The organism is Paenibacillus sp. J2TS4 (genome assembly GCF_018403245.1).
GTDB lineage: Bacteria > Bacillota > Bacilli > Paenibacillales > NBRC-103111 > Paenibacillus_L.
Genome location: NZ_BOSH01000003.1, coordinates 115,344 through 171,795 on the forward strand (window position 1 = coordinate 115,344; position 56,452 = coordinate 171,795).

General features: G+C 48.4%; 64 protein-coding genes and 1 tRNA gene (2 of these 65 only partly in view). 63 read left to right on the forward strand and 2 right to left on the reverse strand.

The window, feature by feature from the left end; genetic code table 11:
* The 45 genes from KJS69_RS07850 to KJS69_RS08070 form a co-directional block, all read left to right on the forward strand.
* Window positions 1-393: the end of a YIEGIA family protein gene (locus KJS69_RS07850; RefSeq protein ID WP_213583188.1), read on the forward strand. The gene continues 519 nt to the left of window position 1, outside the view; the window shows 393 of its 912 coding nt (coding positions 520-912); the start codon falls outside the window, past its left edge; its stop codon occupies window positions 391-393.
* Between the two features lie 62 nt (window positions 394-455).
* Complete coding sequence (locus tag KJS69_RS07855; RefSeq protein WP_213583189.1) at window positions 456-635, forward strand: capping complex subunit for YIEGIA; 180 nt, start codon at window positions 456-458, stop codon at window positions 633-635.
* Window positions 636-714: 79 nt separating this feature from the next.
* Window positions 715-2,037, forward strand: a complete 1,323-nt coding sequence (gene der / locus KJS69_RS07860; RefSeq protein ID WP_213583190.1) for a ribosome biogenesis GTPase Der — start codon at window positions 715-717, stop codon at window positions 2,035-2,037.
* A gap of 17 nt (window positions 2,038-2,054) precedes the next feature.
* Window positions 2,055-2,648 carry a glycerol-3-phosphate 1-O-acyltransferase PlsY gene (gene plsY, locus KJS69_RS07865; protein ID WP_213583191.1) on the forward strand — a complete coding sequence of 198 codons (594 nt, stop codon included), beginning with the start codon at window positions 2,055-2,057 and terminating at the stop codon, window positions 2,646-2,648.
* A gap of 30 nt (window positions 2,649-2,678) precedes the next feature.
* Complete coding sequence (locus tag KJS69_RS07870) at window positions 2,679-3,722, forward strand: NAD(P)H-dependent glycerol-3-phosphate dehydrogenase (RefSeq protein WP_213583192.1); 1,044 nt, start codon at window positions 2,679-2,681, stop codon at window positions 3,720-3,722.
* A 79-nt stretch (window positions 3,723-3,801) separates the two neighbouring features.
* A complete protein-coding gene (locus tag KJS69_RS07875) occupies window positions 3,802-4,080 on the forward strand; it encodes a stage VI sporulation protein F (RefSeq protein ID WP_213583193.1) in 279 nt (92 codons plus the stop codon).
* A gap of 191 nt (window positions 4,081-4,271) precedes the next feature.
* Entirely contained in the window at window positions 4,272-4,442 is a 171-nt protein-coding gene (locus KJS69_RS07880) for a DUF2768 family protein (protein WP_306434404.1), read from the forward strand.
* A gap of 19 nt (window positions 4,443-4,461) precedes the next feature.
* Entirely contained in the window at window positions 4,462-4,755 is a 294-nt protein-coding gene (locus tag KJS69_RS07885; RefSeq protein WP_213583195.1) for a 2Fe-2S iron-sulfur cluster-binding protein, read from the forward strand.
* A 126-nt stretch (window positions 4,756-4,881) separates the two neighbouring features.
* A complete protein-coding gene (locus KJS69_RS07890) occupies window positions 4,882-5,475 on the forward strand; it encodes a nucleotidyltransferase domain-containing protein (RefSeq protein ID WP_213583196.1) in 594 nt (197 codons plus the stop codon).
* Window positions 5,476-5,834: 359 nt separating this feature from the next.
* Window positions 5,835-6,167 (forward strand): 2Fe-2S iron-sulfur cluster-binding protein, encoded by a 333-nt coding sequence (locus KJS69_RS07895; protein ID WP_213583197.1) that lies wholly within the window; start codon window positions 5,835-5,837, stop codon window positions 6,165-6,167.
* A gap of 27 nt (window positions 6,168-6,194) precedes the next feature.
* Complete coding sequence (locus tag KJS69_RS07900) at window positions 6,195-6,944, forward strand: hypothetical protein (RefSeq protein ID WP_249730423.1); 750 nt, start codon at window positions 6,195-6,197, stop codon at window positions 6,942-6,944.
* A gap of 420 nt (window positions 6,945-7,364) precedes the next feature.
* Entirely contained in the window at window positions 7,365-8,843 is a 1,479-nt protein-coding gene (gene spoIVA, locus KJS69_RS07905) for a stage IV sporulation protein A (RefSeq protein ID WP_213583198.1), read from the forward strand.
* Window positions 8,844-9,048: 205 nt separating this feature from the next.
* Window positions 9,049-9,321, forward strand: a complete 273-nt coding sequence (locus KJS69_RS07910; protein ID WP_213583199.1) for an HU family DNA-binding protein — start codon at window positions 9,049-9,051, stop codon at window positions 9,319-9,321.
* Between the two features lie 228 nt (window positions 9,322-9,549).
* Window positions 9,550-9,623, forward strand: a tRNA-Pro gene (locus KJS69_RS07915).
* A gap of 619 nt (window positions 9,624-10,242) precedes the next feature.
* A complete protein-coding gene (mtrB, locus tag KJS69_RS07920) occupies window positions 10,243-10,461 on the forward strand; it encodes a trp RNA-binding attenuation protein MtrB (protein ID WP_213583200.1) in 219 nt (72 codons plus the stop codon).
* A gap of 119 nt (window positions 10,462-10,580) precedes the next feature.
* Window positions 10,581-11,117, forward strand: coding sequence for a hypothetical protein (locus KJS69_RS07925; protein WP_213583201.1), 537 nt, complete (start codon window positions 10,581-10,583; stop codon window positions 11,115-11,117).
* 127 nt (window positions 11,118-11,244) lie between these two features.
* Complete coding sequence (locus KJS69_RS07930; protein ID WP_213583202.1) at window positions 11,245-12,108, forward strand: heptaprenyl diphosphate synthase component 1; 864 nt, start codon at window positions 11,245-11,247, stop codon at window positions 12,106-12,108.
* A gap of 11 nt (window positions 12,109-12,119) precedes the next feature.
* On the forward strand, window positions 12,120-12,842 hold the full coding sequence (locus tag KJS69_RS07935; protein ID WP_213583203.1) for a demethylmenaquinone methyltransferase: 723 nt from the start codon (window positions 12,120-12,122) through the stop codon (window positions 12,840-12,842).
* The gene (locus tag KJS69_RS07940; RefSeq protein WP_213583204.1) at window positions 12,843-13,709 is read left to right on the forward strand and encodes a UbiA-like polyprenyltransferase; all 867 of its coding nucleotides are present in this window, start codon (window positions 12,843-12,845) and stop codon (window positions 13,707-13,709) included.
* 1 nt (window position 13,710) lies between these two features.
* Window positions 13,711-14,349, forward strand: a complete 639-nt coding sequence (locus tag KJS69_RS07945; RefSeq protein WP_213583205.1) for a UbiX family flavin prenyltransferase — start codon at window positions 13,711-13,713, stop codon at window positions 14,347-14,349.
* Window positions 14,309-15,172 carry a menaquinone biosynthetic enzyme MqnA/MqnD family protein gene (locus tag KJS69_RS07950; protein WP_213583206.1) on the forward strand — a complete coding sequence of 288 codons (864 nt, stop codon included), beginning with the start codon at window positions 14,309-14,311 and terminating at the stop codon, window positions 15,170-15,172. The genes KJS69_RS07945 and KJS69_RS07950 overlap by 41 nt, the downstream gene beginning before the upstream one ends.
* The gene (locus tag KJS69_RS07955; protein ID WP_213583207.1) at window positions 15,169-16,143 is read left to right on the forward strand and encodes a polyprenyl synthetase family protein; all 975 of its coding nucleotides are present in this window, start codon (window positions 15,169-15,171) and stop codon (window positions 16,141-16,143) included. Before KJS69_RS07950 ends, KJS69_RS07955 begins: the two co-directional genes overlap by 4 nt.
* Before the next feature lie 381 nt (window positions 16,144-16,524).
* Window positions 16,525-16,968: a nucleoside-diphosphate kinase gene (gene ndk / locus KJS69_RS07960; RefSeq protein ID WP_213583208.1), complete on the forward strand. Its 444-nt coding sequence runs from the start codon at window positions 16,525-16,527 to the stop codon at window positions 16,966-16,968.
* 49 nt (window positions 16,969-17,017) lie between these two features.
* Window positions 17,018-17,797 (forward strand): CheR family methyltransferase, encoded by a 780-nt coding sequence (locus KJS69_RS07965; protein WP_213583605.1) that lies wholly within the window; start codon window positions 17,018-17,020, stop codon window positions 17,795-17,797.
* 254 nt (window positions 17,798-18,051) lie between these two features.
* Window positions 18,052-18,216 carry a hypothetical protein gene (locus KJS69_RS07970; protein ID WP_213583209.1) on the forward strand — a complete coding sequence of 55 codons (165 nt, stop codon included), beginning with the start codon at window positions 18,052-18,054 and terminating at the stop codon, window positions 18,214-18,216.
* A 190-nt stretch (window positions 18,217-18,406) separates the two neighbouring features.
* Window positions 18,407-19,501 carry a 3-dehydroquinate synthase gene (gene aroB, locus KJS69_RS07975; protein WP_213583210.1) on the forward strand — a complete coding sequence of 365 codons (1,095 nt, stop codon included), beginning with the start codon at window positions 18,407-18,409 and terminating at the stop codon, window positions 19,499-19,501.
* 5 nt (window positions 19,502-19,506) lie between these two features.
* Window positions 19,507-19,884 carry a chorismate mutase gene (gene aroH, locus KJS69_RS07980; RefSeq protein ID WP_213583211.1) on the forward strand — a complete coding sequence of 126 codons (378 nt, stop codon included), beginning with the start codon at window positions 19,507-19,509 and terminating at the stop codon, window positions 19,882-19,884.
* Between the two features lie 586 nt (window positions 19,885-20,470).
* Window positions 20,471-22,024, forward strand: a complete 1,554-nt coding sequence (gene trpE / locus KJS69_RS07985) for an anthranilate synthase component I (RefSeq protein ID WP_213583212.1) — start codon at window positions 20,471-20,473, stop codon at window positions 22,022-22,024.
* 69 nt (window positions 22,025-22,093) lie between these two features.
* Window positions 22,094-23,134, forward strand: a complete 1,041-nt coding sequence (trpD, locus tag KJS69_RS07990) for an anthranilate phosphoribosyltransferase (RefSeq protein WP_213583213.1) — start codon at window positions 22,094-22,096, stop codon at window positions 23,132-23,134.
* The gene (gene trpC / locus KJS69_RS07995) at window positions 23,124-23,930 is read left to right on the forward strand and encodes an indole-3-glycerol phosphate synthase TrpC (protein ID WP_213583214.1); all 807 of its coding nucleotides are present in this window, start codon (window positions 23,124-23,126) and stop codon (window positions 23,928-23,930) included. Before trpD ends, trpC begins: the two co-directional genes overlap by 11 nt.
* Window positions 23,930-24,604: a phosphoribosylanthranilate isomerase gene (locus KJS69_RS08000; protein WP_213583606.1), complete on the forward strand. Its 675-nt coding sequence runs from the start codon at window positions 23,930-23,932 to the stop codon at window positions 24,602-24,604. The genes trpC and KJS69_RS08000 overlap by 1 nt, the downstream gene beginning before the upstream one ends.
* Window positions 24,601-25,797 (forward strand): tryptophan synthase subunit beta, encoded by a 1,197-nt coding sequence (trpB, locus tag KJS69_RS08005; RefSeq protein WP_213583215.1) that lies wholly within the window; start codon window positions 24,601-24,603, stop codon window positions 25,795-25,797. Before KJS69_RS08000 ends, trpB begins: the two co-directional genes overlap by 4 nt.
* Entirely contained in the window at window positions 25,794-26,612 is an 819-nt protein-coding gene (gene trpA, locus KJS69_RS08010) for a tryptophan synthase subunit alpha (RefSeq protein WP_213583216.1), read from the forward strand. Before trpB ends, trpA begins: the two co-directional genes overlap by 4 nt.
* A gap of 17 nt (window positions 26,613-26,629) precedes the next feature.
* Window positions 26,630-27,730 (forward strand): histidinol-phosphate transaminase, encoded by a 1,101-nt coding sequence (gene hisC, locus KJS69_RS08015; RefSeq protein ID WP_213583217.1) that lies wholly within the window; start codon window positions 26,630-26,632, stop codon window positions 27,728-27,730.
* Between the two features lie 9 nt (window positions 27,731-27,739).
* Entirely contained in the window at window positions 27,740-28,840 is a 1,101-nt protein-coding gene (locus tag KJS69_RS08020) for a prephenate dehydrogenase (protein ID WP_213583218.1), read from the forward strand.
* An 859-nt stretch (window positions 28,841-29,699) separates the two neighbouring features.
* Window positions 29,700-30,290 carry an RNA polymerase sigma factor gene (locus tag KJS69_RS08025; RefSeq protein WP_213583219.1) on the forward strand — a complete coding sequence of 197 codons (591 nt, stop codon included), beginning with the start codon at window positions 29,700-29,702 and terminating at the stop codon, window positions 30,288-30,290.
* Window positions 30,290-30,913, forward strand: a complete 624-nt coding sequence (locus tag KJS69_RS08030; RefSeq protein ID WP_213583220.1) for an anti-sigma factor family protein — start codon at window positions 30,290-30,292, stop codon at window positions 30,911-30,913. The genes KJS69_RS08025 and KJS69_RS08030 overlap by 1 nt, the downstream gene beginning before the upstream one ends.
* A gap of 230 nt (window positions 30,914-31,143) precedes the next feature.
* The gene (locus KJS69_RS08035; RefSeq protein ID WP_213583221.1) at window positions 31,144-32,271 is read left to right on the forward strand and encodes a hypothetical protein; all 1,128 of its coding nucleotides are present in this window, start codon (window positions 31,144-31,146) and stop codon (window positions 32,269-32,271) included.
* Between the two features lie 85 nt (window positions 32,272-32,356).
* Window positions 32,357-32,881 (forward strand): gamma carbonic anhydrase family protein, encoded by a 525-nt coding sequence (locus tag KJS69_RS08040; RefSeq protein WP_213583222.1) that lies wholly within the window; start codon window positions 32,357-32,359, stop codon window positions 32,879-32,881.
* Window positions 32,871-33,317 carry a DUF2487 family protein gene (locus KJS69_RS08045; protein WP_213583223.1) on the forward strand — a complete coding sequence of 149 codons (447 nt, stop codon included), beginning with the start codon at window positions 32,871-32,873 and terminating at the stop codon, window positions 33,315-33,317. Before KJS69_RS08040 ends, KJS69_RS08045 begins: the two co-directional genes overlap by 11 nt.
* A gap of 208 nt (window positions 33,318-33,525) precedes the next feature.
* Window positions 33,526-34,068 (forward strand): Rieske (2Fe-2S) protein, encoded by a 543-nt coding sequence (locus KJS69_RS08050; protein WP_213583224.1) that lies wholly within the window; start codon window positions 33,526-33,528, stop codon window positions 34,066-34,068.
* A 19-nt stretch (window positions 34,069-34,087) separates the two neighbouring features.
* Complete coding sequence (qcrB, locus tag KJS69_RS08055; protein WP_213583225.1) at window positions 34,088-34,759, forward strand: menaquinol-cytochrome c reductase cytochrome b subunit; 672 nt, start codon at window positions 34,088-34,090, stop codon at window positions 34,757-34,759.
* A 71-nt stretch (window positions 34,760-34,830) separates the two neighbouring features.
* A complete protein-coding gene (locus KJS69_RS08060) occupies window positions 34,831-35,709 on the forward strand; it encodes a menaquinol-cytochrome c reductase cytochrome b/c subunit (RefSeq protein ID WP_213583226.1) in 879 nt (292 codons plus the stop codon).
* A gap of 116 nt (window positions 35,710-35,825) precedes the next feature.
* On the forward strand, window positions 35,826-36,485 hold the full coding sequence (locus KJS69_RS08065; protein WP_249730424.1) for a DUF1405 domain-containing protein: 660 nt from the start codon (window positions 35,826-35,828) through the stop codon (window positions 36,483-36,485).
* A gap of 39 nt (window positions 36,486-36,524) precedes the next feature.
* Window positions 36,525-37,382: a sporulation protein YpjB gene (locus tag KJS69_RS08070; RefSeq protein ID WP_213583227.1), complete on the forward strand. Its 858-nt coding sequence runs from the start codon at window positions 36,525-36,527 to the stop codon at window positions 37,380-37,382.
* A gap of 39 nt (window positions 37,383-37,421) precedes the next feature.
* Here KJS69_RS08070 and KJS69_RS08075 read toward each other — a convergent pair whose 3' ends face one another.
* The gene (locus KJS69_RS08075) at window positions 37,422-38,285 is read right to left on the reverse strand and encodes a YitT family protein (RefSeq protein ID WP_213583228.1); all 864 of its coding nucleotides are present in this window, start codon (window positions 38,283-38,285) and stop codon (window positions 37,422-37,424) included.
* Window positions 38,286-38,572: 287 nt separating this feature from the next.
* Here KJS69_RS08075 and KJS69_RS08080 point away from each other — a divergent pair, with 287 nt between their 5' ends.
* From KJS69_RS08080 to KJS69_RS08145, 14 genes are all read left to right on the forward strand, one after another.
* Complete coding sequence (locus KJS69_RS08080) at window positions 38,573-38,911, forward strand: nucleotide pyrophosphohydrolase (protein WP_249730425.1); 339 nt, start codon at window positions 38,573-38,575, stop codon at window positions 38,909-38,911.
* A gap of 57 nt (window positions 38,912-38,968) precedes the next feature.
* Window positions 38,969-39,523 (forward strand): tetratricopeptide repeat protein, encoded by a 555-nt coding sequence (locus KJS69_RS08085; protein WP_213583230.1) that lies wholly within the window; start codon window positions 38,969-38,971, stop codon window positions 39,521-39,523.
* The gene (gene dapB, locus KJS69_RS08090) at window positions 39,516-40,319 is read left to right on the forward strand and encodes a 4-hydroxy-tetrahydrodipicolinate reductase (protein ID WP_213583231.1); all 804 of its coding nucleotides are present in this window, start codon (window positions 39,516-39,518) and stop codon (window positions 40,317-40,319) included. The genes KJS69_RS08085 and dapB overlap by 8 nt, the downstream gene beginning before the upstream one ends.
* 57 nt (window positions 40,320-40,376) lie before the next feature.
* Window positions 40,377-40,802: a methylglyoxal synthase gene (mgsA, locus tag KJS69_RS08095; RefSeq protein ID WP_213583232.1), complete on the forward strand. Its 426-nt coding sequence runs from the start codon at window positions 40,377-40,379 to the stop codon at window positions 40,800-40,802.
* Complete coding sequence (gene bshB1, locus KJS69_RS08100; protein WP_213583233.1) at window positions 40,799-41,497, forward strand: bacillithiol biosynthesis deacetylase BshB1; 699 nt, start codon at window positions 40,799-40,801, stop codon at window positions 41,495-41,497. The genes mgsA and bshB1 overlap by 4 nt, the downstream gene beginning before the upstream one ends.
* A gap of 55 nt (window positions 41,498-41,552) precedes the next feature.
* Complete coding sequence (gene bshA / locus KJS69_RS08105) at window positions 41,553-42,728, forward strand: N-acetyl-alpha-D-glucosaminyl L-malate synthase BshA (RefSeq protein WP_213583234.1); 1,176 nt, start codon at window positions 41,553-41,555, stop codon at window positions 42,726-42,728.
* 5 nt (window positions 42,729-42,733) lie between these two features.
* A complete protein-coding gene (locus KJS69_RS08110; RefSeq protein ID WP_213583235.1) occupies window positions 42,734-44,029 on the forward strand; it encodes a CCA tRNA nucleotidyltransferase in 1,296 nt (431 codons plus the stop codon).
* A gap of 6 nt (window positions 44,030-44,035) precedes the next feature.
* Window positions 44,036-45,001, forward strand: a complete 966-nt coding sequence (locus KJS69_RS08115) for a biotin--[acetyl-CoA-carboxylase] ligase (protein WP_213583236.1) — start codon at window positions 44,036-44,038, stop codon at window positions 44,999-45,001.
* 371 nt (window positions 45,002-45,372) lie between these two features.
* The gene (gene panB, locus KJS69_RS08120) at window positions 45,373-46,227 is read left to right on the forward strand and encodes a 3-methyl-2-oxobutanoate hydroxymethyltransferase (protein WP_213583237.1); all 855 of its coding nucleotides are present in this window, start codon (window positions 45,373-45,375) and stop codon (window positions 46,225-46,227) included.
* 38 nt (window positions 46,228-46,265) lie between these two features.
* Window positions 46,266-47,186 (forward strand): pantoate--beta-alanine ligase, encoded by a 921-nt coding sequence (panC, locus tag KJS69_RS08125; RefSeq protein WP_213583238.1) that lies wholly within the window; start codon window positions 46,266-46,268, stop codon window positions 47,184-47,186.
* Window positions 47,179-47,562: an aspartate 1-decarboxylase gene (panD, locus tag KJS69_RS08130; RefSeq protein ID WP_213583239.1), complete on the forward strand. Its 384-nt coding sequence runs from the start codon at window positions 47,179-47,181 to the stop codon at window positions 47,560-47,562. Before panC ends, panD begins: the two co-directional genes overlap by 8 nt.
* A gap of 240 nt (window positions 47,563-47,802) precedes the next feature.
* On the forward strand, window positions 47,803-48,423 hold the full coding sequence (locus KJS69_RS08135; protein ID WP_213583240.1) for a tetratricopeptide repeat protein: 621 nt from the start codon (window positions 47,803-47,805) through the stop codon (window positions 48,421-48,423).
* Between the two features lie 490 nt (window positions 48,424-48,913).
* Window positions 48,914-51,769, forward strand: coding sequence for an ATP-dependent DNA helicase DinG (gene dinG / locus KJS69_RS08140; protein WP_213583241.1), 2,856 nt, complete (start codon window positions 48,914-48,916; stop codon window positions 51,767-51,769).
* Window positions 51,766-52,410, forward strand: coding sequence for a redox-sensing transcriptional repressor Rex (locus tag KJS69_RS08145; protein WP_213583242.1), 645 nt, complete (start codon window positions 51,766-51,768; stop codon window positions 52,408-52,410). The genes dinG and KJS69_RS08145 overlap by 4 nt, the downstream gene beginning before the upstream one ends.
* A gap of 75 nt (window positions 52,411-52,485) precedes the next feature.
* Here KJS69_RS08145 and KJS69_RS08150 read toward each other — a convergent pair whose 3' ends face one another.
* Complete coding sequence (locus KJS69_RS08150) at window positions 52,486-53,106, reverse strand: DUF47 domain-containing protein (RefSeq protein ID WP_213583243.1); 621 nt, start codon at window positions 53,104-53,106, stop codon at window positions 52,486-52,488.
* 304 nt (window positions 53,107-53,410) lie between these two features.
* Between KJS69_RS08150 and KJS69_RS08155 the strand changes: the two genes are divergently transcribed.
* The 4 genes from KJS69_RS08155 to KJS69_RS08170 form a co-directional block, all read left to right on the forward strand.
* Complete coding sequence (locus KJS69_RS08155) at window positions 53,411-54,712, forward strand: amidohydrolase (RefSeq protein WP_213583608.1); 1,302 nt, start codon at window positions 53,411-53,413, stop codon at window positions 54,710-54,712.
* A gap of 25 nt (window positions 54,713-54,737) precedes the next feature.
* Complete coding sequence (locus KJS69_RS08160; protein WP_213583244.1) at window positions 54,738-55,229, forward strand: cell wall elongation regulator TseB-like domain-containing protein; 492 nt, start codon at window positions 54,738-54,740, stop codon at window positions 55,227-55,229.
* A gap of 132 nt (window positions 55,230-55,361) precedes the next feature.
* On the forward strand, window positions 55,362-55,904 hold the full coding sequence (locus tag KJS69_RS08165) for a hypothetical protein (protein ID WP_213583245.1): 543 nt from the start codon (window positions 55,362-55,364) through the stop codon (window positions 55,902-55,904).
* Window positions 55,888-56,452, forward strand: the 5' portion of a protein-coding gene (locus KJS69_RS08170; protein ID WP_213583246.1) for an AAA family ATPase. It continues 935 nt past the right edge of the window; 565 of the gene's 1,500 nt are visible here — the first part of the coding sequence; the start codon lies at window positions 55,888-55,890; the stop codon falls past the right edge of the window. The genes KJS69_RS08165 and KJS69_RS08170 overlap by 17 nt, the downstream gene beginning before the upstream one ends.

A 56,452-nucleotide genomic window follows, 5' to 3' on the forward strand; every position in this document is an offset into this window, starting at 1 on the left:
GATGTGCGTCTTGAAGAAGTAAGGGTAGAGGGGCCTAATCTTTATGTAGGGGATATTTACATAATGAATGTCGGTCTGGCAGATTCACAGAAGCTCATTCGCGAGCGCGGGCTTGGACTTATTGCCACTCCCAAAACCCGGGACGGCCGCTCAGCGTTGGGCAATCTGGGACAAAGGCAAGCGCTATTGCATGATTTGTCGACGATTCTTGGAATATATCGGGACTCAGGAGAACCATCGCTCGTTCCGCTATCCAAGCTGGACATAAGAGATGGCAGGCTTGGGATTTTCTTACTGCCAATAATGAAGGACGGAGAGAAAGCAAAGAGAGTATTTCTTAATGCTGCACTGCTGGAAAGCGCCATAAAAATGCCTACAGAGGTAAAGCTGTGAAGTCGTTATGCATAACCTCATATGCCCCAAGTGGAAGTTCGATTTTAGGGAGGTGGTGACCTATGAATTCGATTTTAGCGGTTGTGGCGCTGGACAAGGATCAACTGGTCGGTGGCGGCGCTCCGGTTTTTATTGCCGGCAGTAAAGAGGAACAGCAGAATGTGGCGTTTAAATTGGAAAAAATATTGGATGCGATGGCTCATGACCTGGAGAACGGCGTCATGATTATTGTTAAACATTGATTAGCCATTTATAAGCATATTTGCTATGATGGAGAATGGATAAAAACGTTATGACAGCTTGATACAGGGAGTGGATGGAATGGCGAGACCCGTAATTGCCATCGTGGGCCGTCCGAACGTCGGAAAGTCGACGATTTTTAATTGGTTGATTGGCGACCGGTTGGCCATTGTGGAAGATAAACCCGGGATAACGAGAGACAGATTGTATGGGTCCGGCGAATGGCTGGATACTACCTTCAATGTCATCGATACCGGCGGGATAGAAATTGGTGAGGAAGATACGATCCTTAGATCGGTGCGGGTTCAAGCGGAATTGGCGATCGAGGAAGCTGACGTCATTCTGTTTATGGTTGACGGCAAAGCCGGCGTGACAGCCGATGATGAAGAAATTGGGCAGATCTTGTTTAAATCCGGCAAGCCGGTCGTACTAGTGGTCAATAAGATCGACAATCTTCAGCGTCAAGATAGTATTTATGAATTTTATAGCCTTGGTTTTGGCGATCCGATTGCTGTATCCGGAGCGCATGGCCTCGGTCTTGGAGATATGCTGGAGGCAGCGGCTAAGCACTTTCCTCCGGAAGAGGAGGAGCCCTATGGCGAGGAAGTCATCAAGGTAGCCTTGATCGGCCGCCCTAATGTCGGCAAATCCTCCCTCGTCAACGCCATATTAGGCGAGGAGCGAGTCATTGTCAGCGATGTAGCCGGGACGACACGGGATGCGATCGATACTCCGTTTGAGAAGGATGGTCAGAAGTTTGTGCTGATCGATACAGCCGGAATGCGCAAGCGCGGCAAAGTATACGAAACGACGGAGAAATACAGCGTTATGAGAGCGATGAAAGCGATCGAACGGGCCGATGTCGTGCTGATCGTCATCAATGCCGAGGAAGGAATCATTGAACAGGACAAACATATTGCCGGCTATGCGCATGAAGCGGGCAGAGCGAGCTTGTTCGTGGTAAATAAATGGGACGCTATAGAAAAAGACGACAAGTCGATGCAGCAATTTACGCAAAAAATAAGGGATCATTTTTTGTTCATGCCTTATGCGCCGATCCTTTTTGTCTCGGCCAAAACGAAGCAGAGACTGAACAGGCTGATGCCGGTAGTCGTGCAAGCCGCTGAAAATCATTCGGCCAGAGTCACTACCCACCTGATGAATGAGGTCGTTCTGGATGCTGTAGCGATTAATCCGCCTCCGACGGACAAGGGCAAAAGACTGCGGATTAACTATGTCACCCAGGTGGCCGTTAAGCCCCCCACGTTTGTCATATTTGTTAACAATCCGGAATTGATGCATTTTTCGTATGAACGATATCTGGAGAACAAAATACGAGGAGCGTTCAGCTTCGAAGGGACTCCGGTCCGGATCATAACACGAAAAAAATCATCGGGTGAATAAGGTTAGGGGGAGCGGGAGTGCAGGTTTTTGCAGCATTGTTAATCAGTTATCTGCTAGGTTCCATCAGTTTCAGCTTTCTAGCGGGCAAGCTGCTGAAAGGAATCGATATTCGGAAGCACGGCAGCGGTAATGCCGGAGCGACCAATACTTTACGGATTTTAGGGAAAGGTCCGGCCATTGCCGTTCTTGCTCTCGACGTGCTCAAGGGGATTGCGGCTGTCTGGATCGGCCGTTGGCTGGGAGGAGATAGCGAATGGATCCCCGTCTGGGCCGGCCTATCTGTCATAGCGGGGCATAACTGGCCCGTATTTTTCGGCTTTAAAGGAGGCAAGGGGATAGCGACCGCCATCGGCGTAACTGCAACCCTCTGCTTCCTCCCCGCTCTATTTGCGGGGATTATAGCAATCGGCTCGATAGTTATTACTAGATATGTATCGCTAGGCTCACTTATTTTTACCGGACTTCTTCCTATTTCTATTCTTCTCATGGGAGAGCCTGCTGCGGTATTGGTTGGAAGTTTGCTGATAGCTTTATTTTCTTTTGTTCGGCATCGTACGAATATCGTTAAGCTGATTCGCAAGCAGGAAAACAAGCTGGGAAATAAAAAATGATCGGACCAGATCGACGGAGGAGAGCGAACGATGGCAAAAACCAAAGCAACGGTCGTAGTAGCCGGAAGCTGGGGAACGGCCCTGGCCACTGTGCTCGCCGCGAACCATCACGAGGTAACGCTATGGACGAGATCTGATGCCCAAGCGGAAGAAATCAATCGAACTCACCGGAACAGCCGATTTCTTAAGGAGGCCGTCCTGCCCGATACTATTAAGGCGACGACCTCGATAGAAGAAGCCATCATCGATTCCGAGGCGGTCATTCTGGTGGCCCCTTCCCACGGCATGCGGGAGGTCGTTGGCAAAATCCGGCCGTTTCTGCGTCCGCAAACCCTCCTCGTCCATGCGACCAAAGGGTTTGAAACCGACTCATTAAAACGGATGACAACGGTCATTTCCGAGGAGCTTCCTGACTACGACCGGGAGCGGATAGCGGTGTTATCGGGACCAAGCCATGCGGAGGAAGTGGTCCAACAAAGTCCCACCACGGTCGTAGTGGCGGCCTCCCGGTTGGAAACGGCTGAAGAAGCGCAGGATTTATTAAATAATACTTATTTCCGCGTCTATACGAACCCGGATGTGAGCGGCGTTGAAATTGGCGGAGCTCTCAAGAACATTATCGCTCTGGGAGCGGGAATGTCCGACGGTCTTGGCTTTGGAGACAATGCCAAGGCGGCTCTGATGACCCGCGGTCTTGCCGAGATGGCAAGGCTTGGCACCGCCATGGATGGCAATCCGCTTACCTTCGCCGGTTTAGCCGGTGTTGGCGACTTGATCGTCACCTGCACAAGCCGGCACAGCCGGAACTGGAGGGCCGGCCATATGCTGGGACAAGGAGCGGTCCTGGATGAGGTGCTGGAGTCGATGGGAATGGTCGTAGAAGGCGTTAAAACAACGAAGGCCGCTTATGCGCTGGCCGATAGATATAAGGTGGAAATGCCGATTACCCGTGCGCTTTACGATGTTCTCTTCAACGGTAAAAAGGCCAAGGACGCCGTAGGTGATTTAATGGGCCGTGTGCCGACTCATGAGATGGAAGAAATCGCCCAGACCGGAAGCCTCCGCTGGAAGTAAGCAGAGGGCCTACACGTTTGGATACTCTCTTTCATACTATACCTTAGTGCAACCCGACTCGACTAAGGGAGGTAAGAGGATGAGCAACAAACAAGTCCCGAAAGATGTACTGAATGTGGTTAAAAACAAAACCGGCAAATCGGTTTCGGAAAGAGATATTCAAAAGCTGGCCAGCGGAGTAAAGCCTTCGACCTTGCAGAGCGAGGAGCAGCTGAGACAGTTGATCCGTCAAGTCTCGTCTTTGGTCAATATCAAAGTATCCGAGGCAACTGTTAATGATATCATTCAAGCGGTGAAGGGAAGCAAGGTCAATCCGAACAATCTGGAGCAATTGATGAAAATGATTTCTAAAAAATAGTCTGGTTGTTAACAAAGGAGCCTGTTTAATCGGTTCCTTTGTTTTTTTGGTTGCACCTATATAGAATCGTATTTCGTCCACACAATTGTCATTGTTTTAACGCCGGCTCTCCATTTCACAAACAATAATCGTAATGCTATAATACATAGGATGCGGACTATGGGAAAGAGGGGTTGTCAATTTTGAGCGGTATGGACAAAATGTGGGCATCGTTCATAGCGATGGGCCTAATGCTGGTCGCCACAGTCATCATTACATTTGCCAGACAAAAAACTAAAGGTTTTGTCCGGTTTATCCTTTCCTTCGTGGCGTTTCTTCTTTTTGTACCGATTTTGCTCTATATGCTGCTGTCAATGATCTAACATATTGGAGGTAATTTCGATGATTCAACTAAAGGGCCGTTTTGGGACAGAAACTGTAGAAGCGGAAACCGGCTTATCCATTCTGGAATTGGCTCTTAAAAATAAGGTGGATTGGGGCTTTTCTTGTACGAGAGGAACCTGTGCGCGCTGCAGGTGTCATATATCGGAAGGAATGGAATTTCTGACGGAGCCTACGGAGGCAGAACTGAACCGTCTGGATCCCGAAGAATTCGATGAAGGGTATCGTCTGGGCTGTCAGGCCAGAATCAAAGAAATCGGGCCGATCAAGGCTACTAACAAAACTTATTTCTAACGATAACGTTTGAAGCTTCGGAAGCACTTTCCTTCGGAACGGAATAAGAGCTATTCTTTAGTTCAACTTATATAGAGCGGCGAACTGTAATATTCTTGAAGATTAAACTGGAAGGTACGGTATACCATGCGTCTTGATGGTCAGGTGGAACAGGTAATCGAGCTTATTGCGGAATCATTGCAGAATAATGGCTCCGGAACCGAGTGGTTAATCGGAGGGAGCTGCGGACTTCTTTTGCAGGAGGTTGGGTTAACACGGCAGCCTCGTGATATCGACTTGTATACCGATGAACAGAAGGCCGATTTGCTGTATAGTCGGCTGGAGAAGTATGCTTTGGACCGGTTAGAGCTGAGCACTACCGATATGTATTCGTCGAGATTGGCCCGCTTTCTTATCCAAGGGATGCCGGTTGAGCTGGTTTCCGGATTTCAGATCAAACAGGCCGACAGTATCTATAAGGTCAATGTAGCCGCACTGCTGCCCTACAGCCCGGAAGTCAGACTGGGAGGTCAAGTGGTGCGGTTAATGCCATTGGCGCATGAGCTCGTGTTTAACGTTCTTCGCCACCGGGAGGATCGTTATGAGTCGATCGCTGCGAGAATGCGGCTTTTTCCTGACCTTTTCTACCCTGCTTTAGGGGCAATCGTCAAGGAAAATCATCTGGATCGCTCTGTACTTAATCGATTGCATGAATTAACAGGTGAATCATGGATACGGTAAGATTAAGATTTTCGAGACAAGCGAAACTATATGCTCGGCACTAAAGATTTCAAAGCTCATGAAGTGGAGAAAGAAAGATGCTTCCAGGGCGAGTTTTGGCTTTGTATTCCTACTATCCGAAGGCCTATCCATAGAAGGAATCTGTTGGTTCGGGGTCCCCGAAAAGTACCTGGAATTGCTTCGAAGCTCATCTTCACTTTTTGGGGAAGGAGTATGATGTTTGAAGCTTCGGGGGCACTTTCCTTCGGAACGGAATGATAGCTTTCTTTAGTGCCATATATATATATTGCCCGATCATAGATCGATAACAAGTCTCTCGCTTAATCTAACGCTGTGCAGCTGAGGAAAGGAACGATAGAATGAACGAGGTTCATTTTTTACCCGATAAGACAACGATTAGCGTTCGTCCGGGAACGACCCTGCTGGAGGCCGGCCGTAAAGCCAGTGTTCCTATTCGTACTCGCTGCGGAGGCCGAGCCGCCTGCCTGATGTGCAAAGTCAAAGTGGAGGATCAGGCGGGACTGATGCCTATCAGCCGGAATGAAAAACTGAAGCTGGGCTCCTTGCTCCAGGAGGGGATTCGGCTCGCTTGTCAGGCCAGAGTGACCGGAGATGTCGTTGTGCTAATTCCGGAGGATCCGCTCAAGGCTGCCGTTCGTAAGCTGCTGGCCCAACAACAGGAGGATGACTAAAATCGTCCGGGAAAGGATGAATGAGAAATGATAGCTGGCCTGCGACTGTCCAGACATTGGAGAGACCCGCTTACCTGTATGGTATTGCTGCTGATTGTTGTCCTGCTTAGCGGGTGCTTATATTCGGGTGAAGTGAAGAAACAAAACCTACCGGCTACCGGTGAATTCATTGTGTTAGTTCAGAACGCTGTCGATCAATTTAAAGAACGGACGGGTGTGCTGCCGATCAAAACTAAAGACAGTGATACCCCTCTATATGAAAAATATCCGATTGATTTCAAGAAGCTGATGGACAACCGTTTGTTGAGCATGATTCCGACCAACGCCTTTGAAAACGGAGGAACGGCCATTTATGTTCTGATTGACGTGGAAACCAAGCCTACGGTGAAGATGATTGATTTGCCCTTGTACCAGAAAATGGTAGAGATCCAAAAGGAAGTGAGCGCCTACCAGCAAAAGAAGGGCAAGCTGCCGAATGGTGAAGCGGTTGCGGACGGTATTCATCTTCTTGATTTTGAGCAGCTAGGAAAGAAAATGCCGGCTATCCAAAGTCCGAATACCGGCCAAACTCTGCCTGTTCTGATTGAAGCTTCGGGCAACGTCTATATTGATTACTCTCTGGATCTCGTTAAAGTTATGGAGAACAAGGGGGAGGCGGGGCTGGATGCTGATATCGATCTGAGGGAAATCCTCGCTGAGGAATCGTTGTTTGTCCCGGTATGGTCCCTTCCTTACCAATGGATTGACGGACAACCCCAAATTGTGGCCCTGCCCTGACAGAGCTGATTTCCCTCTAGGCTCTATTTGCATACCGCCCCAAGCGGCTTCCAGCTCGCGTTATGCGGGCATGAGGGCAGTCCAACGCCTCCCGGCTGAATCGATTCTAGACCCAACCAGGGGAAACCGATAACTCTATGGTCATTTATCTATGACTATAGAGTTTTTTTGTAGAATAACCTATGTCTTCTTCACATATATGATAGGAGTAGCCTTCTTTTATTGTCATCCCGGTAACCATTTCCTTAAGAAAAGGAAGCGAGGGGGATTAAATGTAGTCATAATCTATGAAACCGCACGTATATTAGTACTAGTCCAATTGAATGTACGAGTGTGGCCGCACACGAACCGAATCCGGGAGGCTTCCCCGGTTCGTCTAAGCGCGTGCTTCGTTAATTAACCTTGTAGGAGGGGATCTTTTTGGAGAAAATCGACATTTTTAAAGACATCGCGGAGCGAACCGGCGGTGACATCTACCTAGGAGTCGTAGGAGCGGTCCGCACTGGAAAATCGACATTTATAAAGCGGTTTATGGAAGCAGGAGTATTGCCCAACATTCGCAATGAGGCCGACCGCGTACGCGCGACGGATGAACTGCCGCAGAGTGCTGCGGGACGGACGATTATGACGACAGAGCCTAAATTCGTACCTAACAATGCCGTGCAAATTACAGTGACCGAAGGGCTGAATGTGAATGTCCGCCTGGTCGATTGTGTCGGCTATGCCGTCGAAGGGGCTAAAGGATACGAGGACGAGAATGGCCCCCGAATGATTTCGACTCCATGGTTCGACGATCCGATTCCTTTTCAGGAAGCTGCGGAGATTGGCACGCGTAAAGTCATTCAGGAGCATTCCACACTCGGTGTAGTCATAACGACGGACGGAAGCATCTCGGAAATCCCCCGCTCCTCTTATGTAGAAGCGGAAGAAAGGGTGGTTGAGGAGCTTAAAGAGGTTGGAAAACCATTCATCCTCATCATAAACACCATGAAACCTTACAGCGAGTCAGCGGTGGAGCTTCGCAACGAGCTTGCTGCTAAATATGACATCCCGGTTATGGCCATGAGCGTGGCTACGATGGGGGAAGAAGAATGCATGTCCGTTCTTCGTGAAGTGCTCTATGAGTTCCCCGTTCATGAAGTTAACGTTAACTTGCCAAGCTGGGTAATGGTGCTTAAGGAAAACCACTGGCTGCGCACCAATTTTGAAAGCTCCGTTCGAGAAACGGTGCAGGATATTCGCAGATTGCGCGACGTAGATCGGGTTGTCGGCCAATTCTCAGACTATGATTTCATCGAAAGAGCAGCTCTGGCCGGGATGAACATGGGTCAGGGGGTCGCAGAGATCGACCTCTACGCTCCGGACGAATTGTATGACAATATTCTGATGGAAGTGGTCGGGGTAGAAATTCGCGGCAAGGACCATCTCCTGCAGCTGATGCAGGAATTCACCCACGCCAAGCGAGAATATGACCAGTTTGCCGAAGCGCTGGAAATGGTCAAAACGACCGGCTACGGAATCGCGCCTCCAACTTTGGCGGAAATGGCATTGGATGAGCCTGAACTGATTCGTCAAGGCTCCCGCTTTGGAGTCCGCCTGCGGGCTACAGCGCCTTCTATCCATATGATCCGGGTCGATGTCGAATCGGAATTCTCCCCAATCATTGGCACCGAGAAGCAAAGTGAAGAGCTGGTACGCTACCTCATGCAGGACTTCGAGGAGAATCCGCTCAAAATATGGGATTCCGATATTTTTGGACGCTCGTTGCACTCCATTGTGCGCGAAGGAATTCAAGGAAAATTGGCGATGATGCCGGACAATGCGCGCTATAAACTGCAGGAAACGCTGGGGCGGATCATCAATGAAGGCTCCGGCGGATTAATTGCGATAATCCTGTAAAATAACATAAAATCCGATTAACGAACACTCTTCGGGGTGTTCTTTTTGTATAATTTTAAAAAAAAATGGTTGAATACTTGAAAATGCGACTGAGGTGTATTACTATAAATTTGTTCGTTTTTCCTTGTAAATACGTATAATTTGTGAGTAATCCGTTAACACATGGAGTAAGGACGTTATTTATTTGTAGAGGAGGTGAAAGATTATGAATAAATCCGAATTGATTGCCAAAGTGGCTGAAACTTCCGAATTGTCCAAAAAAGATGCAACCAAAGCGGTTGAAGCAGTTTTTGATGCGATTGCCGATGCATTAAAAAGCGGAGATAAAGTTCAACTGGTAGGCTTTGGAAACTTTGAAGTTCGCGAGCGCTCCGCCCGTAAAGGCCGGAATCCGCAAACGGGTGAAGAAATCGATATCGCAGCTAGCAAAGTACCTGCATTCAAACCAGGGAAAGCACTGAGAGATGGAATCCAATAAGGAATCTCCTTTTTACATATTGGATATCGAGAACCGTGCCGCTTTATCGCGCACGGTTTTTTCTATGCTCTGGATAGCGTCTCGTAAGCATGCTGTTAACCATCATGCGTTTTTTCTTGTGCGGAAAATAAGAAAGCAGGAGGAACCGCGACAAGAAGTAAAGAAGCGGGAATAAGGTCTTGACTTACTGGGCAGGAGCAGATATACTAATTTTTGCAGCTTCCATATCGGGGTATGGCGCAGCCTGGTAGCGCGCACCCTTGGGGTGGGTGAGGTCGCAGGTTCAAATCCTGTTACTCCGATCTTACTGCAAGACGCTTCTTTGACTGGATTAGTCCGGTTGAAGAAGCGTTTGTTTTTTACTAAGTGAAAAACCAGCCCAGGGTAGTTATCTCTTGCAAATCTAATGCCACTAATTATATTGAATGTATTAAGGCACAACCTTGATATCAGCGCGTGGCATACCGCCAAACTAACTGGATTCTATACAGGTAAATAAGCCGAATCAGACGGTTTTTGTTAATTCAACTGGAAATCATACAGCTAGTTTGGACTCCATCTAACCAATTCATCTCTATCCCCATTTCTAACGGCAATTTTTCCATTTAGTTTGGCTATCTAGCGAACAAAGCAAGAACTAACTGTAGAATTTACATCTAGACAGCCAAGGAATATGTGTCAAGGAAAGACTAGTCAAAATCAAGGAGCGAATATCGTTCTGAACCTTTATTTATTTCATTTTATCCCGCTTTGACTTGCACTTGGATTGACATAACCCTGTTTTTCTAGCATCATTAGATGAGTGGTGAAAAGGGGCAATGCACGTCCCCCTTCAAAATAAGGGCAAAGGTGCAACTTTAATTCACCAGACTATTGGAAGGTTAGAAGTGATTCTTTCATTGTGGGAGGCTGCCGATCTTAATGAATAGCCAGGGAGATTATTTCATTGTTAAAGCGAAAGCTAACGGTGTGAATGTGATCGGATTGACTAGAGGCAACGATACTCGGTTTCATCATACGGAGAAGCTGGATAAAGGAGAGGTTTTGATCGCGCAATTTACCGAGCATACTTCTGCGGTCAAAGTAAGAGGCAAAGCGACAATTATGACAAGGTACGGAGTTATGGATACAGAAGAATAATTGCAGTTGCAGGCATAGCCTGCTTTTTTTCGTTGTACAATGGTGGTAGGAATCAATTTCTGAAGCTGGGCTTAGCCTCTTCTAATCCTTATCCTGGAACCCAATAAGGAGGTCCCTTTATGAAATGGCCAGCCACCATTCTGACGGCCTGTCTTGTTACGGCCGCATTCGCGCTGATTTTCAGCATATTGCCTCAATGGGATAAATTTAATTCCATGAATGAGGACGAACTCTCTGTCTTCAAGGAAGCTCATTCAAACCGTTTAACGGATATAAACCTGGTTGACAAAATGACTCAGCTGCCTCTCCAGCTAACGATTCGCAGAGTGGACTGGAACAATGCCATTCTCTCAGTCGACTTGGGGGCGCCCACTGGATCAACAGCCAGCCGCGTCTATCATGATCTGTACGAGCTGACTAAATTTGGTTTGCAGAATCATACGAATGTCAGTCAGGTGCTGATTAGGGTGATGGAGACCTCGAGCGTTAGCCGCGAGCGCAACGGCTCACTGCTGGTTGCGATGGATGCCCGCAAGGACAACGCGAAGGGGCAAGCCTCGACGGGGGGGATGAGCGGTCAGGATATCCGGCAATATTTGCAATCGAACTTTCGTCTTACTTACACCCAGAAGTGGAAGGACGTGTACGCTTACTAGGTGAGCATTTTGGTTTCGTTCACTTTTTCGTAATAATTGCCGAAACGTTGATTGTACGGTGCCTGTCAGGTTATGCTATAATTATATGTTGTATTTAACAAGCAATTGGTATGTTCGGAGGCGGCATATGACAAAATCTCGAATTCAAGAAATGGCAAAGCCGTACATGGAGTATGATATGATCCAGAGTCATACTTCCCTGCCTGACTTTCCGGAATCCCGGGCAAGACTGCTGCTTGCTTTTTTGAATGCCAAAGGAATTCAAGAGGATAATCGCAATTTATTTGCTTTAGTGACTTCGCTCGTTCAGATCGCGCTGGATACGCATGATCAGGTCCCCGAATCGAACGAGCTTAAAGAACAGAACGAAGCCCGTTCACGCCAATTAAAGGTGCTGGCAGGCGCTTATTTCAGTTCGAGATTTTACAATCTTCTGTCGCAGGCGGGGCAGATTGATATGATCCGACAGCTGTCTCTTTCGATCTGTGAGGTCAACCGGATGAAGATGAATCTCTATTTGCAAATGAAGCATTTAAAGCTGACGGCGGAAGAATATTTGCGGCAATCCGTCAATATTAAAACTCAGCTATTCCTGTCCTTCAGCAAGATGATCTCGGAAGGGCATCGGAAGCTCTGGCCGGAAATATTGACCGGATTTACCAAATGCGAAGTGCTCGTGAAGGAAATATTGCGTGCAGAGACGCCGAACCATTTTCGCAACAGCTGGGGGTTCTGGCATATGCTGCAGTTTGGAACCAAGGAAGAGCGCTCTTATTTATTGTCCGAGCAGGCGGAAGCGGGTCCGATCCGCTCTATGCTGGATCGTAATCATATTATTGATAAGCTGTCCATCATGCTTAATGAACAGTTGGACTACTTGAAGGAATGCATCCGCAGGCTGGAGCCGTCGAATTTGTCGGAGGAACTGACTCGGCTGCGAGAAACCTATTACCGTTATGCCGGCAGGCCTCAACTGCTGGAAGAAATATGAGGTGAAACAGGATGAAGCCGAATGAACAGTTTGTTCACTCCGTTTTTGAAAGCATCGCTCCTAAATACGATCTCATGAATAGCATTCTTAGTTTTAATCGCCATAAATACTGGCGCAAGTTTACGATGCAGAAGATGAATGTGCAGACCGGGAATAGTGCGATTGATATTTGCTGCGGGACTTGCGACTGGACGATCAGCTTGGCAGAGGCCAGCGGGACAGGAGACATCGTGGGGCTGGACTTTAGCCAGAACATGCTTGATTACGGAGCGTACAAAATAGACAAGCTGGGAATGGACAAGCAAATTTCGCTTGTTCATGGCAACGCCATGAAGCTTCCGTATGACGATAATACGTTCGATTATGCGACGATTGGTTTCGCCTTGCGCAATGTTCCCGATTTCAGGCAGGTCCTGAAGGAAATGCAGCGAGTCGTCAAGCCCGGCGGTCAGGTTGTTTCGCTGGAGCTGTCCAAGCCAACCTGGCAGCCCTTTAAAGCTATCTATTTTTTTTACTTTCAGTATATTTTGCCCCTGCTCGGTAAATTGATCGTTAAGAAATACGAGCAGTATAAATGGCTTCCCGAATCGCTGGCTCATTTTCCGGATCATAAGCAGCTGGCTGCTATTTTTGAGGAGATCGGATTGGTGAACGTTCAAGCATACCCATTAACCGGGGGCATCGCAGCCTTACATATAGGGACTAAACCCGGTATATCGCAGGTGAAACCGTAAATGCTTAACAAAGTGAAGATTTTTCTAGATATGATTAAGTTTGAACATACCTTGTTCGCCCTGCCCTTTGCATACATGGGAGCATTGCTCGGGGCGTTCGTTATGTTCGGAGCCTTCCCCAGTTGGGGACAGATCGGCTGGGTAACCGCAGCGATGGTCGGAGCGAGAAGCGCGGCGATGGGGCTGAACCGTCTTATCGACAGAACGATTGATAAGAAAAACCCGAGAACGGCAGGAAGAGCTATTCCCGCGGGATTGCTTTCGTCCAAAGAAGTTTATGTGTTCATCCTAATTTCTTTTGTCGTTCTATTCATCGCTGCTTCCCAATTAAATCCGCTTGCTATGAAGCTGATGCCGATAGCGGTCTTTTTTCTTGTATTTTATTCCTACACCAAACGCTTTACCTGGAGCTGCCACATTATTCTGGGGCTGACCATTGCCCTCGCGCCTTTAGGAGGATGGGTTGCAGTCACCGGAGAAATTACTTGGACCGCTCTCATTTTTTATGTAGCCATCGCATTCTGGACAGCCGGCTTCGATGTGATCTACGCCTGTCAGGATATGGAGTTTGATCGGGACGAGGGGCTTCATTCGATTCCCAGCCGCTTTGGGGTGGCTAAAGCATTATGGATCGCCAGATCATTTCATCTGATCACGGCTATCGGCTTGGGTGCCTTGTTTTTCATCACAGATTTAAGCTGGATTTATTTTATCGGCCTCCTGATTTCTTATCTGATTCTATTTTATGAACATTGGATCGTTTCACCCAAGGACCTGTCCCGATTAAATACGGCTTTCTTCACGATGAACGGCGTCCTAAGCGTCGTTGTATTCATTTTTACGTTAATCGACTTGGTGGTGTTATAAAGTGAGAAAAGAAAAGTGGGTCATCGGGATAACCGGGGCGAGCGGTGTGCTTTATGGCGTCCGCCTTTGCGAGGAACTGCTGGCCAGGGGCGAGACCGTGCATCTGATTGTATCGGATGCCGGCTGGCGGGTGCTGCATGATGAGCTGGATTGGAGCGCCTCTCCCCGCCGGCGGGATACGCTGCAGCAGGTTTTTGCCGATTATCCGGGTGAACTGATCTACCATCCGATTCAGGATATTGGAGCCAGCGTGGCCAGCGGAACCTTTCTGAACAAAGGAATGGTCGTCATTCCTTGCTCGATGGGTACCTTGTCGGGCATTGCGAGAGGGTCCTCGGACAATTTGCTGGAGCGTGCAGCCGATGTCATGATGAAGGAAGGCAGAAAGCTGATTCTCGTGCCGAGAGAGACCCCTCTTCACGCCATTCATCTAGAGAATATGCTGACGCTGGCGAAGATGGGGGTACGGATCATTCCGGCAATGCCAGGGTTTTACCAGAAGCCGTCCTCGCTCGAGGAAGTGGTAGATTTTATGGTTGGCAAAGTATTGGATTCTATGGAGATAGAACACGACTTGTATATAAGATGGGGAGAAGGGAATGGACAACAATCGAGAAAAAGTTCGGATAGGGAGAATTAACTACACGAACGTTTGGCCGATTTTTTATTACTTTCCGATGGATCGTTTTCAGGAAGAGGTCGAGCTGCTCCTGCAGGTGCCTACCAGCTTGAATAAAGCACTGGCAGAGGGTAAGATCGATATGGGACCGATTTCTTCCTTTGCTTACGGGCAATACTATAAGGATTGCGTATTGTTTCCGGATTTATCCGTGAGCGCTTTCGGCAAAGTCCGTTCGATTCTGCTTTTTCACCGTAAGCCGTTGGAACAAATTGTGAACGGAACAATTGCTCTGCCTACAACTTCAGCCAGCTCCGTCAATCTCCTAAAAATCATCATTGCGAAATTTTACGGCGGACAGCCGACGTATTCCTATGCTTCGCCATCCTTAAATGATATGATGAAAGAGACTGATGCCGCCCTGTTGATCGGGGATGATGCCATTCGTGCCGACTGGAACAATCCGGGCTACCATGTTACCGATCTGGGGCAGCTGTGGAAGCATTGGACAGGACGCTCTATGACATTCGCCGTCTGGGCGGTACGGGAACAGGCGATGCGCAATAAACCTGACGTCGTCCGACGGATCTATGAGGCTTTTTGCTGGAGCAAGGAACAAGGACTGGCAAATTCCGCAGATATGGTTCGCGACGCCCAATCGGCCATCGGTGGAACCGAGCAATATTGGCAGCAATATTTTGAGCGCCTCACCTACGATTTTGGGCCGGCTCAATGGGACGGACTCCGTTTGTACTATCAATACGGATGGGAGCTCGGCTTGCTGGAGGAACCGGTATCGCTCAAGATCTGGCACGATAATTCCGTCATACAGGTGAACGAATGAAAATAATAGATATTTACGCCAGAATCAAAAAAGATTTAAATTATCTTGAAAAAGAATTGCTCAAAAGCGTTTATTCCGAGCATCCCCAGCTGCGGGAAACCTCCAGCCATTTATTGAAGGCCGGGGGGAAAAGGCTGCGGCCGGTATTTGTGCTGCTTGCCGGTCAATTTGGGAATTACGATCTCGATAAACTGAAGTACATAGCTATTCCAATGGAACTTATTCATATGGCCAGTCTTGTTCACGATGATGTGATTGACGATGCCGACACCCGCCGCGGACAATTAACCGTCAAGTCCAAGTGGGATAACCGGATTGCGATGTATACGGGGGATTATATTTTTGCCAAAGCTTTGGGGGTAGCGACCCAGCTTTCAAATCCTGTCATTCATCAAATCATGTCCAAGGCGATTGTTGAATTGTGCATTGGAGAGATGGAGCAAATCCGGTATTTCTTCCATACCGGACAGACGCTTCGTAATTATTTGTTAAGAATCAAGCGAAAGACGGCTTTGCTTATAGCGATCAGCTGCCAATTAGGGGCCATTGCCGCCGGAGCGCCGGAGCGAGTGTCCGACAAGCTCTACCGGTACGGATATAACGTAGGAATGGCGTTTCAGGTTCGCGACGATTTGCTGGATATTACCGGAACCGAGAAAGAGCTCGGCAAGCCGCCAGGCAGCGATGTCAAGCAAGGGAACATTACCTTGCCGATTCTATACGCGCTGCAGGAGGATAAGCTTCGGGAGCCGCTGCTGCAGGAGCTGGAGCGAATCCGCGCAGCGGAAGGTCAGACGGACGTCAGCCGGTTTCTCGATATCGTACGAGGCAGCGAAGGGATTCGCAAGGCGGATCAATTGGCCTCCCGCTATATCGGCAGGGCGATAGAGGCTCTCGCCTCCCTGCCAGACATTCAGGCCAAGAATGATCTAATTCGGGTAGCCCGTTTTGTCGGGGACCGCTCTTATTGAATAAACGATTTTGATAATGGACAGGTTGGAATTAAAGATTAAGGAGACTCGTCTTATACTATATGCTCGGCGCTAAAGATTTCAAAGCTCATGAAGTGGAGAAAGAAAGATGCTTCCAGGGCGAGTTTTGGCTTTGTATTCCTACTATCCGAAGGCCCATCCAATGAGTAAGGAATGATGGGTTGAATCGGGGTCCCCGAAAAGTACCTGGAATCGCTTCGAAGCTTACTTCACTTTTTGGGGAAGGAGTATGATGTTTGAAGCTTCGGTGGCACTTTCCTTCGGAACGGAATGATAGCTTTCTTTAGTGCCACATATATATTTGTGACGACGCAAATCAATCTTTATTACCGAATAAATAATGCACAGGAGTGATTCTAAATGGAAAAAACATTTTTAATGGTCAAGCCCGATGGAGTTCAGCGCGGGTTGATTGGAGAAATAGTCAAACGCTTCGAGCAAAAAGGATTTCAAATGGCAGCCGGCAAGCTGATGGTTATTTCTCGTGAGCAGGCGGAGTTTCATTATGCAGAGCATAAGGGCAAGCCATTCTATGATGAACTGGTCAGCTTCATCACTTCGGGTCCTGTATTTGCCATGGTATGGCAAGGGGATCAGGTCATCGCTCTGTCTCGTCTTCTGGTAGGCAAAACGAATACGATGGATGCCCAGCCGGGAACGATTCGCGGCGACTTTGCTCTGCATACAGGAATGAATCTTATTCACGGTTCCGATTCTCCGGAAAGCGCCGAGCGCGAAATCAACAATTTCTTTACTGCTGAAGAAATAACTAATTACGACAAAGCGATCAATCAGTGGATTTAGCCGTCAAACCTGATAGCAATCAAGCGATGGGGAGAGGAGCCCGGACTTGTTGGAGGATAGAGACTTTGCGCTCTTTACGGAGAACGTGAAGAGGTTGACCGCAATTGATTTGAATCAATATAAAGAAGTCCAGATGAAGCGCAGACTGAGTACCTTTCGGATGAAAAAAGGGTTTACGACCTTCCAGCAGCTGTTCGAGAAGATGTCGTCGGATAAGGCTCTATTGGACGAGTTTCTGGACCGGATGACGATCAACGTATCGGAGTTCTTTCGCAATCCGAATCGGTGGGAGGCTTTGCAGCAAAAATTTCTTCCCGCTATGCTTCAACAGGGAGGACGTCTTAAATGCTGGAGCGCCGCATGCTCTACCGGTGAAGAGCCGTACACACTGGCGATGATTCTGCATGAGCTTCAAGCGTTGGATTCCGCAACATTGTTGGCGACCGATCTGGATGAGGGCGTGCTGGCTAAAGCTCAAGAAGGTCTTTATTCCGAGCGATCGATAAAGGAAGTTCCCAAGCCCTTGTTGAACAAATATTTTGACAAGGAAAATGGCGGTTACCGAATTCAAAGAGAGAAGTTTCGGAAGATTGATTTCCGTAAGCAGAACTTGCTGGAGGACCGGTTTGATGCAAATTTCGATCTGATCATTTGCCGGAATGTCATGATTTATTTCACGGAAGAAGCGAAGCAGCTTTTGTATCAAAAGTTTTCCGATGCGCTTAAACCGGGAGGGATTTTATTTGTTGGCAGTACGGAACAAATATTTTCTCCGGGCAAATTCGGATTAGAGCCGGCCGACACATTCTTCTATCGTAAAAAACTGTAGCTATCAAGTATAATCTTTTCAAGTTGTTCCAATACTGAATATGAAGAGCTCTGTATGCGTTTACGGTACACACCCTGCTCTAGCGGGAATGTATGAATCTAATCAGGCTCTCCTTATCGCTCCAGAACGTAAAGCAGAGGCTTCTGACAAGGCCGGCTATCACCGGAAAGCGGATGACGGCTTTGCCGCCATGTAACTCAGCTTCAACTTACGAAGAAAGCTTTCCTTCCGGAAAGCTCGCAGGAGGGAATTCATTGGACAAAAGAAAGGTTATTGAAGCCTACCAAAGAGGATTTATTACGATAAAAGAGTGCGCACAAATATTGGGGATTGACTCCCTGGAAGTTATGGGAATGGTTAGCGCTCCCCAGGGAATGGACCGGCCGCGTTCCATTCCAAGGCAATCGTTGAACGGTTGAAGGAAAGTGCCCGCAGTCCAGTAAGCACGCCCGGTGACTAATGTCATTTGGCGTGTTTTTGTCTTTGCTTAAGCGACCGTCTTGTCAAACTGAATCGGCTATACTATAATTAGCACATAAAAGCGCTAAAGCGCTAAGGTTTACATTAGATCAATATCGGGACAATACAAAGCAAATGGAGAGTTATATAATGAAAGAGCTAATGGTCGATTTAGGCGAACGTTCTTATCCTATTTATATCGGTGAAGGAATTATAGAAGGAATAGCGGAAATATTTGATAAACATGGAATTCGTAAAGCTTCTCCCGTTATGATCGTGACAGACGAACATGTGGCTGTACATCATTTAGCTCCGGTTCAGGAACGGTTAAGCGATGGGGGTTATCAGATAATCACGATGACCGTACCTCCGGGAGAGTCTTCCAAATCGCTGGCCGTCCTCGAGGAGATCGTTACGAAAGCATTGCAAGCGGGGTTAGACCGCAATTCCACTATTGTCGCCTTAGGCGGCGGCGTCGTAGGGGATTTGGCCGGATTCGCGGCCGCCAGCTACATGCGGGGTGTGCGCTTTGTCCAGATTCCGACGACGATATTGGCTCACGACAGCAGCGTCGGAGGCAAAGTGGCCGTCAACCACAAGCTGGCCAAAAATGTGATTGGAGCTTTTCACCAGCCCGAATTCGTTCTGTACGATACGTCGACGCTGCGAACCTTGCCTGATCGGGACATTCGCGCCGGGTTGTCCGAAGTGATCAAACATGGCTTGATCTGGGATGCTGCTTTCGTGGATTGGTGCCGCGATCATGCGGATCAACTCCTTGCACTGGAGCCGGAAGTGCTGGGAAATGCTCTGTATCGGGGCTGTCAGGTTAAAGCTGCTGTCGTTTCGCAGGACGAGCGGGAGAATGGACTGAGGGCCATACTTAATTTGGGCCACACGATCGGACACGCGCTGGAGGCGGTAGCCGGATATAATGAGCTGCTGCATGGGGAAGCGATATCGATAGGCATGGTCGGAGCTTCGAAATTAGCGGTCAAGCTGGGACATCCGGAATCGATCTACCATGAGACCAAGCAGATTTTGGCGCGATTTGGGCTTCCAACCAAGCTTCCGAATCATTTGGATACGGATCAAATTATGTCTGCGATCATGCATGATAAGAAATTTAGAGAAGGAACGATGGTTTTCATTATTCCTACAGCTATTGGCAGCGTAGAGATTAATAAACAGGTTTCAGTGAAATGGGTACGGGAAACTGTGGAACAATTGAAACGGGAGGATTAACAACTATGTGGGTTAGGGGAATTCGCGGGGCAACGACAGTCCATAACAACGAAGAGGAAGAAATTTTACAAGCTGCGGTGGAATTAATGAACGAGCTGGTTGCCAAGAACGATGTGCATCCGGAAGATATTTGCAGTGTGCTGGTTACGACTACACATGATTTGACCGCTACATTTCCGGCCAAAGCTATTCGGCAAATGCCGGGATGGGAACTGGTGCCTTTGATGTGCTCCTTGGAAATTCCCGTTCAGCCGAGCTTGCCTAAATGTATTCGCTTGATGGTGCATGTCAATACGAGCAAACGTCAGGACGAAATCCAGCATGTGTTTTTGAATGGGGCCAAAGCGCTGCGCCCGGATATTATTGCGGAAAAAAAAGGTTGACGAGTCAAGCCGGTCTCCTGTATATTGATAGGTAACATAAGTTCGAAAGGGCTTTTTATAGATACCCTTTGAACTAAAGTTAAGTTAGAGAGTTTAGTTGAGTAGAGACTAGTTGAGCAGAGTTTGAGTAGAGATGAGTTGAGAGAAGACAAGAATATGCGGCACGTGTAACGAATCTTGGATTCATTACGTTTGTTTGCTTTTCTTTAGTCGCTCCTATTTTACTTAAACCATACATTAACAGCCTCTACGGCCAGTAGAGGCTGTTTTTATTTGTTTCAACTTTTTTATACGCGGCACTAAAGAAATCATAGATCATGAAGAGGAGAAAGAAAGATGCTTCCAGGGCGAGTTTTGGCTTTGTATTCCTACCATCCGAAGGCCCATCCCATAAATAAGGAATCTGTTGTTTCGGGGTCCCCGAAAAGTACTTGGAATCGCTTCGAAGCTCATCTTCACTTTTTGGGGAGATAGTTTAGATGTTTGAAGCTTCGGAGGCACTTTCCTTCGGAACGGAATGATCGCATTCTTAGTACCCCAGTATATAGAAAGTAACTTTGTGTTGATGAGTAGAGGAGAGATGCAAATGTATAGTCCAGAGTTCAAAGAAGTAACCCGGCTGGCTCAAACGTATAACCTCATTCCCGTCGTTCGTCATTTGTTGGCCGATGTGGAAACCCCTATCCGGCTATTCCAGCATTTTTGCAACGAGCCGAACGCCTTTTTGCTTGAGAGCGTCGAGGGCGGCTTGAAATGGGCGAGGTACTCTTTTATCGGAACGGATCCTTTCATGACCGTGAAGGCAAAGAACGGCCAAATCCGGGTCACTCGGGGACGGGAAACGGAAGTATCACGGGAGAAACCGTTGGACGTTCTCAAAAATTGTCTCTCCTCTTATAAGAGCCCTCATTTTAATGACATGCCTCGCTTCACGGGAGGGGCGGTCGGCTCCTTCGGATATGATTTGCTCCGGTATTATGAGGACCTGCCGGCTCATCGTAAAGATGATCTGCAAATGAACGACATTCAGTTCATGTTTTGCGATCAGGTCATCGTGTTCGATCATTTCAAGCAGCAAATTAAAGTGATCGCGAATGTTCATGTCCCGTCTCAAGCAACGGAAGCAGAACTGGCGGAAGCCTATCGCAGTACTTGCCGCAAAATTGACGAGACGGTCCGGAGGCTGCAAAAACCGTTCCCCGCAATGCCTCTGGCAAAGCATGGGATGCTAGACGATGTCGATCTGGGTGAAATCCGCTCCAACGTCACTAAAGCCGAGTTTATGAGCAATGTCGATCAAGCTAAAGAATACATTCGGTCCGGCGATATTTTTCAAGTCGTCCTGTCCCAGCGATTCGAAATCGAGACCGATGTCTCTCCACTTCATGTCTATCGGGTGCTCAGAACGATGAATCCTTCTCCTTATATGTATTATTTGAAAATGGAGGACGAGATCATTGTCGGCACTTCTCCGGAATTGCTGGTCCGGGTAGAGGAAGACAAGGTCGAGACTCGCCCGATTGCCGGGACGAGGCCCAGAGGGGCAACACCGGAAGAAGATGCGGCTCTGGAAAAAGAGCTGCTGGCCGACGAGAAGGAGCGGGCGGAGCATATCATGCTCGTCGATCTGGGGCGCAATGACCTGGGGCGGGTAGCGGAATTCGGCTCGGTCCAATGCGATTCTTTTATGGAGGTGGAGCGGTATTCCCATGTGATGCATATCGTTTCGAATGTGACGGGGAAGCTTCGTCCGGACAAAGATTTCTTTGATGCCTTTATATCCTGTCTTCCTGCTGGAACGGTATCCGGATCTCCGAAATTAAGAGCAATGGAAATCATAGCCGAACTAGAAAATGAAGCTCGCGGAACTTATGCCGGTGCGATCGGTTATCTAGGCTTCTCAGGCAATATGGACACCTGCATTACGATTCGCACGATTGTGTTCAAGAATGGCAAAGCCTATGTTCAAGCCGGAGCGGGGATTGTCCAAGATTCCGTGCCGGAGAACGAATATGTGGAGACGACTAATAAGGCCAAAGCTTTGTTGAAGTCGATCCGTATGGCGGAAGCCATGTTCGGAGGCGAGGACGAAGAGATGGAGGCGAACCAAGATTACTATATTGTCGGCAGCAAGGATTAACCATCCATCTCAAGACTTACATTTCCTGCCTGTGGAGGCAATCGATAATCCGATTTGGGGGATGAGAACATGAATAAACAAGGAAAGATTAAGCTGGCTATCGCCAAAGTAATAGCGGGGCAGAACCTGGAGCGGAACGAGGCCGGCGAGGTCATGTCGGCCATTATGGAAGGGGAAGCGACATCCGCACAGATCGGCAGCCTGATGACCGCCATGGCGATGAAAGGCGAAACGATAGACGAGATTACCGGCTTTGCAGAATCGATGCGAGGCAAGGCCCATCGCGTAAGTACGGAGCAATACGAGCTGCTGGATACTTGCGGGACCGGGGGAGACGGTAAGAATACGTTCAACATTTCGACCGCTTCCGCAATTGTTGCAGCCGCTGGCGGAATTCGCGTAGCCAAGCATGGCAATCGGGCCATGTCCAGCCGCAGCGGAAGCGCCGATGTGCTGGAGATCCTCGGCGTCAACATTCAGTTGGACAGCTTGCAGGCCGCCCGCTGCCTGGAGCAGATCGGAATCTGTTTTATGTTTGCGCAGGACTATCATCCATCGATGAAGCATGCGGCAGGACCGCGAAGGGAGCTTGGAGTTCGGACCGTGTTCAACCTGCTCGGACCTTTAACGAACCCGGCGGGGGCCGATCGCCAATTGCTAGGCGTATTCGACCGTTCCAAAACGGAGCTGCTCGCTCATGTGCTGAACGCGCTGCAGCTTAAGCGGGGATTGGTTGTCTCAAGCTATGATGGACTGGATGAAATCAGCATCTCCGCTCCTACGCAGGTGACGGAATTGCAGAGCGGAGAGGTTCGCACGTATACGATTTTCCCTGAGCAGCTCGGGCTGCAGACCTATTCGCTGCAGGATGTAGCCGGCGGCGACGCCAAAGCGAACGCGGAAATTATCCATTCGATTCTCAATGGGGAGAAGGGAGCTTACCGGGACATCGTACTGGCTAATTCCGGAGCGTGCTTCTACGTGTCGGGTCGTTGCTCCTCCTTGGCAAAAGGTGTACAATGGGCAGCGGAAGTTATCGATTCAGGCCAAGGCAGAAGGAAGCTGGAAGAATTAATTCAATGCACAGGAGAATTAAGCCATGTATCTTGATCGTATCGTAGAGACGAAGCGCAAAGAAGTGGAAGTTTTGAAGGGACACTTTTCCCTTAGCGCGGCAGAGAGGGAAATCGCAGACCGGCCGGCTTGCCTGGGATTCGGCCACAAGCTGGCCGCTGGACGCAGCCGCGCGATGGGCTTAATTGCGGAAGTGAAGAAGGCTTCTCCGTCCAAAGGGCTGATCCGCGCAGATTTTGATCCGGTCGTTATTGCCCGGGCCTACGAAGAGGCGAATGCGGATTGTTTGTCGGTATTAACGGACGTGGAATATTTTCAAGGAAGCAACTCCTATTTGCAGGCGGTCCGAGAAGCGGTCTCCATTCCGATTCTGCGTAAAGATTTTACGATTGATTATCGGCAAATCTATGAAGCTCGCTTAATCGGAGCCGATGCGGTTCTGTTGATCGCCGCTATTTTGACGTCGAAGCAGATGAAAGAATTGCTGACCATCAGCCGGGATCTCGGATTGGATGCCCTCGTGGAAGTGCATGATCGGGAAGAGTTGGAGCGGGTTTTGGAATTGGAGGCGGACTTGATCGGAATTAACAACCGCAATCTAAAGACCTTTGTCACCGATCTGGCAGTTACGGAGTCATTGATCCGCCATATTCCCGATGGAGTACACATCGTCAGTGAGAGCGGCATTTCCAAGCCGGAGGAAATCAGCTTTTTGCTGGAGGCCGGGGCTCATGCTGTATTGATCGGGGAGCATTTTATGAGGCAGAAGGATATCGGGCGAGCCGTACATGATCTGCTCGGGGAGACGGGGACCTACGAGGTGGTCCGATGATGACCCGACCAACGATTAAAATTTGCGGACTGCAAACGGTAGAAGCGGTCCGCTCTATTCTTTCTCTGCCGATAGATCATATCGGCTTTGTTTTTGCGCCAAGTCGACGCCGGGTAACCGGCCGGCAGGCGGCGGAAATGGTCGACGAGCTTGCCCGGGAACGGGCCAAGGGCCGCTCGACTCCGCAAGCGGTCGGAGTGTTCGTCGATCCCGACCTGGAGCAGCTTCAGGAGATTCTGAACGAAGTCTCTCTGGATGTTATCCAGCTTCACGGCCGGGAGACGCCCGAGTTTTGCCGTCGAGTTAAAGAAACGTTCGGGCTCGGCGTCTTTAAAGCTATTTCCATATCCAAGACGCAGACGGCTTTTTCAGCAAATTTGTTCACCCCTTATGCGGGGTTCACGGATGCGATTTTGCTGGACACTTATGATCCCGTTCATGGAGGCGGAAGCGGTAAAACGTTCGGCTGGGAGGTCATACCGGAATACCTGGAGCGGACCCGGAACGCAGGAATGAGCTTAATTATTGCCGGAGGATTGTCTCCGTCCAATGTAGGGGAACTGATCCAGGCTTATCACCCGGATGGCGTAGATGTCTCCAGCGGCGTGGAGACAGAAGGACAGAAGGATATCGATAAAATTAAACAATTTGTGGAAAGGGTGAAGAGCCGATGACACAGGTTCCGGATCAACACGGCCGGTTCGGCCAGTTCGGGGGGCGCTATGTTCCCGAGACATTAATGAACGCTTTATTGGAGTTGGAAGAAGCCTACAGACATTATGTACAGGATCCCGAATTTCTTCGCGAGGTCCGATACTTGCTTAAACAATATTCGGGGCGACCGACCCCTTTATATTACGCCGATCGGCTGACCGAGCATTTGGGCGGTGCTAAAATTTATTTGAAGCGCGAGGACTTGAACCATACGGGAGCGCATAAAATCAACAACACCATCGGACAGGCCGTCCTGGCGAAACGAATGGGCAAGAAGAAAATTATTGCGGAGACGGGGGCAGGTCAGCACGGAGTGGCCACGGCTACGATCGCGGCGCTTCTCGGTCTGGAGTGCAAGGTCTTTATGGGGGAAGAGGACACGAAACGGCAGCAGTTGAATGTGTTCCGGATGAATTTGCTCGGTACGGAAGTGGTTCCGGTTACCTCGGGGTCGAAAACATTGAAAGATGCTTGCAATGAAACTCTTCGTTACTGGGCCGCCAATGTGGAGGATACGTTCTATGTGCTTGGTAGCGTAACGGGACCGCATCCTTATCCAATGATGGTCCGCGATTTCCAGCGAGTGATCGGGGATGAATCAAGGGAGCAAATTCTGGAAGCCGAAGGAAAACTGCCTGATCTGGTCATTGCATGTGTCGGAGGAGGAAGCAATGCGATGGGAATGTTTTATCCCTTCGTGCAGGATGAGGGAGTGCGGTTAATAGGAGCCGAAGCGGCAGGAGACGGTGTGGACACCGATAAGCATGCCGCGACGATGACGAAAGGCACCCATGGTGTATTTCAAGGCTCGCTCAGCTATGTGCTCCAGGACGAATATGGCCAGGTGCAGCCGGCACACTCGATTTCCGCCGGACTCGATTATCCGGGAATCGGACCCGAGCATGCTTATCTCAAAGATAGCGGACGGGCGGAATATCTTCCGATCACCGATCAGGAAGCATTGGATGCCCTGCAGCTCCTTAGCCGTAAGGAAGGGATTATCCCCGCTCTGGAAAGCGCCCATGCGATCGCCCAGACGGTGAAGATCGCTCCGACCATGACGTCAGACCAAATTATCGTGGTCAGCTTATCCGGCCGCGGCGATAAAGATGTGGAGTCGATCATGAAGAGATTGGGAGGGAACGAGCAATGAATCTAATTGACGAACGTTTTGCAGAGCTCAGAGAGCGGGGGGAAACCGCGCTTATGCCGTTTATCTCCGTCGGCGATCCTGATTTACCGACGTCGGTCGACATCATCCTTGAATTGGAAAAAGCAGGAGCCGATATGGTGGAACTGGGGGTTCCTTACTCTGATCCGCTAGCCGACGGACCCGTCATTCAACGTTCCTCCCAAAGAGCGCTCAAGCATCATGTCACGATTTTGGACTGTATCCAAACGGCGCGCCACTGCAGGGAAAAGGGCAGCAAGCTTCCATTTATTTTATTTACCTATTATAACCCGGTTCTGCAGCTTGGTCTGGAGCGTTTTTTCGACTTGCTGCGGGATAACGACATCAGCGGGATCATTATTCCCGACTTGCCGTTGGAAGAGAATGAACAGGTACTGGAACTGTCAAAAAAATATAATATACATTTGATTCCGCTCGTCGCTCCGACCTCTAACGATCGGATAGCCCGGATTACGTCGCAGGCCGCCGGCTTTATTTATTGTGTCTCCTCTCTTGGTGTGACCGGAACCCGGGCGAGCTTCTTTACGGGCATCGATCAATTCATCGATACGGTTAAAAGTACGACTGAGCTGCCGGTGGCGATTGGGTTCGGCATATCGTCACGCGAGCAGGTCGTTGCCTTCTCCGAAAAATGCGACGGTGTAGTGGTCGGCAGCGCGATTGTACGGAAAATTGAAGAAGCACTCCCGCTTTTAAGTGATCAAGGGACAAAAACGACGGGTCTCTTGCAAATTCGTGATTTTGTGCGACAATTAAAAGCGTATAATATTTTTTGAATATTGGGGTGTTGGCTGTGCAACCGAAAAAAAATATAGTTCATTTACCGGTGTACCAACCGGGTAAACCTATGGAAGAAGTTAAGCGGGAGTTGGGTTTGACTGAGGTCATCAAGCTGGCCTCCAACGAGAATCCGTTCGGATGCTCCGAGAAGGCTAAAGAAGCCATTGCCGCCGAGATTGCCAATACAAGCATTTACCCGGACGGCGGGGCCGTTCAACTGACCGAGGCTTTGGCTAAGCAGCTTGGAGTGGAGCCGAATCAGATTATTTTTGGAGCAGGTTCTGATGAAGTGATTTTAATGATCGCGCGTGCTTTTTTTGAGGCTGGAGATGAGACGGTCATGGCTTCTCACACATTCCCTCAATATAAGCATAACGCGGAAATAGAAGGAGCTGTCTGTATTGAAGTGCCGCTTAAAGACGGCACTCATGATCTGGACGCCATGCTGGCCGCGATAACGGAACGGACCAAGGTGGTCTGGATCTGCAATCCGAACAACCCAACCGGCACTATGGTCACTCATGACCAAGTGGCCGAATTCATGGACAAGGTGCCGTCTCATGTGCTGGTCGTCCTGGACGAGGCTTATGCGGAATATAACATGACCTCCGAATATCCGGATGTGTTCCAATTGTTAAGTACTTATAAAAATCTTATTTCCTTACGCACATTTTCCAAAATTTACGGACTCGCTTCGCTTAGAATTGGCTATGGTGTAGGACATCCCGAGGTTATTCGCTCTATCAACCAAGTGAGAGAGCCGTTCAACACTTCCCGCTATGGGCAGGCGGCCGCTCTGGCAGCTATTCATGATCGATCCTTTATTAACCGCTGCAGAGAAGTCAATGCGGCGGGTATCCGCTATTTAACGGAACAATTTGAGCGAATGGGGCTGTCGTTCTATCCGGCGCATGGCAACTTTATTATGGTGGAGGTGGGTCGCCCGGCGGCAGAAGTGTTTAACGGTCTCCTCCGACAAGGCTTTATTGTCCGTGGCGGACACCAATTGGACTTCCCTACCAAGATCAGAGTCACAGTGGGCAGTCAAGAACAGAACGAAAAATTCATTCAGGCGCTGGAACAAGTTTTGTCGGAAGTCGCCGCGGAAGTATAGAGTGTACTTATGACAGATAACGTAACGAAAATCGCCATTTATGGCGTCGGTTTAATGGGGGGCTCGCTTGCCCTTTGCTTTAAAGGAAAGCCTGGCTTATGGGTAACAGGCCATTCCCCTAATCCGGCGTCTGTTCAAAAATATTTGGAACGAGAAGTCGTGGATGAGGCGACCACCTCCTTCGAACAAGCTGCCCTGGGTGCTGATTTTATATTTCTGTGTGTTCCCGTAGGGAAATTAGAGGAATATTTAGACCGATTGATGACTCTGCCCTTGAAGCCCAGCTGCATCATTACCGATGTTGGCAGCACTAAAGCTTCGGTCGTGGCGAGCGCGCAAGAGCTTGGAATGAAAGAGGTTTATTTCATCGGGGGCCACCCGATGGCCGGCTCGGAGCGGTCTGGAGTGGAGGCCGCATCCAGCTATTTGTATGAAAATGCCTTCTATGTGCTCACTCCGTTGGAGGCGACGCCCGATGAGGCTTATCGGAGGCTGGAGGAGCTTTTGCGCTGGACAAGGGCGCATATTATCCGTATGGACCCTCGCCTTCACGATGATATTGTCGGCGCGATCAGTCACCTTCCGCATATTATCGCGGTGGCACTGGTTAATCAAATAGCGGCCTACAACAAATCCAATCCCCTCTATGAGAGTTTGGCGGCCGGAGGATTCAGAGATATTACCCGAATCGCTTCCAGTGATCCGGTTATGTGGCGGGATATATTGGTTAATAATCGGGAGGTTCTGCTCAAGCTGCTCAGAGATTGGAACGATCAGATCGATCGTTTTACAGATATGCTCGAAGCGGCTGATGGCCCCGGGATTGAACAGGAGTTTATCCGGGCCGGACAGTTTCGCAGCCAATTGCCGGAAAGGCGCAAAGGCGTTATGACGTCGCACTATGACCTCTACATCGATGTTCCTGATCATCCGGGGATTGTCGGGAATATTGCCGGTCAGTTGGGAAGCGAAGGGATCAACCTGCGCAATATCCAGATTATCGAGAGCCGTGCCGACGTTCCCGGAGTGCTGAGACTTTCCTTTGGCAATGAGAAAGATTTTGCGAAGGCGGCAGAGCTGCTGAAAAAAAAGTATACGGTTCATTATTAATCATCCGGTCTTCACCAGTCTTGCTAACCTCATACTCAAGATTTAATAAACCGTCTTATAAGGCGGTTTATTATATTTATGCTTGATTAATTTCTGACGTTGCATTGGAAGAGATAGCTGGAAGATAGATTCAAGAGCTTGGGGCCGGCCTCAAAAAAATTAAAACGTTTACAAAAAAACCATTGACAGAATGTAAACGGATTCATATAATAAAAGTACAGTATGGTTTCTCTCCACTCCTATCCGAAATATTGCACTGTGTGCAGCCGCCGATAATAATCGGCGGTATTTTTTTTTCATTATATATTATAAGTTCGGGGCTCCCCTCAAAGTAATGTATAACCCCCTTTCGAAGAAAAGTCAGGAAGACCGACCGCGATTAGTGGAAGGTTTAGACGCCGACCCTGTCTCGGTGCGGACGGAATACGCTTCGAAGGCACACGTCACTTTGCGGGGTTAATTTTGGCCTCTTTACTAAGTGCATTCAGGCTAGGAAAATTCCCCCTTGGATTTTTTTCTACATTTTTTTTAATTTTGTTGGCGAAAAAGAAGGAATTATTGGAGCAACCTCGAATACTTTATAGTCAGGTACTTATAGCTCCGGTTTTGTATAATGGGTTTCCCTAGTTTAAACGGCCATTCCCATAGTTTAAACGATTTATTATAATTGCTCTATCCGATTTTGAATGTGATTCCTTTCCGCATGCGAATAAAGCGTGGGATCGGAACATTTTGTCATTTTTGCGGAAGTACAGCGTAAGTATTTAATCGGATGTGCGCAACTTTTTCATACCCAGCAGAGTACAACATGTTAAGGGCTGGGATTAACGAACGAGGATCGCAAGGAGGATCGTTTGTAATGACCGATTCCCAGTTAATTAGAGAAATTAAGGACGGAAACGTAGAACTCTATGCAGAATTGATGCAGCGGTATGAACGCAAAATCTACGCTTTTGTGTTTCATATGCTTAAGAGTGCCGGATTGGAAGCGATGGCCGATGATTTATGCCAGGAGTCCTTCTACAAAGCCTACCGGAGCTTGTCGACTTTTCGCGAAGTGGAGGCATCCTTTTCCACCTGGTTATATACGATTGCGCGGAACACGGTGCTAAGCGAGCTTCGCAAGCATAAGACGGTCAAAGTATCTTTGGAGCAAAGCGGGCATACGCCGCAGGCTGCTTCAGATACGCTTCCCGAGCAGACAGCCCTGCGTAATGAGAAGGTTTCTATGGTGCGCAAAGCCATTAATAATCTTCCGGATAAGCAGCGATCCGCTCTTATTTTACGGGAATACGACCAGTTGGATTATCAGGAAATCGCCAATATCCTTGGCCAGACGGTCAGTGCCGTGAAGTCGCTCCTGTTTCGTGCAAGAGCCAGTGTCAGACTGCAATTAGAGCCGTACGTTCTTGATCCCATCTTGACTGATTGTGAAGGGATGAATCGTTAATGAAATGTGCTGACATTCAGGAATGGCTAGAGATGTATACAGAACTTCCTGAAGAGGATGAACGACGATTGCGTGTGGAGGAGCACGTCAAGCATTGTACGGATTGCGAGCAAGAACTAAAAATATGGATCGATAGCGCTGAATGGATTGCTGAGGCGGAGATGTCCAACCAGGTCCGTGAGGCGGCTGTCGAACGATCGGAATATTCCAGTCAAGTCATGACCCGGATTTATGAGCAGGAATCGTGGAGATTGCCTGTCTCTGATCGGATTTACTCCATTTCTTATAAGGTCAGACGGAAGCTGACCGCATTTATCTCGTTCTGTTTGGCTTTATTTATGTTCAGCTTTTTGTATTCCCTGGTCAATCGGGAATCACCGGATAGTCAAGCGGACAGCGGAGTTTTTGGATTCCATCAGGCGGTCAGCGCGGCAGGCAATTCTGCCGAGCCTTCCATGCATTTGCAATCTCTGTCATCTAACGTGTCCTACGGGAAGATGGTAATCGAACCGCTCAAGCTTGGGCCCATCCAATCGTACCCTGATTATTTTTTGGTCGTTTCTTTTCTTGGGCTCATTGCTGCCTTGCTAATTATGAATTGGCTGTCTAGAACCAGAGCCTAACTTCAACAATGTTATAGATCATGACGCTCTCTACTTTGGGGGCGTTATTTTTCTTTCATGGAATAGCTTCGGTGTTTTGTGAGAATTCAAAAATCAGCTTTTTAGCACCGGGAAGATTTGAACAGCCTGTATGAAAATGAGGCGTTTGATTTTTATTCATTCGCCAGAAGGAATATGTTGTCAGAAACCGTTCATACTAACAAAAAAAGGGTGAACGGGGGCTTGCCGAAATGAATCTGGCAGATATGTTAAGTTATGCGGATATTAGGGAGTTGAGCAAAATTGCCAATACCTATTCCTGCGAGTGCAGCACCAATTCCAAAAATGAATTAATTCAATCGATTCTGTCCAGCGTTGGGCGTAAAGACGTGTTTGAACGACAGGTCGTCGAGCTCTCTTTGGAGGATATCCGCTTTATTAATTCCTTGCTGTTTGAAAGGCGAGATTTATTCAGCCTGGAGGAATTGCTGGCCCGGGTAAATCAGACCCGGTTTATGAAAGAAGAGGATTCCGAATGGAATCCGCGGGAAATGATCGCTAAATTTAAGCAAAGAGGCTGGCTATTTAACGGTCATTCCCAACAAACGAAGTATTTGTTTCAAGTTCCTCAAGATTTAAAACGGAGAATCGGGGACGCCCTGGCCAAGCAATTTGCCGCCAGATTGCACTATACACAGGCCGATCCTTCGGTTTACCGGGACGAGCAGTCTCTATTTAGTGCTGACGTATCTTCTTTTTTGCGTTATTTATTCCAGCAGGACGTCCAGCTGTCTGCCGATGGATATATTTATAAGCGGAACCTGCAGCAGATGCTGGACAGTTTGGCCGTTCAGGAGGAACCTATTGGCCGAACGGCATGGAGGTTTGGTTATGGACGGCGATTTAAGGAGTATCCGGATCGCTTCTCACTTTTGTACGACTATTGTTATTTCCATCATTTGATTTCCGAGGAGGGGCAGCAGCTGGAGTTGACTCCCGAGGGCCGAAAGCGATTGGAGCAAGGCGGTACGGAGGATGTCCGGTCGATCTACCAATTCTGGCTGAAGCTTTATAAGAGTGCTGTACCTAACCTGCAGGCGATTGTACAATGGATAGACAAGCTGGCCGCCTCATGGGTGACCGTAGACTCATTGCAGGAAGTGCTCGTTCCTTTAATTAAACCATTCTATTATGACTCCGCAGAGTCTATACTGAACAACCGGATAATCCGTATGATGATGCATATAGGCCTGTTAAAAATCGGAGAAGAGGATGGATGCGGTCAGGTCATCATGCTGACCAAGCTGGGCAGCGGAGTAATCAAGGGGACCTATGTACGCGAGGAAGAGAAAATCGACTTGCCGATTGACAAGCCATAGCGGGATTGCTACAATCACTCCCGAAATCATAATATGGGATTGAGCTAAATACCGGTCTTGACGTGGCAGAATTGGAGGGAAGCGAATGAAGCATGATTATCGGGGGATTTTTCCGGTATTGCATCCAACCGTATTTATAGCGGAAGGAGTTCACATTATCGGGGATGTAACGATCGATGAAGAATGCAGCGTATGGTACAATACGGTTTTGCGGGGAGATCTGGCCCCTATCCGGATAGGGAGACGAAGCAATATTCAGGACGGCTGCATCGGACATGTCAATACCGGTCAGCCGTTGCTGGTAGGTGAAGAAGTGTCCGTAGGACACGGGGCGATCATCCATGGCTGCGAGATCGGCAACGGATCATTGATTGGTATGGGGGCTATACTGCTCAACGGGGCTCAGATCGGCGAGTACTCCATGATTGGGGCCGGGTCCGTCGTAACGGAGAATAAGATTATTCCCCCCTATACCTTATCGTTAGGAACGCCTGCGAGAGTCGTTCGGGAACTGACAGAAGCCGATCTGGAACGGATGAAGAGAACGATGCAGGGCTATGTGGAAAAAGGAAAAGAATACAGGGAGGGGAAGGGCTTCCATGAAGTTTAGTGAAATTGAAAAGGAGCAATGGGAGGAACTCAAGCCGTATTTGGATACTTGCTTGCTGCCGATTACCGGATTAACCGGCGATGAGACCCCCTGGCAGGCAACCGACGCATTGGAGAAGCTGAGAGATACAATGGATTGGATTGAAATTCCCTACAAAGGAAGAATTGTTACCTATCCCGCCCTTCATTATATGGGTGAGGCGGAATCATTCGTCGAACAGATTAATACGGTATGCAAAAAGCTTAAGGATGTCGGCTTTCACTATCTTATTCTAATATCCGCCGACCCGCGGTTAAATGATCATTACTTCGAGGAAGCGGACTTATTTATTTCTGCTAAGGAAGCCAAAAACGGCCGCGGCGGAATTGGCCAATTGATCGAAACCTGCTGGGCCCGCACTCCAGATTCTGAGAAACCGATGAATGAGAAAGGCTAATCGGGAGAACGATAAAAGGGATTCGATCGAATATGTGACAAATTCGTTAATTATTTCTTTATTCCCTATAAAACCACCGGGCAACGGACAAGTATCGTTCTTGACGCCCCCATGGTCGTGAGCTATTATAGGTTATGTCCTAGTATATTATGTAATGACTTGTCGATTGCGACGTGAGATATATGGCTAAAGGGGGTAGAACCAGCACATGAGCGAGAACAAAGATCAGGAAACCCAATTTCCAGTGAAGCAGACCGGACCTAAACGCGAAATGTCACGCCGCCAATTCCTGAGTTATGCACTCGGGGGTACGTCCGCTTTTATGGCTGCCGGACCGTTGATTCCAATGATCCGTTTTGCTGTCGATCCAATTTTGCAGCCGAAAGGGGAAGCCGATTGGGTCAAGGTAGTGGAAGAGAGCAAAATTCAGTCCGAGCCTCAATCCTTCAAATTCACTGTTAATCAGGTGGACGGATGGTATGAAAGTACGCCGACCATTGAAGCCTGGATTGCCAAGGATGATTCCGGCGAAATCTTTGCTTTGAATCCAACCTGTAAGCACTTGGGCTGCACGGTCAACTGGAATAATCCGAAGTTTCCTAATGAATACTATTGTCCATGTCATGACGCTCACTATACGAAGTTAGGTAAGAACCTTGCGGTGGCGCCTGCACCATTGGACCAGTATGAGGTCAAAGTCGATGGCGGCTTCGTCTATTTGGGCAAGCTGCATCCGAACGAGTTAGTCTAATAAGGAGGCGTGCTATTAAATGCTGAAAAGTGTTTATAACTGGATTGACGAACGCCTTGACATAACACCGATGTGGAGGGATATAGCGGACCATGAAGTTCCGGAGCACGTTAACCCTGCGCATCACTTTTCCGCTTTCGTCTATTGCTTTGGCGGATTGACGTTCTTTGTTACGGTAATTCAAATTTTGTCCGGCATGTTCTTGACCATGTACTACGTGCCCGATATCGTTAATGCGTACAATAGCGTTGATTACCTGCAGCATCAAGTGGCGTTTGGTGTTATCGTCCGCGGCATGCATCACTGGGGTGCCAGTCTGGTTATCGTCATGATGTTCCTACATACTCTCCGGGTATTCTTCACAGGTTCGTATAAGAATCCTCGTGAGATGAACTGGGTAGTGGGAATGCTAATTTTCTTTGTTATGCTTGGTCTTGGTTTTACCGGTTATCTCCTGCCATGGGATAACAAAGCATACTTCGCTACACAAGTAGGTATTAAAATTGCGGAAAACGCACCTTTTATCGGAGAATATGTCAAGACGTTCCTGCAAGGGGGCGACATAGTCGGGACCCAAACCTTAGCAAGATTCTTCGCACTGCATGTATTCTTCCTGCCAGCTGTATTGTTAGGCCTGATCGCGGCTCACTTCTTTATGATCCGCAGGCAAGGAATTGCAGGTCCGCTATAAGGTGAATTCGAATAAGTCCACTTTATCAGCACCGAGAAAGTTGTGCGAAGCCGAAGAAGGAGGGGTAAAGCGTGGCCCATGGTCCTAAATCTAATGAAAAGATAATATATGTCGGCGATTCGCGTATTCGCAAAAAAGAATTCCGACCGGATCCGCAAGATTATACCTCTTATCCCGGTAAATCGGAAGCGTTCATCCCCAACTTCTTATTGAAGGAATGGATGGTTGCGGTCGTCTTTTTGGTAGGCATCCTGGTCCTGGTCATGTCAGAACCGGCGCCGCTCGGTTATCCTGCCGATCCGACGAATACGGCGATTATTCCGATGCCGGACTGGTATTTCTTATTTATGTATCAATTGCTTAAATATCCGTATACTTCTGATCAATATGTAGTGCTCGGAACGATTATTGTGCCTGGTATTATGTTTGGCGGTTTGTTATTGGCGCCGTTCCTGGATACCGGCAAGGAAAGACGTTTCTACAGAAGACCGATTGCTTCTTCCTTAATGCTGGTTTCGCTTGCAGCCGTTACTTATTTGACGGTTTTCTCGTGGGATCACTATACGAAGGAGCTCGAGAGACAAGGACTCGTTCCGGACCATATTAAAGCGGAGGAAGAGAGGAAAGCGGCTAAGGAAGAAGGTCGCGAGCCTGATATCCGTAAGAAACCGGAAACCGCTGCGGTGCCTATTGTGGAACCAGACAGTGAAGGAGCCCAGATTTATGCGAAAGCTACTTGTCTAAGCTGTCACCAGGCCGATTTGAGCGGTGGCGCGATGCCTGCTCTGCTCGGAATCGGAGACAAGTACGACAAAGCCGGAATTCTTGATATCATCAAGAACGGTAAAGGCGGAATGGGAGCCCAATACGATGCGAATATCGCTCAAGGGCTGACCGATGCCGATATCGATACTCTGGCAGATTGGCTTGCTAAACAAAAAGCTCAATAAAATGTACTTTAAAAAACCTGACCTTAGCATTGATGAGGTCAGGTTTTTTTACCACAATCGAGTCTTTTCTCAAGACTTGTCCCTGTTGATATAGTATGGAGTAAGGAGGTGGCCGTTTGCCAAACGGACTCACTTGGACTACCCTGGTCAGTCGTTCCTTCCTGACCTCTCCATGGATGCTGTGGAGCTTGTTCTGGATCAACTGTTTAGGAACCGTATACGGCTATTATTGGTATTGGGAACAGCTTGTTTATACATTTGCCAACCGGCCCATCTGGATGATTCTGCTCGTTCCGGACAGTCCGACGTCCAGTTTGTTTTTTACCCTGGCTCTGATTTACTTGTTACGGGACATCAAAAAGGACAAGCCGACCCGTTCGCCTCTGCGCCGAATCATTGAGGTGGTTGCCGTCATCACTTCCTTCAAATACGGGATATGGGCCGTCGTGATGATATTTGCCGGAGCTTATCAAGGGGTGCCGATGGTTTGGCAGGATTGGATGCTGATCGGTTCACACCTGGGGATGGCCGTGGAAGCCGTTCTGTTTGCCCGATTTTTTCAGATACGTCCGATTTCGTGGTTGTTAGCAGCTCTATGGGTGCTTGGCAACGATTATGTCGATTATACGTATATTATCTACCCTTGGTTACCGAAGCCGCTGGAGGATCATATCGATGGGGTGGCTGCGTTTACCTGGGGGCTGAGCTGGTTTACTTTGCTTCTGTTCGGATGGATCGGATGGAGCAAAAAAAGACGCAAGTCTGGGTCTAAATAGGGACATCCCTCCATATCATGATGATAGGAGGGATGTCCTATGTTTATTAATGGACGAATAGCTGCTTTATTGATAGGATGTGTCATCGTGATCGTTGGCATGACCGGCTGTGGACAAGCCCAGCCGTCTCCGGACGATTCGTTAAACAGGCCCGATTCGCGGGAGATAGCCAAGCTGGAGCAGGTTAATCGGTTGGCGGACGACATGTATCGTCAGACCGCTTCCGGCGATATTGAAGGAGGCAAGGAGAAGCTGGCGGATATATCCGATCAACTGCCGAAGATCAAATTCGCAGGCATTGCCACACTGGAAGGGATGAACGCCTTGATCGACACCGTCGAACAGGCCAAGCGAACATTTAATTCCTTGCAGACTTCTCCGGAGGAGCTCATGCGTGAAACCGTCAAAATTCGCTTGGTGACTGATGCTTTAACTCATCCCAACGCTCCGATGTGGCTGGAATTCAATAAAGGGATGAAGTCCGAGCTGCGGCGAATGGAACTGGCTGCCGGGCGCCAGCAGAATGAAGAGCTGTCCGATTCGTTATGGAAGGTAGAGGAGCGATACGAGACTATACGCGCCTCCATTCTGGTCAGTCGCGAAGCAGCGGATGTCGAGAAGCTGGATTCATTGCTTGCTTTTATCAAGCATCAAATGCAAGCCTCTCCCATTTCCTATACAGAGGTTATGTCAGCAGTCAAATCGTTGGAAAGTACAATGGATGAAGTCTTCTACAATAATGATGATCGAACGGCCTATCTTCCGATGAGCGACGGCAAAGAGCCTATTCTCTGGTCGGCAGCGATGGGGGCGATCATTCTAACGGTTTTAGGCTTCGTTGCCTGGAAAATGTTCCACTCGGACAAAAGGTTCGCCCGAGTTCCCAGAGACCGCTGATCGATAAAATAGTTAGAAAAGAATAGGAGAGAAAGTACACTACTCCTCTTCTTTAAACCCTTCGCCCAGGACATCGTGCACATCGGTAACGATAATAAACGCAGAGGGAGCGACCATTTTAATGATCATTCTCAATCTTCGTGCTTCTTGGCGGGCAATGACGCAATATAATACTTCTTTGTTATTTTGCGAATAAGCTCCTTTGGCTGGGAAGATCGTCACCCCTCGTTCCAATTCTCTGGTGATGGCATCGGCCAAGGGCTTCGCATTCTCGGTTACGATAGTAAAAGCTTTGGCGGCGTAGGCTCCTTCGGTAATGAAATCAATCATTTTGGACGCTATAAAAACGACCACTATCGTGTAGAGCACTTTTTCCTTCGGAATATATAGTAATGAGGAGCCGATGACAAGGACATCGATGGCCAGAATGATCTGTCCCATACTCCATCCTTTATTCTTATTAATGATCCGGGCCAAAATATCCGAGCCCCCGGTAGTGCCGCCATAGCGAAAAACGATCCCGAGTCCGGTCCCCAAGGTGACTCCAGCATAAAGCGTAACGAGGAAGTAGTCGTGACCGGCCAAGGGAACGATCCAACCCGAGCCGATGAGCAGCTCCATGATCCACAGAAACAGGGAGAGGAATAAAGTTCCGAGCACCGTCAATGCCATGGCCTGATTGCCGAATATTTTCCAGCCGATTAGAAATAGAGGTACGTTAAGGATCAGGGTGGTGATGGAAGGGGGAATCCCGAGCGCGTAATTAATCAACAGAGATACGCCCGTCATGCCGCCTTCCATCAGTTCGTTGGGGATGACAAAATAGTGAAGACCAAAGGCATAGACGGCTGTTCCGAGCATTATGGGAAATAAGTTGCGGTAAGGAAGACTGAACTTCATCATAACCGGCTGCAAGCCTCCTCCGGGGTCAATGAACGATATGAGTTCATTATACCCTTTTTTTGTGGACTCATAAAAATCCAAAGGAAATTTAATCCACCGTCTTCCATGCCAGGTGCAAGGGACTTCGGATTTATTTTCCGCATATTTAAACGCGGTTGAGGGGTTATTTTAAAAATGATTTGTCTTCATGACCGCTTTGCGATAACATGTATTTTAGCTGGACTGCAATACTGCGCGGTTTCATGAAACCCCGCTATATCGACTGGTGGGAAAAGGAAGGGATTAGATTGGCAGAAAAAAGCTTAAAAGAAATACAGAACGAGGTGGATCGTTACATCTCTCAATTTAAAGAAGGATACTTCAGTCCTCTTTCGCTGTTGGCCCGATTGTCCGAGGAAGTCGGCGAATTGGCCAGGGAAGTGAATCATCAATTCGGAGAAAAGCCCAAAAAGCCGACAGAGGAAGAAAATACGATAGAAAATGAGCTTGGCGACCTGTTGTTTATTCTGATCTGCTTTGCTAACTCATTGGGTATTGACTTGACCAAGGCTCATGATGAAGTGCTGAACAAGTTCCAAACGAGAGATGCGAATCGATGGACTCCGATTAACAACGAAAATCAATAATACATATGCTGTACCATCACCTTTCATCCGTGAAGCATTAGGAAGGGATGGGAACGCATGAATGGACATAAAGCGATGCAAAAGGCATACGAGTCGATTCTCGCTCACGATTTTAATCAGGCCATTGCCTGGTTTGAGCAAGCGGTGGCGGCGGCTCCGGATCATGCGGAGTATCACTACCGGTTGTCGATATCCTGTATGCGCAGCAGCCGGTTCGCCCAGGCGGCTATCCATGCTGCGAAAGCGGCGGAGCTGGATCCGAATAACGAAGCGTATCGATCTCATCTGGAACGTCTTCAAGCTAAGGAAAATGTGGAGAAAGCACAAAATTTATTGGAAGAAGGCCGTGAAAAAGCTTATTTGTCCATCCTGCTGCTTAAGCAGGCTGTCAACTTGGATCCGTTGTCAAAGGAAGCCTATTTGCTGTTGGCTATGGCCTATGCTGATATTCAAGACTTCTGTTCGGCGTTGGAGGCCGTTACCGAAGCATTAAAGCTGGATCCATCCAATCCTTCTGGCATGGAGCTTAAGAAAGAATATGAACAACAGCTGCATCAATATTTGAAAAAATCATGGACGTTAAAGAAAGGCAAAGGTGAAATTAATGAATAAGCAAATTAAAGTAGCCGTGACAGGAGCGAGCGGCCGGATGGGCCGGGAAGTTGTGAAGATGGTGCTGGAAGATCCGGAGCTGCGGCTGGTCGCAGCCGTCGATCATTCAACGGAGGGACGGGATGCAGCGGAATTAGTGGGCAAGGAAGCTTGTGGAGTCCGCTTAACTAGAGATTTGGAGCTGGCGCTGGTAGAGGGGCAGCCCGACGTAATGGTGGATTTTACAATCCCTCAGTCAGTAATGGGAAATGCCCGCGCTGCCATTAAACATAAAGTGCGTCCCGTAATCGGGACAACCGGAATGAGTCCAGAAGATATCGAGGAGTTGGACAGGCTTTGCAAAGCGGAAGGCATTGGCGGCATCGTAGCCCCTAACTTCTCTATTGGGGCCATCCTGATGATGAAATTTGCAGCTCAAGCGGCCAAATATATGCCGCATGTCGAGATTATTGAATATCACGGAGATCAGAAGCTGGACGCTCCTTCAGGAACCGCAGTCAAGACAGCGGAACTCATTTCGCAGAATCGTCAGGAGCTGCGTCAGGGAAATCCTAACGAAGAAGAGACGATTGAGGGCAGCCGGGGAGGCTATTATGATGGGTTCAGGATACATAGTGTCCGTCTGCCCGGTGTTTTTGCCCAGCAGGAGGTTATCTTTGGAGGCTTCGGACAAACGTTAAAAATTCGCCACGATTCTTACGAACGTGCCGGCTATATGCCTGGTGTGAATCTGGCTGTCAAGAAAGCGTTGGAGCTGGACGGCATCGTATATGGCTTTGATCATTTTATTGAATAAGCGGGGATAATCTGCAGCGTCAGTAATAGTAGAAAGCTAACGGAGGGAAGTGTCAACATGAGCTTGCATATTGCACTAATTGCACATGACCGTAAAAAAGAAGAAATGGTCAACTTTGTTATTGCCTACGAATCCGTGTTTGCTGACCATGAGCTCTATGCTACCGGAACGACCGGACAAAAAATAATGGACAACACAAAATTGAAGATCCATCGCTTTATGTCCGGGCCTCTAGGCGGGGACCAGCAAATTGGGGCTCTCGTGGCGCAAAATATATTGGACTTCCTTATCTTTTTGCGCGATCCGCTTATGGCGCAGCCTCATGAGCCGGATATTATTGCCTTGCTTCGTCTCTGCGATGTGCAGGGAATTCCGGTAGCGACCAATGTAGCCAGTGCAGAATTGCTGGTGAGGGCACTGGATCGGGGAGATTTTGCATGGCGCGAGCTTGTCCATAAGTATAAATCGGAGGGGGAGCTATGACCAGGCCCTTGGATTTATTAGTGTTTGGAGCGCATCCCGATGATGCCGAAATCGGGATGGGGGGAACGATTGCCAAGCAGGTGGAGGCGGGTCATCGGGTAGGGATCTGTGACTTAACCTTTGCGGAGATGTCATCCAACGGAACCGTCGAAATCCGTAAAAAGGAAGCGGAGGAGGCCGCCAAAGTGCTTGGTCTGTCGGTAAGGGCCAATCTGGGCTTGCCGGACCGGGGGCTGCAGTTAGTAAAAGAGCAGCTCGACGAAATTACGCTGGCGATTCGCAGATATCGGCCGCGAGTCGTCTTTTGCCCCTATTGGGAGGACAGGCATCCTGATCATGTCAAATGCAGTCATATGGTTCAGGAGGCGGTCTTTAGCGCCAAGCTTCGGAATTACTTGCCGGAAACTAAGCCTCATCAGGTGGAGCAGCTTTATTTTTACTTCATTAATGATGCATACGAAGCCGACGTTATGGTGGATATTACCGCTCAATTCTCCAAAAAGAAAGCGGCGCTAATGGCTTATCGTTCCCAGTTCGAGTCGGTCGATCCGTCACGAGGCCAAGTGGCTACTCCTCTTAATCAAGGATATTTAGATAACGTAGAGGCGAGGGATCGCCTGCTCGGACAAAAACGTCTGGTCCCTTATGCTGAAGGATTCGTAAGCAAGCTTCCGCTAATCGTTAATCTATTTTGAAGCCTTCCGGAATAAACATGAATGGGATGGATGATACTGGAAAGGAGGCTGAGCCATGACTGACAGACTTAAGATCGGTATTACTTGTTATCCGACTTTGGGCGGTTCGGGCGTTGTCGCCACCGAGCTCGGCAAGCTGTTGGCGGAGAAAGGGCATGAGGTTCATTTTATTACGCATAGCATTCCTTTTCGTTTGGGTAAATTTGATAAAAATATTTTTTATCATGAAGTAGAGGTTAGCGATTATTACGTGTTTCGTTATCCGCCCTATGATCTCTCGTTGGCAAGCAAGCTGGCTCAGGTAGCGAAGCGGGAGCAGCTCGATTTACTGCACGTCCATTATGCGATTCCTCATGCGGTTTGCGCTTTGCTGGCCAAACAGATGGTCGGGGAGCATCTGAAGGTGGTGACCACTCTTCACGGGACGGATATTACCGTTCTCGGTCATGATGAATCGTTAAGTGATTTGATTCGCTATGCCATTAACAAGAGCGATGCGGTGACCGCCGTTTCCGAAGATTTGATTGCAGAGACCCGGGAGACGCTGTTTATTGATCGCCCAATGGATCTAACCTATAATTTTGTAGATAAAAGAGTGTATTATCCACGGGATGCCTCCAGTTTGAAAAAAGAGATCGCCAAACCGGATGAAAAAATATTGATCCATATTTCTAATTTCCGGCCCGTCAAAAGAGTTCTGGACGTGATCGACATTTTTGAGCGGGTACAGCGGAAAGTGCCTGCCAAGCTATTATTTGTTGGCGAAGGCCCGGATTTGAACAAGGCCATATGCAGAGTAAGAGAGCTTGGCTTATCTGACAGGGTTCTTTTTTGGGGCAAGCAGGATGACGTTGCGCAGGTCATTTCTTTGGCTGACGTTATGCTTCTTCCTTCGGAAAAGGAAAGCTTCGGTCTGGTCGCTCTGGAAGCGATGGCCTGTGGAGTTCCTACCGTTGGCTCGCATGCCGGGGGAATCCCGGAGTTGGTCACAGACGGGGAAACAGGGTATTTGGCGCCCATAGGAGATACGGAGCAAATGGCGGCAGGGGTGCTGCGGTTATTAACCGACGAAGCTTTGTACCGGTCATTCACAGAAGCTTGTTTGTATCGTGCCAGAAATACATTTTGCAATGATCTTATAACTTATCAATATGAACAAATTTATTACCGGGTTTTGGGACGCGCTGCACCTGAACTGGAGCTGGATCTCAACAACCTGTGCATGGGGTAATGATCATGATTCCGTTGGAACCGGAAGCCGTGTATGTACTTCGGCGTCTGCTAGAGAACGGGTACGAAGCCTATGTAGTTGGCGGTTATGTGCGGGATCGTTGGCGAGGCCGACCTACGAACGATATTGACATTGCGACATCCGCCCTGCCGGAACAGACGATGGCTCTTTTTGAGCGCACGGTTCCGACAGGGCTTCAGCATGGAACCGTGATGGTGCTCTATAACGATAAAGCCTACGAGGTAACCACCTTCCGGACCGAGTCGGACTATGAGCAGTACCGGCGGCCTAAAGAAGTAGCTTTCGTCCAGAAGCTGGAAGAGGATTTAAAACGCAGAGATTTTACCATTAATGCGATGGCAATGGATGTTGAGGGAACGTTGATCGATCCGTTCGGCGGATGGAATGATTTAGAGCAGGGCATCATTCGCTGTGTTGGACAAGCACGGGAGCGATTTAGCGAGGATGCGCTGCGGATGGTGCGCTGTATTCGGTTCGCCGCCAACTTTGCTTCCCGGATCGAGAATTCAACATGGGAAGCGCTTCTAGCGAACAAGAAGCTTCTTAAACACATCGCCATGGAAAGAATTTATGCGGAGTGGGAGAAGATCATGGCGGGCCCCGACCCTTACAGAGGCCTTGTTTTGCTAATAAAAAGCGGACTGCTTGAGCATTTAAAAAGAGAGCTCCCGTGGCCGCTTGTTCATTGGAGGTCAGAAGCGGATCTGCCTCCGGAGCTTGCTCGGATAAATAGTGTAGAGCAGGCCAATCTGCGCTGGACATTGTTAATAAGAAGCATGAACCTGGCATCGGATACGGCTCGACAAGGGATGGCTCAACTGACCTTTCCCCGTAACAAGGCAGAGAAGCTGGTCAAGCTTATGGAAATGGATAAGCATTTGCTGTCCCGGCTTGCATTAGAGAACACGGATGTTCCAGCCGAGTTGGTATGGAAAGAAACCGTTCTTCGGTACGGGGTCGAAGCTGCATCCGGCTGGCTGGCTCTTGCAGGTGTCCTGTCCTCCGCAAGCGATGGGAGGGAGGAGGAAGACTTCCCTGCTGTGCCATGGAGTGCTGTTCGGGCAGAGGATGGCCAGCGCTGGCTGGAGGAAATGCCGGTGAAAGGGCTTGGGGAACTGGCTGTATCCGGTTCCGATCTTATGGAATGGATGGAACGCAGCGGTGGCCCCTGGATCAGCCGCTTGCTGGAACGGCTGCTGCGGGAAGCCGCACTTGGCGAATGCCCTAACATCAAGGAAGAACTGCTGCGAAGAGCCCAATACTATTTGGCAAATGAGTGAATAAACATGAATAAAGATTTGCTTGAGCTGTTTGAAAATAATCTGGAACAATTCGTGTCAGGGGAAGAGATTAGCCAGAAATTGAATTGCTCGCGAACGGCGGTATGGAAGCAAATTCAGAATTTGCGCAAGCTGGGATATGAATTCGAGGCGGTTCCGAGGAAAGGGTACCGGCTGGTGTATGCGCCGGCGAAGCTGGACCCTGTGAAGCTGACCGCTCAATTACGAACGAAGATTATGGGGAGCTCCCTGCGGATTTATGATGAAGTCGATTCCACCCAAAACCTGGCCCATGAACTGGTTCGCCAGGGCTGTCCGGAAGGAACGGTCATTCTGGCTGAGGAGCAGACCTCCGGCCGGGGCAGGATGGGCAAGGCATGGCATTCCCCCAAAGGCAAGGGGATTTGGATGAGCGTTATTCTAAAGCCGCATATTCCGCTCAAGCAAACCTCCCAGTTGACATTATTGACCGCCGTAGCTCTTTGCCGCACCTTGCGCAAAGGGCTGGGCATCAATGTAGGAATTAAATGGCCCAATGATTTGCTTATCGATGGCCGCAAAATAAGCGGCATTTTATTGGAATCCAGTGGAGAAGACGATCGGTTGAATTATGTTGTCGCGGGAATCGGCATCAGTGTGAATTTGGATGCGGCTGATTTTCCGGAGGCATTGGCGGAACAGGCGACTTCTTTAAGAATCGTCTATGGGAAGCCTTTGGACCGGATCGATATCATTTGCCGGTTTCTGGAGGAGTTCGAGGATCTCTATTTGCTTTATTTGCAGCAAGGTTTTTCTCCCATTCGCACTTTGTGGGAAGCTTTAACAATTTCGCTCAATCGTCCGCTGAAAATTCGGACCCACGATGGATGGATTGAAGGCACCGCGGAAAATATTGACGATGCCGGTGCGTTGACGGTAAAAACAGCGGATGGAGAGCGGATTAAGCTGTTCTCTGGCGATATTCAATTCTAACCAAAAAAACATAAGAAATGACAAAAAAATGATGTTGAAATTGTGAACGTTTTGTTATACTAATATTATCTAGGAGGCGGTATCGGGCAAGAACCGAACTGCACTCTGCGGATAGAAGAAGACAATTGTATAAAGCACGTTTCCCATATCGGATTCTGCTCTGAGCCGTACGGACCGAGACAGAAGGATCATGGAACACAGTTTCTTTGTGTATTTATGAACCCTTTTAGTTCGGCTAAAAAGGGTTTTTTACATTGTGGTCTGAACAATGGGCTTAGAGGAACGAGCATTTCCACCCATTATGGGAAAGCACGGAAAAAGAGGAAGGCTGTTGTGGCCTCCCTACTATTGGGTAAGGAGTGATTATGAATATGGAACAAAGAAAACCGGTGACCACTTCCACAATGAAGCGGATGAAAAAACAAGGAACTCCGATTACCATGATTACCGCTTACGATTATCCATCGGCCAAATTAGCGGAAGAAGCTGGGATCGACGCTATTCTAGTCGGAGATTCCCTGGGCAACGTAGTGCTCGGTTATGACTCGACACTGCCCGTTACACTGGAGGATATGATTTATCATACCCGTGCGGTTACCCGTGCGGCCAACATTCCTTTTGTTGTGACGGATATGCCGTTTATGACGTATCATGGCAGCTTGGATGAGACGATGAAGAATGTGGCCCGCATTATGCAGGAAGGCTTGGGAAAAGCAGTAAAGATGGAGGGCGGCGAAGAAATCGCGGGTACGGTCGAGGCTTGCGTCAAGGCTGGCGTACCGGTGATGGGGCATCTTGGCCTGACCCCGCAATCGTTATATCAGATTGGCGGCTACAAGGTTCAGGGTAAAACTTCCAAACAAGCAGCCCAATTGCTGCAAGACGCTAAAGCGTTAGAGCAGGCCGGAGCGTTTGCCATCGTGCTGGAGCTGGTAACAGAAGAATTGGCGGCGCATATTACGAAAGAGCTGTCGATTCCGACAATTGGAATTGGCGCGGGGGTGGCCTGTGACGGGCAAGTGCTGGTCTATCACGATGTGCTGCAATACGGTTCGCCTATTATTCCGAAGAAATTTGTTAAAGCCTATGCCAATATCGGGGATCAGATTCGAAACGGAATTTCCCAATACGTCCAAGAGGTCAAGGAGCGGAAATATCCTGACCAAAATCATGCTTTCCAAGGCGATGACGAAGTGATGACTTTTTTGTACGGTGGTAAAGAATAAAGAACACAGATGGCGTCCATAGGGAGTGTGCTCATTAGATGAAAGTGATTACAACAATTAAAGAAATGCGCGCCGCGATAGCGGATTTGCGTCGAGAGCCGTCAGGCAGCGCTAAAGGGATTGGTTTTGTACCGACTCTAGGGTATCTCCATGAAGGCCATGCGAGTCTGTTGAAGCGGGCGAGGGAAGACAATGGCGCCGTGGTCTTAAGTATTTTTGTCAATCCTTTGCAATTCGGACCGAATGAAGATTTTGAACGTTATCCCCGGGATTCCGACAGAGACCTGAACGTTGCGCGGCAAGAAGGAGTCGCTATTGTATTTATGCCTGATGTTCAGGAGATGTATCCGCAGCGTATGCTGACTTCTGTGGCGGTATCCGGTATTACCGATATCCTGTGCGGCTCCTCCCGGCCGGGGCATTTTGACGGAGTGGCGACGGTCGTCAGCAAATTGTTTAATATCATTCAACCGGATCGCGCCTATTTCGGCTTGAAGGATGCTCAGCAGGTGGCCGTTGTTCAGCGGATGGTGCAGGATTTGAATATGAATGTAGAAATTGTCCCGTGTCCAACCTTGAGGGAAGAGGATGGACTCGCTATGAGCTCGCGGAATGTATATTTAACTGCCGAGGAGCGCAGACAGGCTCTTGTTCTTCAACAGTCACTTAACGATGCTGAGGAGTGGCTGAAGCGGCCCGGTATTCGTCTGGGTGAACTGAAAGAGAAAGTGGCAGCCCAAATATCGACTGCGCCACTGGCTGATATCGATTATGTGGAAATAGTCTCTTATCCATCCTTTCTTCCTCTAGAGGAATGGGAGCATCAAGCGCTCGATATTGTGGGCGACAAACAAATATTGATCGCCCTGGCGGTACGGTTCGGGCAAACGCGATTGATCGATAATCGGATTCTGTCGTTAGAGGGACTCGATTTAAAGGGGGCATTAAGCCATGTTTAGAACGATGATGAAAGCGAAGCTGCACCGGGCCACGGTGACCGAAGCTAATCTGAATTATGTGGGAAGTATAACCATTGACGAGGATTTGCTTGATCTGGTAGATATGCTGCCAAATGAGAAGGTACAGATTGTCAATAATAATAATGGCGCCCGTCTGGAAACCTATATTATTCCCGGACCAAGGGGCTCCGGCGTCATTTGTTTGAATGGAGCTGCGGCTCGGCTTGTGCAGCCGGGAGACAATGTTATTATTATTTCTTATGCTATGATAACGGAGCAAGAGGCAAGAACGTATGAGCCAACGGTAGCCATCTTGGGCGAGAACAACAAAGTCGTTACGATGATGAAGCAGGAACCTCATTCTACTGTAGTTTAACGGTTTAAAGGAAATGGCTCTGATTTAATTCGCCCTCACGGCACCTTAAAGATCGCCCCTTTAGTAGAGGCGATTGGATGCCCGCGAGGGCTTTCCTGCATTATTTCCTTCTATTGGCTTGCCTGTAATATCAGGCAATGTAACTACTGGAACCCGTGTATGAAACGAACGCCCTTGACAAACAATGATTTTACACGAGTCTTTGGATTCGTGGACTCCGCTTGCAGGGTGGGATCAACGATGTTCAAGCCTTTATTCTCCACAATGAATGAAGTCCTGTCGGAAATCATGTCGGAATACTCGACAGCCTCGGGCTCACGCAAGCAATTGCTTGACGAGCAAATTATCGCATTGAAAGCCATGAGCGATTCCTGCATCGAGGAATGGCTCCGCTTTGAGGAAAGGCTCGGTGCCTTACTCCCGTTAGCCAACCAGGGAAAATCTTTAACGAAGCCCAAGAAGGCCATTTTGTCGTCAACCAATTCATCCTCTATAGGGCCCGTGGATCAATCTGTTTTTGAACAAGCGCAAGGGTATTATAAATTATCTATGTTTGATCAAGCAGTGCTTATGCTGAACCCTTTGGTTCGTCAGCGGCCGGAATTTGTGTTGGGGCGATTTTATCTGGCTCTGTGTCATTTTCATCTGGGCGATTTGGGGGAAGCTTACCGGGAATTTAAAATATTATTGCCTTTGACGGATAATCGAAAATTAAAAGCTATATCTTACACCGGAATGGGCTGTGTGCACTACGAAAACAATAACTTGGAAAAAGCGATGGAATATTTCCAGCTGGCGTTCGAGGAGGATCCGGCTTGTGTGGATTCATCTTTAGCCCAAGGAACGGATTTACGCTGGTAAAATCGTCAGGGACGGCTGCTTGAAAGTTCACATTAAGAAGGGGAGGGGCATCAAAGCGCCTCTCTTTTTCAATAAGATTCATCTTATCATGCTTACATTCACTGCGAAATGAAATGTTATTTAGCCTTCTATATATGCTGAACTAAAGCATAGATCATGGAGTGGAGAAAGAAAGATGCTTCCAGGGCGAGTTTTGGCTTTGTATTCCAACCATCCAAAGGCCCATCCAATAAGACAGGAACTCGGTTTGGTCGGGGCCCCCGAAAAGTACCTGGAATCGCTTCGAAGCCCATCTTCACTTTTTGGGGAAGTAGTGTAGATGTTTGAAGCTTCGGAGGCATTTTCCTTCGGAACGGAATGATCCCTTCTTTAATGCCACTTATAAAGGAGCGGCGAAGCCGTTTATCCTTGTCTTTTACGTCAGATAGACGTTTTTTTTATGTTCTGGTATGCTTGAAGCAGGCTGTTAATGAAGGGATGAACGGTTTCGATGAAATATGCTGTACTTGATTTTGAAACAACCGGGGGCCAAGCAACCGATGAAATTATTCAGGTTGGCCTCGTCATTATAGAGAACGATGTCATAACCGAGCGTTATTCGAGTCTGGTGAAGCCGACGATCCCCATCCCCCCGTTCATAACTTCCTTGACGGGGATAGGCGAAGAAGATGTGAAATCCGCTCCTTCCTTGGAAGATGTCATGATGGACATGCAGAGGCTTCTGTATGACAGCGCATTAGTTGCTCACAATGCCGGCTTCGATGCCGCTTTTTTGCAGCGGGCTCTCGATACATGCGGCTATATGCCTTTTTCGGGGCCTGTTCTTGATACGATCGATCTGCTCACTATTCTGTATCCGTCGCTTACCAGTCTGCAATTGTCCAACGTCAGTCAGGAGCTGGATATTCCGCATGAGCGGCCTCACCAAGCCGATTCGGATGCGGAAGCGACCGCACAAATCTGGCTCCGGTGCTTGCAGAAGCTGGACCGCCTTCCTCTGTTAGTCGTTCAGCGGATCGCCTCGCTGTTTGAGGATGATCGTTCCAACAATGACTTGGCTTGGTTTCTGCAAGAAATGCTTGAGCGTAAAGAAGCAGAGGTCAGTGTGGACGAAGATTCCTACAAATATTATAGACAGTTTGCGATGAATGTGGATGAATGGGGAAATGAAGAGGAGATTCGTTCGAAGGAGCAGGGGGACGAGCTGCAAATTCCTTTTGACCATTTCTATGATGGCTTGAAGCAGAGGTTAAAAGAGAAGTTCAATTATTACGAGGAAAGAGAATCGCAAAGTCAAATGTTGGAAGAGGTTGCCACTTCGTTTGATAACGACCAGCATTTGATGATTGAGGCCGGAACCGGAACGGGAAAATCGTTAGGCTACCTGATTCCATCCTTGTATTACGGAATCCGCGAAGACAAGAAAATACTCGTGAGCACTCATACGATTAATTTGCAGGAGCAGCTGTGGACTAGAGATATTCCGGTGCTGCAGGAAATTTTTCCGGTGCCTTTCCAAGCCGCGGTGCTTAAAGGACGCAGTCATTATTTATGTCTCCGTAAATTCGAGAACAAAGTCAATATGCAGGATTTTAATTATCCGACGAATGACCGGATTACAGCCGCACAAATGATCGTATGGTTAAGTGAAACGGAAAGAGGGGACGAGGAGGAGCTCCATTTAACGGGCAAAGGAGCTGATTTTTGGCGGACCGTCGAAAGCGATGCGGATTCTTGTCTGAACCGGGCCTGCCCATGGTTCAAAAAATGCTTTTATCATCGGGCACGGAATGACGCTAATAGAGCCGATGTCATTATAACGAATCATTCTCTATTATTCACGGATATTAAAGCCGAGCATAGATTGCTGCCTTCCTATAAGCACCTGGTAATCGATGAAGCTCATCATCTGGAAGATGTGGCGAGCAAGCACATGGGGATTGAAGTGAAGTACATGTCCTTTATTAACTCGCTCCTCTGGCTCTATAGGGACAGTAAGAACGGACAACTGCCTTCCTTGCGCTCTCAATTGGAGAGACTCGGAGAGGAAATGCCGGGGCCCTCTGAGGAATGGTGTGCCCTCATAGAAGGACTATATTCCAAGCTGATCGATATCAAAGATCATTGGGACCAGCTATCGGAGCTGCTCTTTCATTTGGTGAGCGGCCGAATAAGCGAGGCGGGCGAGTCCGGTCAGTTCGTTCTGAGAATCCAGGAAGAGAAGCTGCCCGCCCAGTGGGATGAGCTGCTAAAAATAGAGGATAATATTTATGTCGGCTTGGGGGAAATTCTGCGTAAGCTGGACCGTCTCGCCCAGGATTTGAAGGATGTGCAGGAGGAGTACGAGCTTAAAGGTATATTGACCGATTTGGCCGGAACGGTGAAAGAGCTTAACCGGCAGCGAGATTCCTTGCGGTTCTTTATGAAACGGACGGATCCGGACTATGTCTACTGGATGGAAGCCAGTCCACAATTCAAAGCCAAGTCACTGCACTTGTTTTGTGTTCCTACAGATGTCAGCAAAATTCTTCAGCAATATATTTTTGATGAAAAAGAAAGTGTCGTGCTAACCTCGGCCACCTTATCCGTGGGCAAAACGTTCGACTACAGCCGCGAGCAGCTGGGGCTGATCTCGTCGAATAAATTAAACACCGTATTGCTTCCATCACCTTTTAATTACCGCGAGCAGGCGCTCGTTTGCATCCCGCGCGATTTTCCGGGGATTAAAGGAAGAGAGGGAGAAGATTATTTTGTCCGCAAGCTGGTGCAGTCCCTGCATGACGTCGCTGTAGAAACTAGAGGAAGAATGCTCGTGCTGTTCACTTCTTATCGGATGCTCAAGAACACCTACTCCGAACTGAAGGAGAAGCTGGCCCCAGCAGGAATCCAGGTGTTGGGGCAAGGAATGGACAGCTATAACCGGAGCAAGCTGACCCGATTATTTCAGGAGAGTGAATCCGCTGTCCTCCTGGGAACCAGCAGCTTCTGGGAAGGGGTCGATATTCCGGGCGAAGCTTTAACTTGCCTGGCGATCGTTCGACTCCCTTTTCAACCGCCCAATCATCCCGTGGTCGAAGCTAAAAGCGAGAAGCTGAAAAAAAATAATGAGAACCCATTTATGAAGCTGTCTGTTCCCCAGGCCGTCATCCGCTTCAAGCAAGGGTTTGGCCGTCTCGTTCGCCGTGCCAGTGATAAGGGAATAGTCATTCTGTATGATACCCGCGTTATCGATACGCGATACGGCAAATATTTTCTGTACTCCCTGCCTGGTCCCAAAATCGAGCATATGACTACAGAGCAGATGGTTCCGAGAATCAAAGAATGGATGGAGGAGGAACAGGCTTGAAAGCATTAAAAATTTCGGAGGCCGTCGTTCGGCGGCTTCCCATCTACTTGCGGTTTTTGAATGAGTTGAGCCGAATGCATGTCACGACGGTTTCCTCTCAGGACCTTGGAAACAAGCTGGATTTGAATCCGGCTCAAATTCGTAAGGATTTAGCCTATTTCGGCGAATTCGGCAAGAAAGGAATCGGCTACGACGTGGCTTACCTGATTGAGAAAATAAGACAGATTCTTAAGCTCGATCAGAGGATTCAGGTCGCTTTGGTCGGCGCCGGGAATCTCGGCAGAGCCTTGTGCAATTATAATACCTATCTGCATGATAATATGAAAATAGTCGCCGTGTTCGATGCGATTCCCGACAAAGTCGGACAGAACATGAACAATTTAACCGTGCTTGCGATGTCGGAACTGGCCTCGACGATTCGGGAGCTGCAAATCCGGATTGGGATTATTACAGTTCCCGCATCGGAAGCTCAGAATGTGGCTAATCAGTTCGTGGATGCCGGTGTCGAGGCTATATTAAATTTTGCTCCTGTCATTATTAAAGTGCCGCCACACATTCGTGTTCATCATGCGGACTTCACGACTGATCTTCAGAGCCTGGCCTATTATTTAAATAAAGACCAGGACAAGGATTCGGAATAAAATAAATAATAAAATGGCTTGTCCTGCATACAGCAGTTCAAGCCATTATTAATACAAGAGCATTGAACAACCTCTTTAAGCGTAGCGCAGCACTACACTGTCCAGAATGTTGGCAACGTCCTCACAGGAATCGGTCGTCTGCTCCAGGCGCTCGTAGAGCTCCTTAATTTTGAAATCGTGATAAGGGTCCTTAGGCGCCACAAAGATCGCTCGGATTCCTTCTCTCATTAACCGGTCCGCTTCGTTCTCCAGACTGTTGATATGAACGGCATGCTCGGTAATCTCCGTGTACTTCTTCTTGGCCAGCAGTTTAAAGGCTTCCAATATATGTTCACAGCTCTTGACAATTACTTCGGCAAATTCCTTCATGAAATCATCGGTTTTATCGATGTTCAAATAGTCGAAACGGGCGATCGTCGCTTCAATTCCATCTACGACATCGTCCACTGACATAGCCAATTCCATAATATCTTCTCGGTCGATCGGAGTAAGAAAGACTTTGCTCAGTCCTTTAAAGATGGCGTGGGTTAACTGGTCACCCTTGTTCTCCAGCTCTTTGAGCTGATCAAAGTAGGGGGCCAGCGGGACAGAGCCGGACATGGCCTCCCGAAAAACAGTCGCTGCCTCCAGTGTATTTTCGGCTGCTTCAATTAATAGTAATAAAAAATCTGTATCTTTCTTCTTGCCGCTAAACATTGAGAAGACCCCTTTCTTCTATAGGAGCCCAGCCGACCACACCTTGTGGTGATCCTTATTCGATGGCATGCATATCAAGCTTGATTTTTAAGGGACATGCATGGGTCACGTAGTGGATGAGGTATTTTCCGTCGGGCAGACTCCAAGAAACCGATAATGTTATTCATAAAATTTAAAATAGCACATTCTCCCTCCTAAAAGCAACGGATGATGATCAATGATAAACAATCTGGAAACTTTCTTGATTTTGACTGAACTTAAAGGTACATTGGAAAAAGAGTTGATTTTTGTTGAAAGGGATGGAATTTCATTGAAGGAAACGGTAATTATTAATGGAAGCTTTATAACCATGGACCCGGAACAACCCTATATAGAAGGGGTTATGGTTATTAAAGGGGACCGCATCGATTACATAGGTCCGAATATGCCCAAGAAAGCTGAAGAATATGCGCAAGTAGTAGACGGTCGTCATAAAATTTATATGCCTGGTTTGGTTAACACTCATGGTCACGCAGCCATGACTCTGTTGAGGGGAGTAGGAGACGATCTGGCGCTGCAGGTATGGCTTGAGGAAAAAATGTGGCCGAACGAAGCCAAGTTTACGTCAGAGGACGTCAAGTGGAGCACTATGCTGGCCGTTCTGGAAATGCTCAAGGGCGGAACGACCTGCTTCGTTGATATGTATGACCATATGAACGAAGTGGCGCTGGCCGTGGAGCAGTCCGGCATGCGGGGCTGTCTGACCAGGGGAGTCATAGGCCTATGCTCTCCGGAGGAACAGAGCGCCAAGCTTGCCGAAGCGATGCAATTCGCCCGTGATTGGCACGGCAAAGCGGATGGACGGATCACGACGATGATGGCACCTCATGCGGCCTATACCTGCCCTCCGGAGTACATTGAACGAATCGTGGCAGCGGCCCATGAGTTGAACCTTCCTCTGCATACCCATATGTCGGAGACGGCCGCCGAAGTGGAGCAGAACGTGAAGCAATATGGCTGCAGACCACCCGAGCATCTGGCTAAGCTCGGAGTGTTCTCCCGGCCATGTCTGGTAGCGCATGGAGTTCATCTGACCGATGAGGAAATCACTCTGTTGAAGGAGTATGACGTTCGGGTCTCCCATAATCCGGGAAGCAACCTTAAGCTGGCCAGTGGCGTAGCGCGTGTGCCCGAGATGCTTCGTGCGGGAATTAAAGTATCGCTCGGTACAGACGGAGCAGCGAGCAATAACAACCTGGATATGTTTGAAGAGATGAGATTGGCTGCTTTGATCCATAAAGGAGTATCCGGGGATCCGGTTTCCATTCCTGCCGAACAGGCGCTGCGCATGGGTACGGTTGATGGAGCGCGCTCCATTTGGCTGGATGAGGTTGGAGTGCTTAAAGCGGGAATGAAAGCCGATTTTATCGCCCTGGATGCGGATCAGCCTCATTTATTGCCAAAGTCGAATTATATATCTCATGTCGTCTATTCTGCCTCGGCCAAGGACGTTACAGATGTATATGTCAATGGGACTCAAGTCGTAAGCGGAGGACAATGCTTAACGCTTGATGAAGAAAAGATCAAGGCCGAATTCCGCCAACGGTTCAGCGCTTTGCTCGGATAACGGCTAATAGGAGGCCAATGAGAAATTGCGCAATAAAAAACGAATCGTATGGGGGAGTATCGCTGCTGTCATTCTGATTTTGTTTATCGCGTTTCGATTTTATCAGGCGATTCAAGCGGATCTGAAGCAGGATAAGGAGCACGCCGTCGCTGTCGCCCTGCAGGAGACGAGAATGGAGCAGGTTAATAGAGTGGAGCCATTCATCGGCGACAAGCCTTACATGGTCGTGTATGGCCTGTCAGATCGCGAGGAGGAAATGATCGTCTGGGTCAACGAAGACGAGGTGCTTACTAAATTTGGACGGGAAGGAGTGGATTTGGAAACGGTCAGGGACAAAACGGCAGCCAAAAATCCACAACTTCAAATATTGCGTGTCAGCGCAGGCAAGCTTCAGGATGTACTGGTATGGGAAGTTTTCTACAAGCAGAAGGAAGAAGAAGGAGAGCGGCATTATTATGATTATTACCGCTTTACCGACGGCGAGCTTCTGGACACTTACCGAATGACGGGGCCTTAAGCGGGATTCTATGAAACTTAAGGAACAGATGGTATAAAGCCCCTTGCCTTCACACATTTTTCTAACATTCGTTATAGATTCTGTGATATACTCGTATATATCACTTCTTAATGATTAGAAAGGTGGGCGTAGATGAAACTGAGAGTAGTTCCAATATTGCTGGCAGTAGTTTGTTCAAGTTTAATTTTGTTCGGCGGTTGGTTCATGTATCGCAGCTATGCGATGGAAACTCCGCTTAATGAACTCGTTTCTCAAGCCCAAGGTGTTGAACAAGTTCAAATGGAGCTGTCCAACCAAGCGGTTAATATAAAAGTAAAGCTGAACGGCGAAGCAAATTTGCGTGAAATCTATCAGAAGGTTGCTACAGAAGGCGCTAATATTATCGGTAAACGCCAATTGACTATTCAAGTGGAGAACAATTCTTCTTCCGATCTGGATCAGTGGTGGTCTCTCGTCTTGTTTGACATTGCCCAGGCGATGGATACAAGGCAATATTCCCAAATACCCGCGACTCTGGAAGAAAAAACTGCTACCCTTCCGGGCTTGCAAGCCGTAACCGAAATGGACGATAATAATGTATATGTTCGACTTACCCACGAGGGAAAGAGCAAATATATTATTTTGCCGAGAGTTCCGGCTAGGTTAGGAGTGTGGCCGAATGAGCAAGTACAGTAAAGAAATACTAATCGGAGTCATTCCGGTCGTTCTGCTGTTTCTCGCTTTTTTAGGACTTAACATTATTCCACTTGTCATGATGGCCGTTCTGATTATTGCGTTACTGTATATTGTCAAGCCCAAGATGAACATGGAGGCGAAGAGAGAGCGGCCGGGGAAGATAACCAAGCCAGTCGCGCTGACCTTCGAAGAGATTGGCGGGCAAGAGAATGCGAAGAATGAATTGAAGGAAGCCCTGGAGTTTATAATAAAGTTTGAAGAAATTAAAAAATTCGGAATTCGCCCTTTAAAAGGAATTTTGCTTACAGGACCTCCGGGAACGGGAAAGACGCTGATGGCCAAGGCGGCGGCTCATTATACGAACTCCGTCTTTGTCAGCGCCTCCGGAAGTGAATTTGTCGAGATGTACGTAGGGGTAGGAGCCAGCCGGATTCGCGAGATGTTCAAGAAAGCGAAGACGATGGCTCAGAAAGAAAATAAGGATAGCGCCGTCATTTTCATTGATGAAATTGATGTTATCGGCGGCAAAAGGGACGGCGGGCAGCATA

What these genes read in the sequence shown, in the direction of transcription:
- KJS69_RS07855 (WP_213583189.1), top strand. Translation starts at nt 456, where the DNA reads ATGAATTCGATTTTAGCGGTTGTGGCGCTGGACAAGGATCAACTGGTC.
- der (WP_213583190.1), top strand. Translation starts at nt 715, where the DNA reads ATGGCGAGACCCGTAATTGCCATCGTGGGCCGTCCGAACGTCGGAAAG.
- KJS69_RS07870 (WP_213583192.1), top strand. Translation starts at nt 2,679, where the DNA reads ATGGCAAAAACCAAAGCAACGGTCGTAGTAGCCGGAAGCTGGGGAACG.
- KJS69_RS07875 (WP_213583193.1), top strand. Translation starts at nt 3,802, where the DNA reads ATGAGCAACAAACAAGTCCCGAAAGATGTACTGAATGTGGTTAAAAAC.
- KJS69_RS07880 (WP_306434404.1), top strand. Translation starts at nt 4,272, where the DNA reads ATGGACAAAATGTGGGCATCGTTCATAGCGATGGGCCTAATGCTGGTC.
- KJS69_RS07885 (WP_213583195.1), top strand. Translation starts at nt 4,462, where the DNA reads ATGATTCAACTAAAGGGCCGTTTTGGGACAGAAACTGTAGAAGCGGAA.
- KJS69_RS07890 (WP_213583196.1), top strand. Translation starts at nt 4,882, where the DNA reads ATGCGTCTTGATGGTCAGGTGGAACAGGTAATCGAGCTTATTGCGGAA.
- KJS69_RS07895 (WP_213583197.1), top strand. Translation starts at nt 5,835, where the DNA reads ATGAACGAGGTTCATTTTTTACCCGATAAGACAACGATTAGCGTTCGT.
- KJS69_RS07900 (WP_249730423.1), top strand. Translation starts at nt 6,195, where the DNA reads ATGATAGCTGGCCTGCGACTGTCCAGACATTGGAGAGACCCGCTTACC.
- KJS69_RS07910 (WP_213583199.1), top strand. Translation starts at nt 9,049, where the DNA reads ATGAATAAATCCGAATTGATTGCCAAAGTGGCTGAAACTTCCGAATTG.
- mtrB (WP_213583200.1), top strand. Translation starts at nt 10,243, where the DNA reads ATGAATAGCCAGGGAGATTATTTCATTGTTAAAGCGAAAGCTAACGGT.
- KJS69_RS07925 (WP_213583201.1), top strand. Translation starts at nt 10,581, where the DNA reads ATGAAATGGCCAGCCACCATTCTGACGGCCTGTCTTGTTACGGCCGCA.
- KJS69_RS07930 (WP_213583202.1), top strand. Translation starts at nt 11,245, where the DNA reads ATGACAAAATCTCGAATTCAAGAAATGGCAAAGCCGTACATGGAGTAT.
- KJS69_RS07935 (WP_213583203.1), top strand. Translation starts at nt 12,120, where the DNA reads ATGAAGCCGAATGAACAGTTTGTTCACTCCGTTTTTGAAAGCATCGCT.
- KJS69_RS07940 (WP_213583204.1), top strand. Translation starts at nt 12,843, where the DNA reads ATGCTTAACAAAGTGAAGATTTTTCTAGATATGATTAAGTTTGAACAT.
- KJS69_RS07950 (WP_213583206.1), top strand. Translation starts at nt 14,309, where the DNA reads ATGGACAACAATCGAGAAAAAGTTCGGATAGGGAGAATTAACTACACG.
- KJS69_RS07955 (WP_213583207.1), top strand. Translation starts at nt 15,169, where the DNA reads ATGAAAATAATAGATATTTACGCCAGAATCAAAAAAGATTTAAATTAT.
- ndk (WP_213583208.1), top strand. Translation starts at nt 16,525, where the DNA reads ATGGAAAAAACATTTTTAATGGTCAAGCCCGATGGAGTTCAGCGCGGG.
- aroB (WP_213583210.1), top strand. Translation starts at nt 18,407, where the DNA reads ATGAAAGAGCTAATGGTCGATTTAGGCGAACGTTCTTATCCTATTTAT.
- aroH (WP_213583211.1), top strand. Translation starts at nt 19,507, where the DNA reads ATGTGGGTTAGGGGAATTCGCGGGGCAACGACAGTCCATAACAACGAA.
- trpE (WP_213583212.1), top strand. Translation starts at nt 20,471, where the DNA reads ATGTATAGTCCAGAGTTCAAAGAAGTAACCCGGCTGGCTCAAACGTAT.
- trpD (WP_213583213.1), top strand. Translation starts at nt 22,094, where the DNA reads ATGAATAAACAAGGAAAGATTAAGCTGGCTATCGCCAAAGTAATAGCG.
- trpC (WP_213583214.1), top strand. Translation starts at nt 23,124, where the DNA reads ATGTATCTTGATCGTATCGTAGAGACGAAGCGCAAAGAAGTGGAAGTT.
- KJS69_RS08000 (WP_213583606.1), top strand. Translation starts at nt 23,930, where the DNA reads ATGACCCGACCAACGATTAAAATTTGCGGACTGCAAACGGTAGAAGCG.
- trpB (WP_213583215.1), top strand. Translation starts at nt 24,601, where the DNA reads ATGACACAGGTTCCGGATCAACACGGCCGGTTCGGCCAGTTCGGGGGG.
- trpA (WP_213583216.1), top strand. Translation starts at nt 25,794, where the DNA reads ATGAATCTAATTGACGAACGTTTTGCAGAGCTCAGAGAGCGGGGGGAA.
- KJS69_RS08020 (WP_213583218.1), top strand. Translation starts at nt 27,740, where the DNA reads ATGACAGATAACGTAACGAAAATCGCCATTTATGGCGTCGGTTTAATG.
- KJS69_RS08025 (WP_213583219.1), top strand. Translation starts at nt 29,700, where the DNA reads ATGACCGATTCCCAGTTAATTAGAGAAATTAAGGACGGAAACGTAGAA.
- KJS69_RS08030 (WP_213583220.1), top strand. Translation starts at nt 30,290, where the DNA reads ATGAAATGTGCTGACATTCAGGAATGGCTAGAGATGTATACAGAACTT.
- KJS69_RS08035 (WP_213583221.1), top strand. Translation starts at nt 31,144, where the DNA reads ATGAATCTGGCAGATATGTTAAGTTATGCGGATATTAGGGAGTTGAGC.
- KJS69_RS08040 (WP_213583222.1), top strand. Translation starts at nt 32,357, where the DNA reads ATGAAGCATGATTATCGGGGGATTTTTCCGGTATTGCATCCAACCGTA.
- KJS69_RS08045 (WP_213583223.1), top strand. Translation starts at nt 32,871, where the DNA reads ATGAAGTTTAGTGAAATTGAAAAGGAGCAATGGGAGGAACTCAAGCCG.
- KJS69_RS08050 (WP_213583224.1), top strand. Translation starts at nt 33,526, where the DNA reads ATGAGCGAGAACAAAGATCAGGAAACCCAATTTCCAGTGAAGCAGACC.
- qcrB (WP_213583225.1), top strand. Translation starts at nt 34,088, where the DNA reads ATGCTGAAAAGTGTTTATAACTGGATTGACGAACGCCTTGACATAACA.
- KJS69_RS08070 (WP_213583227.1), top strand. Translation starts at nt 36,525, where the DNA reads ATGTTTATTAATGGACGAATAGCTGCTTTATTGATAGGATGTGTCATC.
- KJS69_RS08075 (WP_213583228.1), bottom strand. Translation starts at nt 38,285, where the DNA reads ATGATGAAGTTCAGTCTTCCTTACCGCAACTTATTTCCCATAATGCTC.
- KJS69_RS08085 (WP_213583230.1), top strand. Translation starts at nt 38,969, where the DNA reads ATGAATGGACATAAAGCGATGCAAAAGGCATACGAGTCGATTCTCGCT.
- dapB (WP_213583231.1), top strand. Translation starts at nt 39,516, where the DNA reads ATGAATAAGCAAATTAAAGTAGCCGTGACAGGAGCGAGCGGCCGGATG.
- mgsA (WP_213583232.1), top strand. Translation starts at nt 40,377, where the DNA reads ATGAGCTTGCATATTGCACTAATTGCACATGACCGTAAAAAAGAAGAA.
- bshB1 (WP_213583233.1), top strand. Translation starts at nt 40,799, where the DNA reads ATGACCAGGCCCTTGGATTTATTAGTGTTTGGAGCGCATCCCGATGAT.
- bshA (WP_213583234.1), top strand. Translation starts at nt 41,553, where the DNA reads ATGACTGACAGACTTAAGATCGGTATTACTTGTTATCCGACTTTGGGC.
- KJS69_RS08110 (WP_213583235.1), top strand. Translation starts at nt 42,734, where the DNA reads ATGATTCCGTTGGAACCGGAAGCCGTGTATGTACTTCGGCGTCTGCTA.
- KJS69_RS08115 (WP_213583236.1), top strand. Translation starts at nt 44,036, where the DNA reads ATGAATAAAGATTTGCTTGAGCTGTTTGAAAATAATCTGGAACAATTC.
- panB (WP_213583237.1), top strand. Translation starts at nt 45,373, where the DNA reads ATGGAACAAAGAAAACCGGTGACCACTTCCACAATGAAGCGGATGAAA.
- panC (WP_213583238.1), top strand. Translation starts at nt 46,266, where the DNA reads ATGAAAGTGATTACAACAATTAAAGAAATGCGCGCCGCGATAGCGGAT.
- panD (WP_213583239.1), top strand. Translation starts at nt 47,179, where the DNA reads ATGTTTAGAACGATGATGAAAGCGAAGCTGCACCGGGCCACGGTGACC.
- KJS69_RS08135 (WP_213583240.1), top strand. Translation starts at nt 47,803, where the DNA reads ATGTTCAAGCCTTTATTCTCCACAATGAATGAAGTCCTGTCGGAAATC.
- dinG (WP_213583241.1), top strand. Translation starts at nt 48,914, where the DNA reads ATGAAATATGCTGTACTTGATTTTGAAACAACCGGGGGCCAAGCAACC.
- KJS69_RS08150 (WP_213583243.1), bottom strand. Translation starts at nt 53,106, where the DNA reads ATGTTTAGCGGCAAGAAGAAAGATACAGATTTTTTATTACTATTAATT.
- KJS69_RS08165 (WP_213583245.1), top strand. Translation starts at nt 55,362, where the DNA reads ATGAAACTGAGAGTAGTTCCAATATTGCTGGCAGTAGTTTGTTCAAGT.